The organism is Bacillus chungangensis (assembly GCF_030812995.1).
In the GTDB taxonomy this organism is placed as follows: Bacteria; Bacillota; Bacilli; order Bacillales; family Bacillaceae_C; genus Bacillus_CF; species Bacillus_CF chungangensis.
Genome location: NZ_JAUSTT010000003.1, coordinates 115,344 through 173,014 on the forward strand (window position 1 = coordinate 115,344; position 57,671 = coordinate 173,014).

A 57,671-nucleotide genomic window follows, 5' to 3' on the forward strand; every position below is an offset into this window, starting at 1 on the left:
CTAGCTAATTTGTACCAAAGCCTCTCTCTTGGATCGTAATTATCTTCGTATGTATCAGAAGAATCAGTATCGTACATTTTTCTTTTTGAGCTTCCCACATAAATACTAGCAACTTCAGAATTGATATTTTCATAATTTGTCATTTCATTCCGCATTTCAGGTGTTAATGTCACGTCATTATTTTGTAAAATAGCTTTTAAACGTGGATCTTCACTAAAACGCAATATGTCTTTAGCATAGTGGTTGAGGCGTAGTTCCGTAATTTGTGATAATGCCTCTGTTATTTCAGTTCCCTTCATGTCTAATTCTTCTCTAAAATTTTTAGACATTTGCATTCCTGTAACCAATTGCGAGATGACCATTACTATAATAAGTAATAAAGCAAAGATGAGAATAAGTTTGTTCTGCAATTTGTTTAACAAGATCATGTTACCTCCTATGTATTGTAAATATTACAAAATAACTACTAAAATAGAGAAGAATGAGATAATTCAGCTTTAATAGTCTCTATTTCCTAAAATTTTAGCATATATTTTTAATGTAAAAAGCAACATTTTTTTGAACCGAATTTCAAGAAAACTGGAATCATGTTTGAATAATCGTTTAAGATATTATTTTAAAATAATCACTTTTAAATAATTTCATACATAGCAAAAACCCGAATAAGAATATCCTATATTCGGGTAGGAATAATATGAGGTTAAAATAAATAATTTTAAGACATTATTTGTTACAAATAGTATAGGTTCAAGTGAACTACATAACGACGATTACTGTTATCATTCCCACACTAAAGGGACGCTGTTTGAAAATAGACAAATCAATAAGTGGATAAGCATTCTGCCTCTGTTTCCTCACTTCTATCGCTTGAGGTGGGAGGTTTACAGCCAGTTAGATGTGGGATAAAACTCTATTTTAACGAACACCATGTAAATGTTCTGTTCTATTTAAAAATTTTATTATCGTGTTACTGTCGTTATGTTCAAATAAGTGTATGCCTGTATCACCAGTATAGAAATAAGTCTTATTTACTGTGGGCAAATGGAGTAATGAATGAATACATTTTTCTATCATTCCACCGTGAGTTACGATCGCTACATGATCCGTTTTTTTACTATTATCTATAATCTTTAGCAATATAGACTCAGCACGAGCCCTAAACTCTAAATCACTCTCCCCTTCTTCTATACGTTCAAAAGGTTTTAATGAATAATATGTATCTACATTTTCTTCCGTAATCGGTTTACCAGCTAAAATGCCATTATTTCTTTCCTGTAATCGATCATCATACATAATCGAACAATCTAGATAAGTCCTTACAATTTCCGATGTTTGGGCAGCTCTTTTTAACGTGCTGGACCATATGATATCTATTTGATAATTTTTCCTTAAATAGGAACCTAAGCTATTAGCTTGCTTTATACCTAAATCTGTGAGTGGGAAATCCGCTTTTCCCTCGTGAACATTCAGAATATCTGCTTCTGATTGGCCATGTCTTATTAAAAATAGTTTCATTGTATCATTCTCCCTTTCCCGTCAAAATATTCGGAAATTAAAACGCTTATAAGATTATACCTTTCTTTCATATCTCTTTTCAATAAGTTAGAAAAACAATAGAATATGTTGCATAACACCCTTGATCTAGCATTCTGCTTCATTTATTATCAGCTGACCTATCATCAGCAACATAAAAACAGTGTTTTTGAAAAGAATAAAATAACCTGAGTCCAATTCTTCAGAACTCAGGTTATTTTATTGATACTAGGTTTTGTAATCTCTATTAAACAAGTGAAGGAAAGTCAATAGATCTGTCTTGTCCATCTTATATTTTAAATTTCTTGACAAGCAATTCTAACTCACTGCTAGAATGACTCAATTCCTCTGCTGATTGTGCCACGGTATCTATCGCTTTCAATTGATCTTGTGTAGAAGCACTTACTTCTTCAGCAGCACCTGCCGACTCTTCCGCAATAGCAGAAAGATTCTCAATCGACAGTACAACTTCATCTTTTAATGACGACATTTTATGAACTTCTTTCGACATTTCATTAATTGACTTAATTACTTCATACATTAAATCTTGAATTGTCGTAAATGCTGTTTCTGTATCTTTTACAGCGCCATTTTGTTCTAATGTTATTTCTTTTGTCCTGCTCATTGCTTCAGTTGCCCGCGCGGCTTCTTCGACAATGCCTTGAATGGTTTGGCGAATTTGATCCGTTGATGCTGTTGATTGTTCAGCAAGCTTCCGAACTTCCGTCGCTACGACAGAAAAGCCTTTTCCAGCCTCTCCGGCTCTTGCCGCCTCGATAGACGCATTTAAGGCGAGCAAATTAGTTTGTTCTGAAATGGTATTAATCGTGGCAACAATTGCTTGAATATCGTTTATTTTAGAAACAAGATGATTTAACACATTTTCAATCGATTGAATTTCACGATAGGAATCGTCAGAGCGTGTTTGTAAAACAGCTAATGTTTCTCTTCCGTTTATACTTGCCTGCTGCGTTTCATTAGACCTCGATTGCATTGTATTCATCGTTTCCTCAACAAGCGTAAATTGTGAAGCTAAATTACTTGTGACTCCCTGCATTTCATCTAACTTCGTCGCACTCTCCGTAGAGCCTTGAGCGACATCTGAAATCGCATGGGCAATCTCTTCAGTTGCCGCCTTCGTCTCTTCAAAAACAGCACTTAAACTTTCAGACGATGTAGAAACCTTTTCAGAAGCACCGATCACATGGGACAAAATATCGCGCATCTGCTGCACCATTTGATTGAAATGGGTCGTTAATTGACCAATTTCGTCTTTTGATTTTGTTTCTCCTTGAACAGTCAAATCGCCTTCCGCCATGATTTGTACTTGTCTGGTTAACTGGATAATTGGTTTTGTAAAATAACGTGCAATAAAAAAGACGATAACACTTGCAATAAAAATGGCAATTAATGTAATTGTTGTATTTAAATGTTGAATGCGATTAACGAGTTTTAATAGCTCCGTTTCCTTATAAACGACACCTATTTTCCACCCCGTATTATCTATCGTAGTATAATACAACATTTTCTTTGTATTTTTCTCATTAAATTGAATCTTACCTTCATCTTTACTATACATTTTCTCTACATGTGGTTTATCTCGTTGATTTTCCTCAGTTGAATCTGGAAGTACGACTGGATTCCCTTCAGCATCTAGAATGAAACCATAACCATTATAGCCCACATTTGTTTCATTAATTTGTTCTGTGATAGAATCCAAGTTTAAATCAATTGCGATTACGCCTAAAACTTTGTCATTTTGCACAATCGCTTTTGAAATGGATACTTTCATTTTTTTACTAACAAGATCCATATAAGGTTCAGTAAATTGCACTTTTCCACTATTATCATTAGCCAATTTATACCAAGGTCTTACAAAGGGATCATAATCATCTTCATATACATTAAATTCCGGGTCATACATTGTTTTTGTCGAGCTTCCCATATAAATACTTGCAACTTCAGGGTTGATCTTTGTATAGGCTTTCATTTCTTTCACCATTTCAGGCGTTATAGTAGGCGAATTTTGGAGAATATCTATTATTTGTTGATTCTCACTAAACCGTAAAATATCTCTAGCATAATTATTAAGACGCAATTCAGTAATTTGTGATAATGCTTTTGCTTGTTCAGTTCCCTTGACGTCTAATTCTTCTCTAAAGTTTTTAGACATTTGAGTTCCTGTCACCAATTGCGAGATGACCATTACAGCAATAAGTAATAATGCAAAGATAAGTATGAGTTTGTTCTGCAATTTGTTTAACAAGATGACTACCTCCTATGTATTGTACATATTACAAAATAACTACTAAAATAGAGAAGAATAAGGATAATTTCGTTATTTTAGTCTCTATTCTCCAAAATTTTAGCACATATTTCTTATGTAAAAAATAACATTTTTTCGAACTATTGTTCCGTATTGAAAGATTTTTTCAAATAAAGCATTTCAAATTGTTTGCAATATGCTACTATGTAGTTTTAAATAATAAAAAATCCGAATAAGACGCCTTATTCGGATTTCATTTATCATAGGATGTCAACATTTTTTGCAAGTAAGATCGTATGAATGATTATTTTATTCCGACTTCTATATGCTGAAATGAATCTACATCAAATAATCCTTTATCTGTTAATTTTAGAGAAGGTATTACTGGCAAACATAAGAAAGATAAGATCATAAACACGTTTTGAACTGCCTCTCCTCCAGAGATAACCTGACGAAGCTGTTCATGTAGATGGTGTAATTCTTCCACCACTTTTTCATAAGGTTTCTCCGACATGATACCGCCAATTTTTAATGGGACTTTTGCAAGTACTTCCCCATCACTTACTATAACGAGCCCACCTTGCATTGAACGAATCGCTTCAATGGCAAGAATCATATCATCATCATTCGTTCCTGCTACGACAAGATTATGCGAATCATGTGCAACAGTTGACGCAATAGCCCCCTTATTCAGCTTCAGTCCCTTTACGATTCCTAGTCCAACTCCTCCAGTAGCATGATGTCTTTCACAAACTGCGATTTTTATTTGATCATCAGCTACATTCGCTTGAAACAACCCATTTTTTGTAAGTACTTTTTCTATGCTTTTTTTCGTTATTAATTGATTCGGGATGATTTCAATAACGTTAGCAAGCTGTCCATCCGCTATGATAATTTGTAATGCTTCTTTACTAATCGGTTTCATGTTAATCGATTCTTGAATAGACATCGGAATAGCTGCTTTTTCTTTCTTAAGTTCAGCTTTGTTGGAACCTAAATCGAAAATACGGCCATCTTTGATTACATGGGAAGGATGTAATTCAACAAGATCGTCAACAAGCAGAAGGTCAGCAACATATCCAGGTGCTACAGCTCCTTTATTCTCTATCTGATGACAGATTGCATTGTTGATGGTCGCCATTTGAATAGCAATCAGCGGATCTAATCCGTGTTTGATTGCAAGACGCATCGCATAATTTATTGTACCTTCCTCTACCAATTCATCTAAATGTTTATCATCTGTACAGAAGGAAAAGCGGGTACTATTTTGTGGTGAAATAGCTGGTAAAAGGGCTAACAAGTCCTTCGCAGCTGAACCTTCCCGAACTAATACATGAAAGCCGCGTCTTACACGATCTATTGCTTCATCTTTCGTGACAGCCTCATGGTCATTTCGAATGGATGCAATACTATAAATATTTAGATCTTGCTCTGACAACCCAGCAGCGTGGCCATCAATAACCATCCCTCGATCTTTCACCATTTTTAATTTATTTAACATATCCTCTTGCATCGTCAACACAGCATGAAAGTCCATTACTTCTGCCAAGCCAATTACTTTCTCATTTGATAATAATGGATATAAATCATCTGCAGTTAATGTTGCCCCATTTCTTTCAAAAGAAGTAGCAGGAACACAAGAAGGCAGCTTGAATAAAATGTCAATCAAAGAAGAATTTGCATCTTCAATGACATACTTAATTCCTTCAATTCCAGCCACATTAGCAATTTCATGAGGATCGGTTACAACGGTTGTGATGCCATGTCTAAAAAGTGCTCTTGAAAACTCCGACGGTGTAACCATTGTTGACTCAATATGAATATGGCCATCAATCAATCCGGGAATGATGTATTTTCCGGAAACATCAACACAATTGCTTCCTTGTTCGTAATTTCCGATTCCTATGATGTATCCGTTATGAATCGCAACATCAGCTTGGTATGTTTCTAAAGAAAAAACATCTACAATTGTTCCATTTTTTAATACAATATCTGCTTCAGATATATGTTGGGCTGTATCAATAAGGTTTCTCATACGATGACTCATTTTTTGTCCTCACTTTATTTATTTTTTACTTTTCATAACGAATCGTTGTTGTTCCATTATTAGTGAAAAACATCGAACCTTCACAACTAATGGGAAAAACTTATCAGACATTATATCACAAGTAAAAGAACTCGTCCTGATCAAATTTTGTGATTGATTGAGGAAAGAAAAGTATGAAACGTCTGTACAACCATTTGGAAATAATTTTGATAGAAATATCATTACATCCCCCCTTATTCAAAAAAGCTGTTTAATTAAAACGAATATAATAATAAGGTCACAAATAATAGGAAATATGAAAATAAATGTAAAGAAGAAGTGATAGGTTATTTTGATAGGAGTAGACTAGCGAAAACTTAGTCAATTTAAGAGACAAGTACCCTAAAAAATAAATGAAACTCCCACAAGTTCCATGAACTTGTGGGAGTTTCATATTAAAATAGCTTTTAAATTGTGATAACTCCCATGAATAATGCCACTGCTATTAAAACGATGCTTAATCCCCACAACCACAATAGCGAATAACGTATATGACGCCCCATTTCCAATCCAGCCAATCCTAGTGCTAGCCAAAGTGCTGGCGAAAACGGACTAACAAACGTTCCAACAATATTTCCTACAATTAATGAATACGCAGCAGATGTTGAGCTTACCCCGTAATTCGTAACAATTTGTTCGACGACTGGAAGCAGCGCAAAATAATAGGCATCCGTACTCAATACTAAATCAAATGGAACACCAAAGAATCCGATAATAAGATGTAAATAAGGGACAACAAAACCTGGTAATATCGTAACAAGATCGGTAGCTAAAGAATCTAGCATTCCTGTTCCCTCAAGAATTCCTAAAAATGAGCCGGCTGCAAGTATAATTGCTGCCATTAGAAGCGCATTTGGAGCATGTGCACGTATTCGGTCCATTTGATCTTTTACGTTGGGATAATTGATTGGCAGAGCAATACTAACCCCAATCATAAAAATAAAGCCAGCTGGGATCATTCCCCAAACCAAAAACCCAATGACACTTAAAGCTAGCAATACGTTTAACCAAAACAGTTTTGGCCGAGCTAGTGAATGATCTTTTGAAAGTGAATCTTCTTCATTTTCTACAGCATCAAGTGCCACAGCAGCTTCAAAATTTTCAGATAAGTGGCGCTTTTGAATCCGGCGTTTCTCAAGAAATCCTAAAAAGACTGCTAAACCAATTAAGAGTACTAAACCAATAATTTGAATTGGAATAAGGGGTCTCCATAACTCAGTGGGATCTATCTTTAATACAGCAGATGTACGCCCTAACGGCCCACCCCATGGAACCATATTCATGATACTCGCACTTGCCCCAACTAATAAAAGAAGCAAGTAAGCATTCATATGCAAGCGTTTATACAGAGGAAGCAATGCTGGGATCGTAATCAAAAAGGTTGAAGCGCCTGATCCATCTAAGTGAGCAATAGCCGCAATGATGACGGTTCCAACTGTTACAGCAATAATATTTCCTCGAGAAATTGCAATCATTTTATTAATTAAAGGATCAAAAAGTCCTGTATCTTGCATAATCCCAAAAAATAAGATGGCAAAAATAAACATAATCACAACATTCATAACCGAAGCAATCCCGTCCTGGAAAAAGACGCCTATTTCTTCGATGCCAAATCCTGCCAAAAATGCACCAATGATCGGAATAAGGACTAGCCCCACAATCGGGGTAATTCTTCCACTAATAAGCAGCAATACAATTGCTAAAATCGTTACAAATCCAATAATACTAAGCATAAATATCTCCTTTCTCTTCCAAACCTGTTTCATGATGAAAAGGTAGCATATTTCATCATGAGCGGACGTAGCTAAAAAATGAAAGCGTTCGCATCATATTGTTTACAAAAAAACCCCTCTTCCCACAGTCTTGGCTTCTAAAAAATTTTAGCATCTGTGAAGAGAAGGATAAAGTTTATTACTATAAATATACTATTAATCATTAAAACTAATTTTGTTCATTTTGTTCATGCTTTTTCACAAATAGACGTATTGACGTTCTGGTCTGCCAACATCTCCATATTTAAGTTTAACTTTTACGACTTGAAGAGAGACTAAGTATTCTAAATAACGTCGAGCTGTAGAGCGGCTTGTTCCGATTTTTTTACTCAATTCAACCGCAGTGATTCCATTGTGATTATGCTGTTTCATTATATTTTTTATTTCCTCCAAGGTAATGCTGTCAATCCCTTTTGGCAATATGGCATGCGACATACTTTTGGCGGATGATAAGTCTTTCACTCCTGTAATGAGATCAATTTCTGCTTGCTCCATCTCTTTCTTTGAGGTAAGAAAATGATGCCGTTTTTTATAGTTGTTTAAAGTTTGTTCAAACCGGTTAAAATCAACTGGTTTAATAATGTAGTCAAAAATACCGCCTCGCAGTGTTTCTTCGATTGTAGATACTTCCTTAGCAGCAGTAACCATGATCATGTCAATATCATGGTAGTTTTTACGAATTTTCCAGAACAAATCCAGCCCTTCAATATCAGGTATATAGACATCTAGAAGGATAAGATTCGGGAGGTTTTTACTGCTTCTAAGATAATCCAGTGTTTCTTTTCCTGTTTTAACGATATCAAGCACCGTAAAATCATCTATTTTCTCAACAAATTGACGATTAATTTCAGCGATCCGAAAATCGTCTTCCACAATTAATACTTGAAAATCTTTACTCATTTTATTCTCCTCAATCTTTCGGTATCGTTATCACAAAACATGCTCCTCCCAATTCGCTTTCTTCTAGTAAAATGGTACCGCCTATTTCAGAAATCATTTGGTTTGTTAATGCCAATCCGATGCCCCGATTTGAGCCCTCTTTCGTAGAAAATCCTTGAATAAATATTTTATTCGCATCTTCGCCTTTAATACCAGGGCCAGAATCTTCAATTTCGAAAATGACGTCGTCGCCAATGTCTGTAAAAAAGATATGAACCATTCGCTTTGGTTGTTTCCTATTTTTTGCTGCTTCAATAGCATTCTCTATTAGATTGCCCAACACTGTTAGCAGTGCTTCCCTCTTAGCTCCTGAAAATCGATATGTAAGTTGACTATCAGGATGAATAGACATCTCTACTCTTAGCTCATTAGCTTGGTTTAATTTACCTAACAGTATAGCATTAATCATTGAATCTGGTATTCTTTCCATCAAAAAACGAATCCATTCTTGATGTATGTCACTTTCCTTCCTAATAAAATCGATTGCTTCCTGTTTTTTATTTAACTGCAACAAACCTAGAATCGTGTAAAGTTTATTTGAAAACTCATGTGTTTGAGCTCTTAACGTATTTGCATATTGCTTAATTCGTGTTAATTCTTTTGTTAATCGTTCAATTTCTGTTTTATTTCGGAAGGTAGATACTGCCCCAACAATCGTATCATCTTCATAGATTGGAACCTTATTTACAAGAACAATATTCTTTCCTAGAAGCATTTCTTTGTCATATTGACTTTTTCCATGTTCAAGAACTTCTGTTAACGTGGAATGAGGAAGCAATTCTTTTATCGGCATCCCAACAAAGTTATTTTTAGGACATTCCCGATCGAAAAGAAGACGCTGTGCTGCAGCATTCATCATTGTAATAAAACCTCTCTTGTCTACAGCAATAAGCCCTTCATGTGTAGACTGTAATATCGTTTCTTTTTGCAGCAGCAAATGTGAAATTTCTTCCGGTTCTAAACCAAAGAGTATTTTTTTAATATAATTCGCAATTAAGATCGCACCAAAAATGCCAATTCCGATAATGAGCAATAATACATACCATAACTCTTTATGATAGTTACTAATCATACTTTGTACATCATCAACTAAAAAACCGACAGAGACGATGCCTATAATATCGCCTTCGTCAGAGATGATTGGCACTTTCCCTCGTAAAGACAGCCCTAACGAACCGACAGCTTTTGATACGTAAGATTCGCCGTGCTGTAGTGCTCGTTCATTGTCTCCCCCTACCATTCTTTTCCCAATTCTATTAGGTTTTAAGTGAGAATAGCGAATTTCTTCTGCATTACCTACAACAATATATTCAGCACCTGTCGCTTCCCTGATGGGAGCAACAAGCGGCTGAATAACAGTAGCAGGATCGTTTAATAAAAATGCTGCCTTCAGTTCTGGAATATTTGCTACACTTTGAGCAACATTTAAAGTTCTTTCACCTACCTGTTTTTCTAATGCATCTTTAATAAAGTGTTGTAAAAAAAAACCTATAATCCCGAACATCCCAATGATCAATAGTCCCATAAGGGTAATCATCTTTAATTTTAAATTAAATGTTACTTTTGGACGATATAAATGACTTATGTCGTCGTTGTGATACTGAATCATAGCAAAAAAAGCTCCTCCTCTATAGATTGTTTCAGCAGCGGCTTATTGAAAGAAGCAAAGTGAAAGGTTATCCAATTTTCATTGTTGGGGAATTTGTCTAACATCGAACTCACGATAAAAAAAATGAAAAAATATACATTTTAGTTCGATATTACTGTAGTGTATATTGACAATACACAACTGAAGATATACTAGTCAATAAGAGATAGTAATATTGAGATTTTTCTATCACTCTATGAAACGCTCATTACAAACTTCTTGAATCGACAGCACAGATTTTATTAGTTAAGGAAAAGGATAACGTTGGCAAAGTAAAATTACTTATACCCTCCAGTCTCTTACTACTAGATCAAAAGGTTATCGTATTTTTCTTCGTTGTTGTACATGTTGATGAAGGATGGATAAAAATAGGGAGAAACCTTTCCTGTTTTTGATTCGTAGAAACATTAGCCGATATATTTGAACAGAAAGAGGTTATAAAGATGAAAATACAGGAACCACATCAGAAAATTTCGCGAGATGCTGTAAAAGTGTGGAGAATTAGTTCGGTTATCGGACATTTTATTACTCTTAGCATACTAGGAGGGCTTGTTTTTTTACAAAATCGTTATGACTGGGTAGAATGGGTTGGCCACATCCTTTTCATCCTTGTTATACTCGTTCTGCTTCATGCTGTATATGGCATATTTATTTACCCTATCTACCAGCAGCGTACATGGCGCTATGCAATTGACGAACATTATATTCAGTTAAAACATGGGGTATTAGAGAAATCTCACATTATTGTCCCAATGACAAAAGTTCAATATGTCAATACAAATCAGGGTCCGATTTTACGTCGATACAAGTTAGCGACAGTCACGATTGGAACGATGGCATCCTCACATGAGATACCAGCTATTCCTGAAAAAGAAGCGATGGAACTTCGAAACCATATTGCCTTCTTAGCGAAGATCACCGAAAAGGAGCTTCCAAATGACACCGAATAACATGAAAACATATGATAAGCAAGGCCAGCGGCTTCATCCGTTATGGATCATTTTTTCGGTTGGAAAATTTATGAAAGAGTTTATCATACCAATCGTTTTCTTTTTTCTCTTCAAAGCAGGCTCGCAATCTATGATCATACATTATTTAAAATTGGCATTCATTCTTTACATGATTTATCGATTCATTTCTATCCTGCTCAGCTGGTGGAATTTTAAGTATTTATTTACAGATAAAGAACTGCAAATAAATGAAGGCCGTTTTGTAAAAGAAGAGCGCTTTATATCGCTAGAGAAAATTCAAAGTGTTCAATTGAATACGTCGTTCTTTGCACGATTATTTGGGCTTACTACACTTTCGCTTCAGACAGGTGCTGTTGATGATAAGGCTACAATCAAACTAGAGGCAATTTCACGCAAGGAAGCAGAACGAATCCAAAGACATTTGCGTCTTTCCGATATCGTTCGCATTGATGAAACGATGCCGGAAGTGGAGAAAATCACTCAAGAGCATTCAACTCAAACAGAGCATTACGAAGTGACTCTAAAAGAAATACTTGTCGCTTCGTTTACATCGTTCCGTTTTTTAGCTCTTATTCCTTTGCTTTTTTCACTTTATTTTAAAATAAATGATTTCTTTGCACTAGATGGATACACAGACACAATCATCGCTTTTTTTGAAAAGTCTTGGTTCATATTAGCTATTATTATTTGTATCATTCTTATTTTGTCCATGCTGTTTGGAATAGGAATGATGTATCTTCAATATGGGAAGTTTCAAGTTGTTTCTGATCACAATCGGATCTTTATTAAAAAAGGGATTTTTAATCAAACAGAATTTTCGATCCCAAAGGAAAAAGTGCAAGCCATAAAATTTAATAAAAGCCTGCTTCGAAGATGGTTGGGTATAGCAGAGGTGGAACTTGTCAGTGCAGGGGGAGCTGGAGAAGAAAAAATAGAAACAAATGTCCTTTTTCCTTTCATTTCTGAAAACCGCGCCCGACGTTTAGTAGTTGAAATCCTGCCAACATTTAGAATAGATTCAGCGATGGTGAAGCTCCCTAAAACCGCGCTCTTTGTAAAGCTGATACGTCCAAGTTATTTATGGATCATTGCTGCATGTGTTATTTTCTATTTTTGGCCATCGCTTTGGTATATGCTATTCATCTTGCTTATTTTCATTGTCATTTCACGTATCGCTAATTATTTCCACAGCGGCTATATGCTAAGCACTCCCTATATTCAACTGCAAAGTGGTTCGTTTTCAACAGAACTATTTTTAACAACCCGGCAGAAAATAGAAGAGTTAGAAATGACAGAATCATGGCTGCAACGCAAATTCGGTTTAGCTTCTCTTAAAATTTCAACAAGAGCTAAACCAATTCACGTATCAACTATTTCCGATATCCCTAAAGAGATAGCTGAGCATTATTATCATTGGTATGCAAATCGCTAGAAAAAAGTATGTGTCAATATTTTATCGAAAAAGTTGGCACATACTTTTTTTACTAATGGAGCTTCTTTTGGTGGAAAAAGATTCATTTTTATCCCACATCTAACTGGCAGTAAGACCCCCACCTCAAGAGTAAGAGGAATCGAAGAAGTCTAGGTGGGGGATAACTGCCAGTAAATGTCCGATTGGTTCAACTAACCATCAGTGGGGGATGAGAGAAAACCCCCACTCATGGAAGTTTCACTTTATCTCATCATATAGTATAGGAGGGGGTAAAATGCATTTGAAAACCGAAGAAGATATTATTCTGTTAGTAAAAAAAGATAAATGGATGATGGATATATTAAAAGCAGCAAGAACGTTATATTTACCAGATTGGTGGATATGTGCTGGGTTTGTTCGTTCGAAGATTTGGGATACTTTACATGGATTTCAGGAAAGAACGATGATGGCAGATATTGATGTCATCTATTTTGATGATCAATTTACAGAGAAATTAGAAGAAAAAAAATGGGAGAAAAAATTGAGAAGCATTGTTCCAGATATCCCTTGGTCTGTGAAAAATCAGGCAAGAATGCATATCATCAATTATCTTCCTCCATATACCTGCTCGGTCGATGCAATATCCAAGTTTCCAGAAACTGCAACCGCTTTAGGATTACAGTTAGATAGAGAAGATAATGTCATCCTAACTGCTCCATGTGGTATTAATGATGTGATTAATTTAGTACTAAAACCCACTCCTTTTTTCAAAGATAATAAACAACTGGCGAAAATTTATAAAGAAAGGATAAGGAAAAAGAATTGGAAATCAATTTGGAACAACCTTATCATTCATCCTTTTGACATAGACTAACAAACGATTAGGGATAAGAGGAGACAGCGAAGAAGCGATCTTGAAACACGAAGAAACTTTTTCGGCTGTCTCCATTTACATTACTTTTTATGATTGTCTGCAAAATCTGCCATCACATCACGCATAAATGTAGCTAAGCCGCTGCCAAATCTGTCTATACTCTTTGTGAACCGTTCATCGTCTACATACATTTGGCCTAATCCTTTGAATGCTTCAAGTGAGTAATTGCCTATTGTATTCAAAAAATCATACCATTCTTTGATCACCGCTTGCGCCTCATCTGATTTAGATGAGCCATGACGAAGTGACGCTAGTTTTTTATAGATGACATTCATTTTCTTTGTCATGGCATCTTGTTCATGTTGAGACATGTTCGCTATTTTTGCGTTGGCATTGTCGACAGCTTCATCTCCCCAACGTTCACGTGCTTCTTGTTCATATTGAGGATAACGAAAGTCGAAACCTTCAAACTTTTCTTTGTTCGTCATTCGAATCTCTCCTTTCTTATGTTGAATCGTCTTATCAATCGTGGCAATCATTTTATCAAGTCGACTGCGTTTCTCAAGCAGCATTTTTCGATGCAGTATGAGTGCCTCTTCACGATCAAAAGAAGGACAACAAACAATTTCTTTAATTTTCTTTAAAGGGAAGTCAAGTTCTTTAAAAAATAAGATTTGCTGCAGCGTCTCAAGATTATCATTGGAGTAAATGCGATAGCCAGCCTCGGTTGTCTTCTCTGGGATCAATAAGCCAATTTCATCATAATGATGTAATGTACGAACGCTAATGCCGACTAAATCAGCAACTTCCTTCACTCTCATTTATTTATCCTCCCTTCAACAATAACGATAAACTATCACGCAACGTAAGAGTCAATAATAAAAATAAGGTGAAACTTCCATCAGCGGGTTTTTCTCATCCCCCATTTAAAGGATCTCAAGCTAAAAGCGCGACGTCCTGTCGCAAACGCTTGAGTGACCTACGCCCTGTAGGCCTGAACCAATCGGACATTTGACTTTCAGTTTCCCCCACCTAGCGCTTCTGATTCCTCTTACTCTTGAGGTGGGGGGCTTACTGCCAGTTCGATGTGGGATAAAATTTTTTTCGTCATTTTTTCTTATCATGTTTCATTCTTGGTATCTTAATTATTTTTTAAATAGGTTGACTATTTATAAAATATTGATTATACTCAAATAAAGTCAATAGGCAATTCTGTATATTAACAAATGAATAAAATGATCTTATCAAGAGAGGCGGAGGGACTGACCCAAAGAAGCCTCAGCAACCAGCAATTGATTGCATGGTGCTAATTTCAGATGAATACTTTTGTATTCTAAAGATGAGACTGATATAGCTTGCATATGTGTGTGCCCTTCTCTCATCTTTATTGAGGGAAGGGCTTTTTGCTTTTCAAGAAATAGGAATGGGATTCGCCCAGAATTTTTTCAGTGATTTTAATTTTACACGAAAAGGAGATGGTTGCATGACAACCGCCATGAAAGAAGCAAAGCCCTCACTAGGGGAAGTGAAAGTTCAAATAAGCAAAATAATCGACCTTGTCATCCGTCCAAATGCTGACCGGATTGACCGGGAAGGAGAATTTCCAAGCGAAAACCTCAAAGCACTTGGTGAAGCAGGATGGAACAGTATTTTACTACCGAAAGAATTAGGCGGCCTTGCGCTTGATTATTTTGCCTACGGTCTCGTTGTCCGCGAGATAGCGAAAGCCTGCCCTTCGACTGCACTGGTCTACACGATGAATATCGGCGCAACGCTTATTATTTATGGTTACGGTAATGAAGATCAATGGCACAGATGGCTGAAACCGCTCCGTGAAGGAAAAATCGGAACGATCGCCAACAGTGAGAGGGCCACTGGGGGACAGCATTGGCTGAGCGAAAGCAGAGCTAAATATACAGACGGCGGCTATTTATTGAATTTCGAAAAGTCCTTTGCAACCAGCAGCGGCTATGCCAACTTTTATGTCGTTCAAACAAGATCACCAAAGTCGGAAGTTTATTCGGATCTCTCTTATTTCATTGTCGATGCCAAGCAGGATGGGATTGAGACTGGGACATGGGATGCTTTAGGCGTACGCGGAAATCATAGTTCTCCCATAAGTTTAAACAACATTTTTGTTGACCAGCGCGACTTGATCGGAGAAGAAGGAACGGGAAAAAGAATTGTGGAAAACAGCAATGCTTATATTTTCGGTCTGGGATGCGCCTGGACCGGGACAGCCATCGGAATCTTCAATGAGGCGGTCGCTTTCGCAGCCAAAGCTTCTGGAAAACACCAAGTCGTCAGAAACCAGCTTGCTTCAGCGAAGATTTTGATTGACAGTTTATGTGCCTGGCAGAATGATATTGCTTCCAGGTTGAATAACTGGTATCAATCAGGCCAGCCCCTACCGGACGAACTGAGGACAACGCTTTTCGAATTTAAAGTCCATGCTTCGGAAACCGCCAATCAGGTGGCACAGATCTCAATGGATGTTGCGGGCGGGTTCGGTTATAAAAAAGGAACATTGGAGCGGCTGTACCGTGATTCGCGTGCAGGAATTGTGATGGGTCCTTCCAACAACCTTGCCAGGGAACTGATCGGGAAGCAAATTGTCGGAATTGATACATCACTTTGGCCGGAAAAAAACGAACAATAAAGGAGATATGGAAAAATGATAGGAAAACGAATTTTACTAAACGCTTTTGTCATGAATTGCCCGGGCAACCAGTCGCCGGGACTATGGGCACACCCGGAAGACCGTTCGCACTGCTACAAAGATCTCAACCACTGGATTGAACTTGCGAAAACGCTGGAAGCAGCCAATTTTGATGCTGTATTCCTAGCGGATGTACTGGGACCATATGACGTTTATAAAGGAAACCGTGACGCATGCCTTCGCCAGGCAGTGCAATCACCGATCAATGACCCGCTTCTGGTTATCCCTGCCATGGCTTCTGTAACAGAGCATCTCGGATTCGGCGTGACGGCTTCGGTCACACATGAACATCCGTATACATTCGCCCGCCGCATGTCGACATTGGATCACCTGACAAAAGGACGTGTAGGCTGGAACATCGTTACTTCGTATTTGAAAAGTGCTTCCATCAATATCGGCCTGAAGGAACAGGTCGAGCATGACGAGCGCTATAACATCGCCGAAGAATATTTGGAAGTATGCTATAAGCTGTGGGAAGGAAGCTGGGAAGATGACGCCATCGTAAGGGATATTGAGAAAAAAATGTTTGTTGATCCGGACAAAGTGCATGATATTAAGCACATAGGCGATTATTTTACAGTTCCAGGCGCACACTTATGCGAACCTTCACCTCAAAGGACACCTGTAATATACCAAGCGGGCCTATCATCCAGGGGAAGTGCTTTCGCCGCTAAGCATGCTGAAGGTGTATATGTCTCAATGCCAACTATTCCCATCGCCAAAAAATACGTTGAGAAGATACGCAGCCAAGCGGAAACATACGGAAGAAAACCAAAGGAAATCAAAATATTCTGCTTGTTCACACCAATTGTTGGAAAAACCCAGGAAGAAGCGGATGCAAAATACGAAGATTATAAAAAACATATCAGCAGAGAAGGTGCATTAAGCCTGTTCAGCGGCTGGACAGGGATCGACCTTTCCCATTTCGATCCAAACGAAAACCTTCAGTTTGTCGAAAATGATTCCATGCGCTCACGGGTGGAAATTTTTACGAAAGCTGATCCAGACAGACAATGGACAATTAATGAAATAGCTGAATTCGTGGGACTTGGCGGCATCGGCCCTGTCGTAGCCGGCACCCCGGAAGCGATCGCTGACGAAATGGAAAAATGGATTGATGAAGCAGGTGTGGATGGTTTCAATATCACGTATGCGGTTATGCCGGGATCATTCGAAGAATTTGCCGAACTCGTCATCCCAGTTTTGCAAGAGCGTGGATTATTAAGAGAGGACGGAGCAAGCAAAACATTGCGCAACAATTTATTCGGTGACGGCGACCAGTTGGCCGACCATCACCCAGGCAAGCAATTTTCCTGGAAGCTGCAAGCTGCATCTCAGTAAGTACTTGGGAAAGACAGTAAAAAAGATTCGGACGAGACGACATTTTGCCATTCGAATCGTAAGGACAGTAAAAATGGGGTGGTGAAAATTGCGGCTGGCCTATTTATGTAAATGTGAAGAAAAATCCACTATCTACGCTCAACGTAAAGTTGAAGTAGAAAGTGTGTTCGGTCAGAGAAAGGACAATCGGTCGTTCCGCAGGTTTTCTTTACGAGGACTCACAAATTGTATGTCGAGTTTGGGATTGTAGCATTAGCCCACAACTTACTAAAAGTAGCAGGGCTTCGCCTTGCCACTTTTATAAAAAAATCTCCATTTAAAAAAGCAGCTAAGAAAAATTGTTTCATTTTTCTTAGCTGCTTTAGTTTTAAGGACTTATCAGACAGCCCCTTTTTAATGTTAATACAAAAAATAATTCATAATATCTTATCTTTTATTTAGCTGATTTCGTATTATAACAACAATGATACTGTTTTATACCTTACTTTATTTTAAATCAAATAATGATACAAAAATAAGTTAATCACTTCATTAACCTATTCCCTGATAAATTTCCACATCTCCTGTCTTAAGTTTACTCTAGTATATTGATTGTATCATGAAAATTATATTTATTAATCAATAATCCTTTTCGTTCTTATTTTACATAATATCTCTTATACTAATATCAATCAGAGTAGTATCTAAGTTATAGCAAGTGATCATCTTATCTGCAAGCAGATATGTTCCTTGGTCGTCTGTAGAGAAAAAGGTTGAAGACGCTATGACAGTCACTAGAGATAAAATAAAAAAAAGGTACTTAGTTTTCATCTAATACATCTCCCTCTCTGATCTTTTTTCTTGCTTGTATACTCTTCTCGTAATAAAAGTTAGCTTCTTTGTACCGTTCCATTTGATTAAGATATTGTGCAGCTTCTAAAGCCAATTCTTCAACAGCAGCATATATTTTTTTTGATTCTAGATAGTCAAATGCATTTTTAACCAAAATATCAGCTTCCGTATCTAAAAATACCCCTTTTAATATATGAAGTCGGGCAATATACTCTTCATCATTTAAGGATTTTGCACTATCGATACCTCGCACATAAAATGTATTTGCTTCTTCATATTTTTTTTGTTTTAAGCGAACATACATCAAGTTAAACAGCACTTTTGGTACATACGAAGAGTTTTCATGTTCAAAAATGACTAAAGCTTTCTTCATTTGTTCAAAAGCTTTTGAAAATTCTTTTAGATAAAAATAGCAATTTCCTAGATTAAAATAAGCGGAAGCCTTCAAATGATTATTTTTAATTTCTTTCGCATCTTCTACAGCATTTAATAGATTATTTAATGCATCATTGTATCGAAAAGTTTCAACCCAATTTCCTGCAATAATAAATTCACAAAAAATTTTTTTCTCTAATAATGTTTCATGGGCTTTAAATGTTTCAAGGGCAAGAGAAGCATAATTCATGGAGAGATAATGTTGATTAATATAATAGTAAATTTCAGCGAGTTTATAATAAAACTCAGCTTTTTCCACTTCATCATCAACAGCAGCAACTTTTTTTTCGGCAATTTTATAGTATGTGATCGCTTCAACAAAATTTTTTCTTTTAAACTCGTACATTCCTTTGAAAAACCAAAAATAATATTCGATCATATCATCTAATTGGCTATTTTCAATTTCCTCTTTTTTCTTCTCTAGTATCGTTAAAGAGTGATTGATGCCTTCAGCAGAATGAGGTTTTAAATAACTCAGCATAATCTGATGTCGAAAGTCCAATAAAGAATAATACAGCAATACTTTTTGGTTTTCTTCCATGTCATTAAGATCGGCCTCTATTTCAGATTTAATGAACTCAGCTTCAGTAACATTATTTTTCCGAATTAAAGAATACCAATCATTAAGCTTTTCAGTTACTATTTCGGAACGAATCTTTTGTTTCACAAACCATCCCCCTTTCACTCCTAATTTATCATATTATGTAAAATTTTGCAATTAAATCACGGTGAGTTATTTTAAATAAAATAACTATTTTCTTCAAATTAATATATGATTTTTGCAATGATACGGACATATCAAATCATCTCCTTATTCTAATAATAATGATACGTACATCAAAATACATAAACATTTTAGAGTAATGATTATGTATTTTGGTGAATTATGACACTTTTCACAGCTTCTATCCAAATGTCTCGATAATTTAATTTGAATCCCATTAGCATAAAATTGCTAATATTATCCAGAACCATTGCAAGCATATGAGCTTTAGCCTCTGTTTGTTCAGGTAAAACAACACCTAGCTCCATCCCTTTCATTAAAAGGTTCGAGAAACCGTTTAAAAAATCTGCTTGCATATCCATTAATCGCTGCTGATATTTCTGATTGCGTCCAACAGTTAAAACAAATTCATTTAATACTCGTAAAACATGTTGATCTTCGTCATGTTCCGCTAACATATTTAAACCTTCTTTAATAAGCAATTCCTCAAAATTGTGTACTGTATATTGATCTGGAGAGAAATAATAAGAGAAATAAAAATCGGAAAAAATTTCTTCAAAAAGAAAGTCAATTAACGCCTCTTTAGAAGAGAAATGGTAATAAATTGCAGGTTTAGATATTCCGACTTCATTGGCAATCATGGATAAACTTGTTTTTTCGATTCCATGCTCTGCAAAAAGCTTGAAAGCTGCTTCTACTATGTTTTGAGATGTTTTATTTTTCTTTGTCATCTCTGCTCCTCCTTGTATTGTAATTTAATGAAACAATGAATATTTCTCCAACGAACAAAAATTTTAAAGGCAATCTACGCTATCATTACCTACCGATAAGTAAATCGTATAATAAAAAGATGGTGATAGGCAACTATTTTATTGAATTTTACATTATTTCATGACATTAAAAAAACCTAATTCCTTAGGTTTTTTAAGTATCTTTATTCTTCCTATTATCTATATTTTTCCGATATATCATATGATTAACCCAATTTTCCCTAAAACCTATTTGGCTATCACATTTGTTTTTTCTTCCTTTATTTTTTTCGCAAATGATCTAGGAGTAAGTCGATGATACGCTATTAATTCGCCATTAAAAACTACATTGAACACGCCATACGGTGTTGGTGCCATTTCCATCATTTTATTTCGATCATTCATTTCGATTATATCAGGTTGAATTCCTGCCGACTTCGCTGCTTCAAGAACATTCTTCGTTGCAACTTCAAGATATGGACATTGGTTTGTACGAATGATGGTTAAGCCATCACCAAATCTTCTCAGCCTCTCATCCCAATTATTTGGGAAATAAGGATCTGGAGCATCATCAAATTTATATGCGTAAAGATCAAAAGAATAAGGACCTTGTTCCACGAGTTTAAAATGATTTCTAATAAATATATCACTGCTAGGAGCCCAACTAGTATCACAATTCGTAAGAACAACAACTCCATGCTTATTTTGTTTTTTCGCATCCTCTATACATTGATGAATAAGAGAAGAGCCCAATCCTTGTCCAGGATGACCAATCCATAAGCAGTGAATAACGAAGTAATTATCAGCATGAATCACTCTCCATGACTCTTCGGCAGGAGCATATTCGATAAAACCTACTGACTTCTGATCTTTTTGTAAGAGCAAATATGTTAGCCCCTGAGAAAATTTTTCTTTCATCCAATTTTCTTTTTGTTTATAACCATCGGATTTCTTCATACTTCTTAGGCAATAAAGCCCCTTTTTTTGTATATTATCTTCATTTAATTCAACAAGCTGTACATTATCCATCCTTTTCCCCTACCCTTTAAACAATATTAGTCTTCCAATAACTCTGTAAGCAATTTTTCAAATTTATTCGTACTCATGATTTCATGAGTAATAAATTCTCCATTATAAAATAACCCAAAAGTTGGCCAAATAGCAGGGGAGTTTTGCGCCTCTTCTTTTGTTGTCAATCGATGAGCATGAAAAGCGACTCCTTTATTTTCTGCAGCTTTTCTGAGGTCTTCTATCATCCCAACAGCAAAGGGACATTGGGCTGTATAATAAATGGAGATGCCTTTTTCAGCCACAGTAGAATATTTCACTTGTTTTTTAAATGAAGGAACAGCTGCTTGGTCATTCCACTGTAAGGCAACTAGTTGAAAATAAGGGGCTGCCCAATCTTTTAACTCAAATCCCATATGTTCAAAGAAACGTTTATCGCTTAGATAAGGATATTTTTTCTCTCCAACAATATGAACGATCCCATCCATCCCCCTAGCCATCGCATCTTCTTTGCATTTGGCTAACAATTGTTTTGCATGTTCATTATTTTTATATTTTCCTGAAACCCAAAGACAATTAATAAACATATAATTAGGCGCTTCAATAGGGGCCCAGGCCATCTCGGCAGGCAAATATTCGATAAATACTTTTGCACGCTCGTTTAAACGATAAAAAACTAATCCTTCATTTATACGCTCTGTTAGCCATTTCTTCTTCTCTTTCACTGCCTGCACATATTGTTTAGCACCTAAAGCACAGCATATATGCTCATTTTCAATATTGTCTTTTGTTATTTGAATGTACTCCAAAATTTTTCACCTTCTTATGCTCTAGTATTGGCTATCCGTTCTTATTAAATATACGATTTGTACATAAAATACTCTGAACAAAATTCATCCTTATCTTTTCCTTTCACATTGTAGATTAAGATACGCTCGTAATCATTATAAGGAGAAAACCTTGACAACATCATGTCAAGATTATCAAAAATCAAAATGTTTCATCTGCCTTTATACAGAATATTTATTATTCAATCTCATTGTGTTTTCACTATTCTCCTATCGATCATTTCATCATGTAGAAAATAAGAGGAAATGATATCTAGATACACTTTGACAGCTTTCATTTATTTGAAAAGAATTGAAATTGCACTATATACCAATAAGACTGCCATTATGATATTAAACTGTTGTCTATACTGTAATAAGAGCCTTTGAAAAATCGAACCAAATAAACTCCAACTAAATGTACTCATTAAACCAACAATTCCTAAAAGTGAGAAACCAAAGTAGGTGAAATAGGAAGTGTAATAGGGAAGAATGAAAGTTGCTACGACTGTAATGCCGAAAAGAATTTTCTTGGATTAACAAATTGCAACAACGTACCTAGTGAACTACTCACCACTTATCACCTTGCGGTCTGATTGAAGTGGGAGCTTCTTGGGAACTAGATACTTTTGTTAGCTATCTATATTTACCAAGCTATAAGGGTAGTCCCTACCCCTAGAGAAAATACCAACTACATGGCGAGTTTCAGCAAATTTTTACTTGCATTTACGTCTCTATCGTGATGGCTATTACATTTTGGACAAGTCCACTCACGAAGATTTAGGTTTTTTTCTTCTTTTTTTTGGTAGTCACATTCAGAACATATTTGACTATTTGCATAATTTTTAGGAGCGATGATCAAATCACGACCTTTCCACTCTGCTTTGTAGTCAAGATATTCTCTGAATTTAGACCAAGATACTTCGCTGATTGCTTTGGCTAGTTTATGATTTTTTTGCATATTCTTCACTTTCAAGTCTTCAATCACAATCACTTGGTTTTCGTTTGTGACTTCATTACTTATTTTATGAAGAAAATCATTGCGTTGATTCGCTATCTTTTCATGAAGTTTAGCAACTTGCAGTCTAGCTTTCTCTCTATTCTTAGAGCCTTTCTTTTTTCGTGACAAAGAACGTTGCAGAAATGCTAATCTCTTTTCAGCTTTTCTCAACCATTTAGGATTTTCATACTTTTTGCCATTAGACAATACTGCAAAGTCTTTTAGACCAACATCAATTCCGACTTTTGCATCTAGTTTTGGAAGTAATTGTTGATTTTCTTTTACTAATACAGAAGCGAAATATTTATTTGTAGGTGTTTTAGAAATGGTTACAGACTTAATCAAGCCAAAAAATTGTCTGTGTTGTTTTATTTTCACAAGTGTTTTTAGTTTTGGTAGTTTTATACAGCTATTCTCAATATATATTGTTCCTTTTTGATTGTTTGTTGTGTAGCTATGATGATTACCTTTTTTACTTTTGAATTTCGGGAATCCAATAGATTTGTCACGAAAGAAATTGGCATATGCTTTGTTCAGATTCATTTGAGCATTGGCCAAAGCCAAGCTATCCACTTCCTTTAGAAACGGAAATTCAGCTTTGTATTGAGCAGGTGTAGGAAATTTGATAGACTTATCAATCTTTTCTTGAGATTCCTTATACGAATCCATTCTATCAGAAAGCATTTTGTTATATACAAAACGTACACAACCAAATGTTCTTGCGAAAAATATTTTTTGTTCTTCGTTTGGATATATCCGATATTTATATGCTTTCAACATTTTCTACACCTACTTTCTGCCTTATTTTTCAATGTACTGCTTGATTGTTTCTACAGAAGTACCGCCTCTAGTAAACCAAAACATTTCTTTCCAAAGTTTTTTGCGAACAATGGGAAAGTCACGTTTTATTAGAAGAGAACCTGCACGCTTATACACATTTAGAAACTTTGATCACTCACTATTCGGATGTGCCTGAAACATGCACATGGTTTTTATAGTGCTATCAAACTCCATATTGTATATCTAATCATAGAACAATCTTTTGGCTTACGCCAACCGAAAATTCATCTCCCACTTTCATTGGGCTATGCCCTTCACATTTAGAAGTGGGAGAATTCTTTTCGGAGATCCAGTTAAACAGGTATTGTTCCTGTTCATCTATCCTTCTCTTTTATCTCTTTATTAAGAATTAATTTAGTCTTTTGATTGGTGCTCGAAGATAGATAGACTGGCTTCTTAGCGCAAGTCAATCGTAAATTTCAAGTCCTCTCGTATCTCCATTTGGCCAAAATCGTACGTCACTATACGATATTTTTTATTTGCTTCTAGTGCTTCAAAAACCATCGTAAATTCATTTGGTTTTTGTTCATCCTTTATCATTTTATTAACGATTACTTCGATCATTTCTCCCTGTTCGTCTTCTATATAAAGAGATTCTCCTTGCGTATAAGGTGCTATCCCTTCAGCATTGAATGTAACCGTAGTCTGATTATTTTCTGATTTTATGTCCTGTATAATGAGTTTGCCTACTTTACCTTGAGGAAGTTCAATTGGATAGACGCCATCTATGGTTTTACTTATTTTTTGCGCTTTCTTTCCTTCCCAAGTCGTTGTTCCATCTCCACCTGAGGAAGAAATCTTAGCAGGGATAATAGTTAATGATTTTGGTACATGGTTCATTTTTACATAACTCATTTGGACATTAAAATCTAATTCAGTAGAGGAGCCTCCACCTAGACCATTAGGTATTAACTCTACTCCCTTATCATCGAAAGCAAGCCAATAATCATATTCAAACATGCTGTCAGGCAAATTCATTTTTTCTTTGTATTTTCCATTTAAATTGATATAAGTACCAATAGGAGAAAATACAACCTTATCTACCGTACATCACTGTCTGGAAATTCTACCTTCGTATTAGGGTGAAAGACTGTACTATTTTGAGAGATTTCTTCTTTTGAGACACATTGTTTTGTTTAAAAAGCCTCCGTTTATAGTCGATCGCTCTGTATTTTGATATTGCAGCAATCCAATATTTAAAATTTCCTTTTCCTTCATCCAAACTTTCAATATTATTCCATACTAACAAGAAGACATCATTACTGCATTCCTCAATGTATTGAAGATACAAGCCTGTATTGAGAACATTTCCGACAATTTTAAAAACGAGATTGCTATAATGGTCGATAATAAAATCGAGCGCTTTTGTATTTCCGTTTTTTATTTCTTTTATAAAGTTATGATCATCTATCTTCATTTTTCCACCCCCTAAAAAAGCCTCTCACTATATAGTACGAGAGAAGCATTCGTTTTCTGACGTTGGTTTTCATTTTAGAGAAAAAGCGAGAAAAGGAAGCAAAGCGGTTTCTATTTGTGAAGTACGTTTCAAGAGGAGCCATAAAGCCGAGAAGTTTAGAATGCAAGTCCTTAAAGCGCAGGCTGATGCTGTAAACGCATAATCGGGTAAGGATTTATTTACTGAATAACTCGAGACTTGCATTATATATAGAAGTAATCGATAAAGGGGTTCTTTTATAACGTTGTTAATCTAATACGCATCTCCCCAATTTTTTTACGTTCATTAAACTGGGAAGATGCGAAAATACTTTCATTTCACTTAAAAATGAAATATGCGTACAAACTCATTTTTGAATTTGGCAGAAAAGAGAAACATGCCTGTAAGGGTTAACAGGGCATATAAAGCTGTAATGGCACTGGCCCATATTGAATTGGAGATGCCGATGAGGTAGAGTATGATCGGAATAAAGCCTAAAAAAATCATCACCATGATATACTTCACATATTCGTACCAGCGTATTTTTTTGATGCCGATAATAACAGTAATCAGCAGCGTTGCTGCGATAACCAAAATAGGAATGACAATATTAACAGACCACTTATGAAATCCACAAAGCATGTCTATTAAAAAAAGCATGCTCGACATCCCAACAACTTGCAACAATATTTTATTTGCAATATGTTTTTTTGAAAATATCGTACTATTTAACAATAGAAAAAGATAAAGAACCGGTCCCACTACATATAAAAACCACAAATTCCCTGCATTAATAATCAAGTTGAAAAACAAACAAATACTAATAACCGCTATCGATAAAAACAAAGACAAATGAAAAAGTAAATTCTTCGATGGTTTTGTTTTTTTCACCTCGTAAGAAGGATACCATGCGTTTCTTGAAGATTGTGGGTTACCACCAATTGTTTCATAGCATAAAGGGCATTGCTGTCCATTTATATGCTCGAGAATAACACCACATTGATTACATTTGCTCATCTAGACTGCCCCCAATTATTTGAATAAACGCTAATATCGATGCCTGCACGTTTTGTAAGAAAGTGGAAAAAATATCTAATGATATCTGCTTCAACAATAGAACGTGAGAATGTAATAGTTAATCGATCATTTACTGTGCATATGCCACAGTTTATAGGGCTTTTCTCCGTCGGATACAAAACAGCTTCCATACTATCAATATATTTCCTCATAGATTCGGGTAATTTTATATTTCCAAGGTTAGAAACAGTGATCGTTTTTAGATTTTCACCAAAACTTTCAAAACCATGGCGCATCGCAATATATTTAATAAAGACAGGAACAAATCTTGCTGCTAGTATTTTTTCATATTTAATATTCCTTGCGATCCCTTCATACAAATATTCCTTTTTCGTTTTTTCTTTTAATTGTACCGATACTTCCTTTGCTAAACTTTCAAAAGTTGGCTTATTTGAAACATTCATACCTACATTTACGACAGTGAAAAAATTACGCATTGTTTTTGACGGAAACATGTTTCGCAAATTCACAGGTATCGCTATCTTTATGGGGTTATGAATCGTTTCATATTTCATCATCTGTGAATAGATAGCATATAATAGAATGGAAGTTAAATATTCCGTTATTGTTTGATTGTTTTGCTTTGCAGCTCTATAAAGCTGTGATGCACTAACCACTCCGTGAATAACGTTATTTCCAACAGGTTCAAACGGTGTCCCTTTAATATGAAAAGCTTTCGGTTCCTTTAATCTTTTCGATCCAACATGTTGGTAATATTTTTTGAAACTGTCTTCTATTTCATAGTTGCTTGGCATTTCATTCGGCAGCATAATAAGACCTTCTCCTTCTATGTTCTTGCCAAGAAGACATAAATACTGATATACCAATGTTTTTAAAAATTCTACAGCACCAGTCCCATCTGTAAGAGAATGGAATATCTCTACTGAAATTCGACGATGAAAGTATAACACTCTAACAAGATAACCATTGTTTGATGCAGCATCTATTCGATAACATGGAAATTTGGTTTCTTTTTGGATGAATAATTTATTTTCATTTGCACTTAGAAAGTCCCAAAAAACGCCTTGATGCAGCTCTACTGCTAATGTAGGAAATCTTTTGATGACAAGATCAACAGCCTCTTGCAACCGTTTGGCGTTAACTGGCTCATTCATTATCATTGAAACTCGGAAAACTGACGTATTTGCTCCTTTTGCAACTGCTCGAAATATTTTTCCTGCATGGTCAATTTTGTACCATCTATCCATTTTCCTCTCCCTCTCATACCTATGCCTGATTCGTTGAAGGTCTATCTACAAATGTTTTGTCTACTCGTGCTGCCAGTTGATGATAATTAATAAGTGCACCTTCATTAGTGATATGGACGGAAAGTCAAAACACTCTTTATTTCATCAATTGCATCTACCAATAATAAAAAAGCATACATTCATTATATTCACTAGATTCAATTCAAAAAAGGGTAAATGGCAATAAATTATCGTTTGCTATATCACATTCTAAAGATAAAAACATTTCAGAGTCACGATGACATGATACGTTTTTTAGATAAAAAAATGTAAGTATAAATCAATTTTTTTTTCTAACCATATCTCTAAAGCTATTCTATCTGATAGAGTAATATTAACGAAAGCTACTCTATCTGTCAAAGTAATTTTTTTAAATGTATACACCTTACAACTTCATGATGAAGTTGTAATCTACACACATAAACAAAAAAGACATTCCAGTTTGGAATGCCCTTTTATTCTATATCCCTTCTCTATATCAATATCCGTTTTATATGAAGTTTCATTTGTTCTCATTTGATTATTTTATCTTTAAGAATTATTTCGTAAATAGTGGAAGCTTCTCTAAAAAAAGAATGTCGTCTCTATTTGCTGCTTCACCCTCAGCCAAGATTGCAGCCTTTGCCCTGACGTCACCGCCAGCTTTCGTAATCAATGCTTCTAATGCTTGAATGGAATGGCCTGTACTAATTACATCATCTACAATCGCAATCCTTTTTCCTTTCACCGCTTCCACATCCTGCTGGTCTAAACATAACAATTGCTTTTTTTGTGTTGTTATCGAAGTGACCTCACTCACTAATGGAGAGTCCATATATGGTTTGATGCTTTTTCTTGCAACAATATAGGACTTCATACCAAGTACTTTTGATAGTTCATAAATTAAGGGAATTCCTTTCGCTTCTGCGGTAACAAGTACGTCTACAGGCGGCAATTTTTTTGCTAACATTGGTGCCGTTTTGCTTACCAGCTCTGTATCTCCTAAAATGACAAAACTCGCTATGCTTAAATGTTCATCAATTGGAATGATCGGAAGCTCACGAGTCAAACCTGCAACTTTTAAAGTATAAGTATCCATTTCATTTTCCTCCTTAAAATCCAAATATGCTTATTAGAGCTTGCAGCAATACTCCAGCGAGCATCCCTAAAAATGGATCAGTAATTGCTGTTACAACCATTGTAATCCCGCCAACAACGCCTGAAGATGCATCTCCAGCAGTTAAGGCTGCTGTCGCATTACCAGGTACTGTCACAATCGCTCCAAGAACAAATAAAAAACCTGAAATGGATGCAGTAGGAATAAGCTTGCCGATCTTAGGTAGTAAACCTGATAATAAAATAATAGCCATTAACACCATCATCAAAACACCTGACCATACTGGGTGAGGAGCACTGGAAGTAGCGGAAATGACGATTTCTACCGGTCCGCCGCCAAAATAAGCAGATACCATATCGGCGATACTGCTGATTACAGTTAAAACATCCACATTGACATCTGTTTGTGCGATTTCTCCATTGATTTTCCCAAATGCAATGTTCGCTCCAATATTTAAACAGACCATAGCTAAAGCGCCCCGAATAACAAAAGGGTTTAAAATAAGTTTTTGCTTAATAAACGATTCCTTCTTGTCCATGATAGTCTTTTCATTTGACTTGTTTTTATTTACAAAATAGGAAACAAGGCTTGATAATATAACAGATGCAGTAATAGTATATACTAAATCTTTTGTAGCCATATACACAATGAGGCCGGTAATAAATGAACTGATGCCGGCTGGCTTGTCTGCTTTCGACATATCCCAAGCTACTTTGGAGAGCATGATGCCTACTCCAGCCATCATACCATTGGTAACAACGGGGCCAATCCAATCAATGATCTTTTCCAACATGCCGAATACACCAATACAAAGCATCATCAAAGCTCCGAAAAAGATCATAGAAAGCCGTTCTCGCATATTCTTTCCCATCGTTCCTGCTACTGTTATTGTCTCCGCTTGAAAAGAAATAACAGCTACAGATCCTGTTACAGCATTCCCCGCAGCTCCCACCATAAATGCAAGGGCAGTAGGTACAGAAGCAAATCCAAACGCTAATGCTAATAATCCTTGCGGGAGGCCATTTAGAACACCGCTAAGTGCAGCCAGTATATCTTTTAAAATTTCCATGTTTCCTCTCCATTCCTTGCCGCACTTATCCCATTGTACAGTCATGGAAACAAGTATTTTTGGATAGAAAAAAGGCCGTCTAAAAAGAAGACGACCAGATTTAACAATCACAAAAATCTGCCGTCCATAGTAGAGTTATTTAAGGCAACTCCGTAGAGACTCCCAGACCATATTACTGGGAATATATGGGGCATTTATTATTGGATTATGATGAAACTACAATTTTAAAAATATCATACATTTCGACATTATACAACAAATTTTTCACTAGTTTTTATTGGTTAATGATTGTTCTAAAACATATCCAAATTGATATAATTCAGCTTCGTTCCCATGTTTGGCAATGAATTGTACGCCAATTGGCAACGCATTTTTCGACATGCCGCAAGGTATGGATAGAGATGGATTGCCGGTATAATTTGTTGGAGACGTTAATCTCAGCAGTGCATGCCGGACTGCTTCTCTTTGTCCATTTATTTGCACCTCTCTTTGACCAATATTTGTTGGTATCATTGGAATTGTTGGTGTGAGTAAAATATCAACTTGTTCAAAAGCTTGATTGTACTCATGTATTAATAGGCTTCTGTTCTTTTGTGATAAGACATATTCATATCCTTTTACTTTTTGGCTGGCTGCTAATCTTTCAAAAACTTCTGCATCAACATCTTCTTTGTGATTTCTAATTGTGTGTACATGGACAGCGGATGCCTCAGACTGAATAGTGATCGCTTGGGCTTCAACAATTTTTTCCATACAATCAATCTTTACTTCTTTTATTTCTACTTGTAAGTTCTCAAAGATTTTTATACATTGAGCAATTGCGGTTTTTACTTCTCCATCAATCGTATCAAAATAAAAAGATGGAATGCCTATAGATTTGCCTTTTACATCCATTCCGATTAATAAAGAGTAGTCTTGATCTTCAACTTTTAGTGAGTAAGCATCATCGGAATCATATCCAGCAATAGCATTTAATAACAAAGCATTATCTTTAATATTAGCTGTAATGGGGCCGATATGATCAAGCGTATATGCTAAACTAAATGCTCCCTTTTTACTAACCGCACCGAAAGTTGGCTTCATTCCCACGACACCACATACAGATGAAGGTATTCTAATAGAACCGCCTGTATCTGTTCCTAGAGAGCCGCTAACCATTCCTGCTGCTACTGCAGCTGCAGAGCCGCTACTTGAGCCGCCCGTTATTTTATCTAAATGATGTGGATTTCGACATGGTCCAAAATAAGAACGATCTCCGATTGGGCCGTATGCAAATTCATGTGTGTTCGTTTTTCCAATGATGATTGCGCCTGCATCTTTTAATTTTTTCACAACAGTCGCATCCAAATCTGGAACATAGTCTTTATATACTTTTGAACCCATCGTTGTTCGTATATTTTTTGTATATATTAAATCTTTTATTGCAATAGGAATCCCATGAAGCCTGCTTCTCACTTTCCCTTCCATTAATTCAAGTTCTAATTGCTTCGCGGCTTGTAAGGCTTCGCCATCAGAAATCGTAATAAATGAGTTGTTTTTACTATTTTCTTTAAAAATCTTTTCTAATGTTTTTTCTACTAATTCAATTGGTGATAGTTTTCTTTCTTTTATTAATGTTGATGTCGTTAATATATCCATCGAATGTTCATCTCCTACTTCATTACAGCGACAGCTTTCATACTTTTCTGGCCAGGTTTTACAAATATCATCGCGGCCATGCCAATTACTGAAGCGATTGCAGCAGCTACAAACATCGAGGAATAACCATAACTGATGACTAAGAAACCAGTTAATGTTGGTGCAATAATCGTTGCAGTATTCGTAATAAAGTGAGTAATTCCTCCGAATGTTCCTGCACGGCTCGGTTCTGTATCAATGATGACTGACCAATACACAGAGTTTGGCAATGAATTAAAAGCGTTACCAATACACATTAAAATCATGACTCCTACAATTGTATTTGCTGATGGAATCATCAAAAAACAAATTGCTGTGCAAAATAACGATACAACTGCCAATCCTGATCTCGCAATTCGTAAACTTCCTGTTTTCATTCGTAAATAATCCGAGATTTTACCACCTAAAAGTACAGTAAAACATGCGCCAATCCATGGAATCATGCCCAAATACCATAATGAAGATAATTGGAATCCAAATTCATCCTGTAAGTATTTAGGTGTCCATGTCAGCAATAAAAAATTAATATATTGAAAAGCAAAGTATCCTAAAGCATTGAATACTAATGTTGGATTTTGAAAGAAATGAAACCATTTAATATGTTTATCATGTTCGCTAATTAATTTTTCATCGGGCAATAAATCTTTCGTTGAACGAATTTTTTCAAGCTCTTCTTTTGAAACTTTTGGATGTTCTTCAGGTAAGTTTGTAAACATTTTAGACCATATAATGACCCAAACGATCCCTAAACTTCCTAAAAGAATAAACATTACTTTCCAACTTGTAATAGATAAAATGGCTACTGCTACAGGAGCTGTTAATAATGCTCCCAGCGGAGTCCCCAAAAGACCTAAAGAAACAGCAAAACCCCGTTCTTTCGGTGTTGCCCAGTTTGCATTCGTTTTATTAATCGTAGAAAACGTTGGCCCTTCAGCAAAACCAAACATAATACGAATAAATGCGAAGCCTGCGATAGCTGAGCCCCCAAATAGCGCCATACCGATTTCTCCGGCAAAAGCGGTTGCAATAACGAAAATCGACCAGCCTGTTCCAATGATAATCCAAACAAATTTTGGTCCTTTTTTATCAGCAAGTATTCCTCCAAAAAGTGCTCCAAATAAATAACCGTACCCAAAATAACCGAGTACTGCTCCCCACGCAATTGCACTAAATCCAAACTCTTCAATAATTTCTTTTTGAGCGTATGAAATAGCCCCACGGTCAATATAGTTAATAATAACCATAATTACCATCATAAACATGATTTTGTAGCGATAGTTATGCTGCATTGCAACCCTCTCCCCTTCTAAATCTACTAATTTATTTGCTAGAATAACTCATACTTTATACTCTTTCCACTATTAAAATGTTATTTTGAGGCCTGTTAGATTTAGAAATCTCTGCCTGCTTATTGTGCACCTATCTCATCTTCAACCATAACTATACGTTCTCATCATACAAACCTCCAGTAATCATTATCAATTCGCCCAATAAATATATTGCAATAAACGTGCCAAACTTTTTTCCTATACAGCGTGAAGCACGATTTCATTCAATGTTTAGCAATTTTTTTGAATCTATTTGAAATTTCAATGCCTTTATAGTAGACTATTTGTACATTTTATTTGCTTTTTTGCATATTTTTTATGCGTTTTTGCACAAATATGAAAAGGTGTGACATTTATTGTATAAAGATCTGTATTTATCTTTGGAATTAGCCTTTCACTCTCTATCATCTGGGTTTATCATTATTGATCGCAATGGCCTCATTCAATTTGTCAATCAAAAAGGAGCCGCACTATTAAATCTAGAAATGGATCAGGATGTGAAAGAATCAATTTACACATTCATGCCCGAAATAGATTTAAATTCTTTTTCTCAAGAAAAAAAATTAATCAACGAACTATTTATCGGTAATCGAAAGTTGATTTTCAATCATTCCCCCCTTTATTCAAACGGAGAACTATATGGTGTTGCCACCTTATTTGACGAAGAAAAATATTATGAAGTTCTCTTAAAAGAACTCGATTCTTATAAAAATTTAAGCCTTGATTTAAAAGCAATTTTTGATATATCCTATGATGTTATATATGTTTCAAATCATCAAGGTGTTACGCTTCGTGTCAGTTCAGCCTGTAAAGAATTATGGGGAAAGGAAGAAAAGGATTTAATCGGAAAAAGTGTATACGAACTAGAAAAATCCGGCATTTACAAGCCATCTATTACGAGGATCGTTTTGGAGAAAAAAGAAACTGTCTCTATGATGCAAACAACAAAAACTGGCAGAAGACTTATGGTAGTTGGCACTCCTATTAAAGACAAAGATGGAGAGATTATTAGAGTAGTTAATGCATCACGTGATATTACAGAGGTAAACCGCCTTCAAGCAAAATTAAACGAGATGAAACAATTAATGGAAGGATATAAACGAGAGCTAAATGATCTGCGCAATCGCGCAGATACAGAATCTCCACTTGTTTATCGGAGCATTGAAATGAAACGAGTCGTCTCCCTTGCTCAAAAAGTAGCAAGTGTTGATTCTACAGTTCTCATTTTAGGAGAAACTGGCGTTGGAAAGGAAGTCATTGCTAACTACATTCATAAATCAAGTCCACGTTCCGAGAAACCGTTTATTACGATCAGTTGTGGCTCCATCCCTGAAAATTTGCTCGAATCAGAGTTGTTTGGCTATGAAAAAGGAGCTTTTACCGGTGCAGTGAAACAAAAAATGGGCTTATTCGAACTGGCGAATGAAGGAACACTATTTCTCGATGAAATCGGAGAAATGCCGCTTCCGCTGCAAACGAAGCTGCTTCGCGTCATTCAAGAGCAAGAACTCGTTCATATCGGAGGAACAAAACCTATTAAAATTAATATTCGCTTGATCGCTGCAACAAATCGCGACCTATTGGAAGAGGTGCGAAGAGGTATGTTCCGAGAAGATCTATATTACCGTCTAAACGTCATTCCGATAAAAATACCTGCACTGCGTAATCGAACAGATGATATATTGCCGCTTGTCCTTCATTTTGTTGAGTTTTTCAATCAAAAATACATGCGTACAACAAAAATCTCTCATGCTACTCTTGAAGTTCTTCAACAATATGACTGGCCTGGCAACGTTCGCGAACTTCAAAATATTATCGAAAGGCTTGTCGTATTAACTGAAGAAGAGATCATCGACGTTTCTGAACTGGAAGGCTTTTTGTTTACTACAGTTGGGCGGCAGCAATCTGAAAACGTCATCGTCAACAACATCATTCCTCTCAAAGATTGCGTAGAAGAAGCCGAGAATCAGCTGCTAGAATTAGCTAAAAGAAAATACAAATCAACATCCAAAATCGCAGCTGTACTAGGAGTTAATCAGTCAACCATCAGCAGAAAATTACGGCGTTCTACAAAATAATGTGAAAATCGATCAGGGAACTTCTCTTATCCCCTTTATACAATGGACTTTTGGCAAGCTTGATTCCTCTCACTTGCAAGTTAAATGTGGATATATATTAAAGAAGCTGTAAAAGGGAAGAAAGAAGACTGCAAAAGTAAACTAACAGCCTTCTACTCTTAGCACACTTTTTCACACTTTCGCATATTATCAGCTGCAATGTTCCATGACCATTGCAGCTGATTTTCTCTTTAGCATTGTCAAAGATGACTGCTAGTGTATTGATCTGAATGTACAACAAAAGATAGTTTATCTAATGCATGATCAAGCCGAGATTGCGTCTGTTCATATGCATCTCCTTTTGCCATGATATAGCCTAAACGATGGTAAGCATTTCTTGGCAAGTAAACATGATCGCCGATTTTAGCATTGATCTTTATAGCTTCAATACCTGGAAGGTTCTGAATTTCTTCTCTTCCTTTTATATCTGCAAGAACACCTTCTTTTTCAGATACGAGAAATTGGATACCTGTTGAATATTGATAGTTGAACTTTGGTAGCTTCAATTTTCCGAGTGCTGATAAGATCTGTTTTTCTACCATATCTATCCCCGTCGAATGACGAATCAATTCTGGAATCATTCCGCCAGCAAGACGCGGGTTAATCTCTACTATTTTACTTCCTTGAGCAGTCAGCTTTACTTCGGTATGTGTTGCCCCATTTGTCATTCCGACGTATTTAAGCGCTTTTTCAACCGTCATCATTATTTCCTTCGATGTATCTAATGGAAGTGGAGCTGGGAAAAGATGACGATACTCGACAAAATAAGGAATGCCTGTTAAGCTTTTTTGTGTAATGCCTATACAGGACATTTCTCCTTGACAACCTAACATTTCAACGCTCACTTCTGGACCTTCAACATATTCTTCGATCAGAACAGTTTGGGCTGTGTCCTGTCCTCTTACATTCTTTTCTACTGATAAAATTTCATTGATCATTTCGTATATTTCATCTAGCGTATAGCAAAGGCGTACTAAGTTAGAGCCACTATCATCTGCCGGCTTCACAATGCATGGGAGGCCAACCTTTTCTGCTACATTGTCAGCATCAGCAATAGATCGCACAATCATAAACTTAGGTTGTCCAATACCTGCTTCCGCCAAATGCAAACGGGTTGCAACCTTATCCCTGCAAGTACGTATAGCGTTTGGAGTATTTCCAGGCAAACCATATTCAGCAGCTAAATGTGCAGCCGTTTCCAAATAAAAATCACTTGTCGTTAAAATACCAGCAACTTTCTTCATATCTATCGTTTTTTCTATCGTTTGCTTTAATAGATCAATTGAATTAGTATCTGCTAAGACAACTTCTGTTCCTGTCTCTTCTAATCCGATATATCGTTCAGGCTTGTTGGTAAAGAAAATCGGTCTATATCCTAAAGCTTGTGCTTTCTTTAAAGCTAGCATCCCTGTCCCAGTCGTATTCGATTCAACGAAGATGAAGTGATTTTTCACGGATAGCCTCTCCTTTCAACAATGAATAGGACCAATTTTTGACTACTGTGTTGTATGGAACTTGTTGCGGAGACTGAGGCAGCCGTAACTCATTTACGTTATTTTGCAAGCGATATTCTTCATTGTAGATTGTATGAACATATCGATCTCCTCGGTCTGGAAAAATGGCAACAATTTTTGTCTGATCCGATACTTGGCTGCTCAGCCAGCGTGCTACTGCATATACAGAGCCTGAGCTGTTGCCAGCAAATATTTTTTCTTTTCGAGCGAGCTCTAAAGTTGCCGCAAATGCTTCTTCATCATTTAACCAATGTACTTCATCTATAATGTTATGTTTCACATTTAGTGGAACTAAACTATTTCCTAAACCTCCCTGCAATCTTTTCGGATAATCAGGCTGACCAAAAATAGCACTGCCAACACAATCAACTGCTACCACTTTTAAGTTTGGATTCCTCTCTTTTAACGCAGAGGCAGTTCCACTCAAAGAACCGCCGCTACCAACTGAAGCAACTAGAATATCCACTGATTCTATCGCTTCTATTAGTTCATCAGCTAATTCTCTATAAGCTAATGGATTATATGGGTTTTCATATTGACGGGGCCAAAATGCATTAGGAAATTGTTTCATGAGATCAGCTAGCTTTTCTAAGCGGGCGCTTTGCCACCCATGACTCGTCATTTTATTTACTACGTGCACTTTGCACCCCATTGCCTCTAATTTTTTAAAAGTAATGTCATCAATACGAGGATCAGTCACAATATGCACTTCATGCCCTAAGTATGTTCCTACAAGTGCTACCCCTGCTGCCATCGTTCCTGACGAGCTTTCGATAATAGGGGCGTCATCCTTTAATTCTCCAGTTTGTTTTGCATTCAAAATAATTGTTTTTGCGGTTCGATCTTTCATTCCAAACGGGTTTAACAGTTCCAGTTTCGCAAATACACTTCCTTTAGCTTGAGCATCTAATCTCAGCTTGACTAATGGTGTTTTTCCGATCGCATCAATGATATCTTGTCGGAGCATCTACTTTCATTCCTTTCTGTAATCATTCCAAGAGTGATAAATTTCCACATGATTTGTTAACTTTTTTAAACGATCTACTGCAACTAATAATTTATTAAAATATTTAGGGTCAGAAATAGAAAGTAAAATTCCTAAACATGTACCACTATGGGTAACAGCAACACCATCCGCATCGATTTCTTCCTGAATATAAATGACTTCTTCTAGGAATTTTTTTGGTTTTAATTTTTGGTTGAGAATAGCACTGCGAGTTGCAACATCTCCAATCCCTTTTACATCTTTTTCATGTATCGCTTTTGAGATTTTCGTTAACAATTCCCCATATTCCAATTGATCTTGAACAGTAAATGGCTTCGATATTTTGTTAAACTCTATTGTATCAACGTCTCCCCCCTCATCAATACTTACTACGGTCATAGGAGGAAGTTGACCAAGGAATTCGTACAAACGCCCCTCACGATGAAAATAAGAAACTGAACCTTGGTACATAACCCCGTCTGACGGTTCGATTTGTTTCATAAACGATTCAATGAGAGAGACTGGTATTTGTAATTCGTAGCAAGCTCCGATCGCACGGGCTACTGCGACCAAATCTGCTGAAGAACTTGCTAAACCTTTTCCAACTGGAATATCACTTTCAATCATCAAATTCCCACCTATTGGAAGGTCGTAATACTGTAAGATATATGCCGCAAATCGTTTCGCTTTTTCTTTATGAGATGGATAGACGATAAGATCATGATTATTAGAATTTGCAATAAACGTCGCATGTGAAAACCGAGAGATTGGAAATGTAACAAGAAAGTCAGAGCTTACATCGTTTTTCTCGATAACACCTTGTAGCAATTCACCAAATGTACCAAATGAACTTCCACGCCCAATATTATTCGTTACTTTTATTTGCGTTTGCTGAAGAACACTCATTTCATTCGCCCCCGATTTGTGTTAGCAATAATTGTACCTTCTGCTTAGAACTTGTCACACGTTCATGTTCTTCATTCCATTCAAGCGTTATTTTCTTCATTTGTGTTTTTTGTTCCTGAAGCATTTTTTCAACTTCAGTAGGATTGGTAGAGCCCAACGTTTGCTTGCCATATAAGTTTTGTCGGACACTAAAAGCCTTTTGCAAACATTCCTCAGAAATAGAAATAACAAAACCTTGCTCCTTACAAATCTCTTCAAGTGTTTGTACATCAACTTGTGTTGGTTTTAATCCTTTATTTGCGACTCCTAAAATATATTGTCCAGTAATCACTTGTGAAACCCTATAAGGAATGTTTTCCTCTAAACATAAGAAGTTTGCTAAAGAAAATCCTCCAAAATATTCTTGTTCACATAATTCTGTCATCCGATTTTCTTGAAATTTCAAGTTTTCTACTACAACAGTCATCAGTTTTATAATCGTTTTCGTTGTTTCAAACATTGTAATAAGATGAGTACTTGCTTCTTTAGAAGTTTCAACTAAATTAGTGAAAGCTGTATTGCGCTGTCCTAAAACAAAATCTTGATAAAGTGCGGATAAATGGGATGTTTTCCCTCGAATGCGTTCTAAGATAGGAAAATTCTTTTTTTGTGGCATTGCAGAGGAGATTCCAGATAAACTGTCTGGCAAATCTATTAAACGGTGCTCACTACTCCCCCAAAGGATGAGGTCTGTAACAAAGCGGCTAAGCAATACACCGAAATTTGATAGTTCACTAGCTATTTGCAAGACCCATTCACGAGATGCGACTGAAACTAAGGCATGGGCTTGCGGCTGATGAAAACCTAGTAATTGAGCGATTGTCTTCCGATCCCATTCAAGTTCTAAGCCTGCCATTGCACCTGAACCGAATGGGCAGCTATTAATTTCTTCGTAATGGTGAAATAAACGATTTAATAGTTTCTGTATACGATCTGATAGAGCTGAAAGGTAAAATCCTGGTGTGATCATTTGTGCGGGTTGATAATGTGTATACCCTGGCATAGGGATAGAGAGGGTATTTTCTGCAAGATGATGTAAAGAACTCCATAAATTAACTAATCCTTGACTTAACTCTAATATTTTCTCACGTCCAAACATTAATTGAGCAGTTGCTTGGAAATCATTGCGACTACGATCCACATGCCATGTTGCTGCTTTATCTGTTAGACGTTCTTCCACATAGCGTTCAATCGCAAAAGAAATATCAGACATATTCTTTTCTGGATTTGCTGAGATGTTACTTTGAGTGATTGCATTTAAAATCTCTGTAATCTCTAATAAACTTTCTTTTTTCATAATTCCTAAGCGATTGTATTCAAGTAATAATACCTTCTCAATCCAAATATAGTGAGAAAACAAGTGTTTTAGTTCATAAGAAAATTGGGGTGCTAAAATTTCATCATGAAGCAAACTATTTGGATTTTCCTGTATTCTACCTGTAAGGATCATCTGTCCTTTGGTCATTGCGTATACTGCTCCTTTCATTATTTAAACTTTAAATGGTTAAAAACCCTTTTTATTACAAAAAGAGGTTTCATCCTCATTGTATATACACATATACTAAATGTCAACAATTTAGTTTTAAAATGGTAATGAAGTAAATTAGATACAATAATTATTAAATTTTGGTAATATTATTAATAAACTAAAATAATGAAAGGTCGATCCTGAACTTACATTAGGACTAAAAAAATGATGTAAAATTAGCTATATATATGTAATAATTAAATAAAAACTATTTTCTGATTTGCAGGAATTTTTTAGAAGAGCTGAAAGGAGTATTCGTTCATGTCCATATATATTGCTTTATTACAAGAACAGGATGCAGTGAATTTGTTTCAGTTTGAGTGTGAGAACAGAACGTTCTTTGAAAAAATGGTACCAAGTCGGGGCAAGGACTATTATCATTTTAAATATTTTAGAATGAGACATAGTGAATTATTAAAAGAGCAAGATGACAATACTTCATTTTTTTATTTAATAAAGAATAATCTCGACGATATAGTAGGAAGAATAAACTTAGTCGATATTGATAAAAATAAACGAAAGGCACACCTAGGATATCGAGTAGGAGAATCTTTTACAAGGAAAGGAATTGCGGATAAAGCAGTGAAGCTTTTATTACAAGAAGCTCCAAAACTAAATATACGAGAGATACATGCAAAAACAACTAGCAATAATATTGCATCTCAAAAAGTATTAGAAAAAAACTGCTTTAAACAGACATTTATAAATGACGAAGAAGAAATAGAGTTTAATGGTCAAAAATTAAAATTGATACGTTATATTTGGAATTAAACACAAATAGTTTCATAAAATCAACTATTAAAAACCGTTGTATTTTGAACGGTTTTTAGTAGTTGAATAACAATAAACAATAAAATTGTGTTTTGCTTCACTACAAATGATAATGAATCAATTCTGAATTGGAAGAATAATCTTCACTTCGAGGATCTCATTTCTTAATAAGCTTTAAACTCTCCCATTTAACTTTTCTGTCAAAATGCTCACAATTGAGAGTCCTAATTCTGTATGTTGATTTCTCGCTTTATCTTTTGTGTAAAAGCGATCAAATAATCTGGTAACATCAATATTATCAGGCTGAAAATTCTCCCCAAGAAGAAGCCCCCTTTTCATTAAAAAATCATCCCCTAATCGAAAAATTAAAATAAATTAGGTTACTTATTAAGGGAGGATTACATGAATGTTGTGTGTAAACAAATATTAACGTTTTCCAAATGAAAACTATTCTCATTCTCAACTAATTATGTTAAGATGATTGAGAATGGTTGTCAATAAAGAAGACATTGCAAAATGACAACGAATAGCAATGACTCATTTCTTATATAAGGAGTTGGATTCGTGGATACGCAGAATATTTTTGATGTAACAATAGTTGGTGGCGGTCCAGCAGGATTGTTTGCATCTTTTTACAGTGGGTTGCGAGAATTAAAAACGAAGATTATTGAATTTCAACCAAAGCTCGGAGGGAAAGTCCATGTGTATCCTGAGAAAATGATTTGGGATGTTGGCGGAGTAACTCCTATTCCGGGAGCTCAATTGATTGAACAATTAATAGAGCAAGGCTTAACTTTTAACCCTGAAGTTGTTTTAGGAGAAAAAGTTGTTTCTATTTCGCAAGCAGAAGATAAATTGTTCGTATTAAAAACTGCTTCAGGTGAAAATCATTATTCAAAAACAGTCATTTTAGCTGTTGGCGGTGGAATTTTAAAACCTATGAAACTGAACGTCGAAGGAGCAGAGCGTTTTGAAATTTCAAACTTACATTATACAGTTAAATCGCTTGCTCAATTTCGCGGAAAAACAGTATTAATTTCCGGAGGAGGCAATGCTGCAATCGATTGGGCTAATGAGCTTGAACCAATTGCGGAAAAGGTATACCTCACTTATCGAAAAGATATGTTAAAAGGGCACGAAGCACAAGTTTCCCAAATGATGGGAAGCTCTGTTGTATGTTTCTTTAACACAGAGATCAATAAGTTGATTGCTTCAGAAGGACATGATGTGATTGAAAAGGTTGAATTAAAAAGTACAGAGAGTGGCGAAAAGCTGCAAATAGCTGTTGATGAAGTCATTATTAATCACGGCTATGAGCGAGATAAAGATTTACTAGCAAAAAGTGACTTAAAAATTAAAATGGAAAATGAATACTTTGTTGCTGGCACCCCAATGAGTGAAACTTCAGTGCCAGGATTATATGCAGCTGGAGATATTTTGCATCACGAAGGAAAATTGCATCTGATTGCCGGCGCTTTCCAAGATGCTGCTAACGCGGTCAATAAGGCAAAACAATATATTACCCCAGATGCAACAAAAGTAGGCATGGTTTCTTCACATAACGATATTTTCAAGAAAAAGAACAAAGAATTATTGAAGCATTTATATAGCTAATTTTTTCTATATCGCTTTTTCAATCCTCATTGTTAATAGCCTGTTTTTGAAAAAAGTGTAAATCAAAAACAGGCTTAAAACATTTTTAAAACATCTGTTCCCTTCATATGTTATTTCCCATACAGTGGCCTCACAAGCTAAAAACGACTGCAGCTTTTGTACAATTCTTGCACCATTACTCCCAATTACTCCATTCTCCCTACACTTCAAGATTGCGTAAATGCAGGTTTAATAAACATCCCTTTCCTTTGATAAGCATCGCGAAAATAGTTTCCAAAAGGAAACTATTATGATAAACTTCTTAAATGATACATACACAGACAGGAGGATTCTTACAATTGGAGCGAAACCAACCTAGTGAACTGGAAAACGCGTTATCATACTTGCAATGTGTCCTTATTGCTAGACGTACACGAATAAATCCCGAACAAGTCACATGGGCACAATATGATGTATTGGAGTTTCTCCGCATTCAGGGGCCAATGATGCCTTCCGTTTTGAGTAAATCGCTTGGCATGTCACGATCAAGTACATCAAAAAACCTTAGAATTTTAAAAGATAAACAACTAATTAATCAAACACAGTGTGGGAAAGATAAACGAGAACAGCTGACAGCACTTACGGAAAAGGGAAAAACATTCCTTGCATCTGCTGCAAAAAGCCGTCATGAATCTGCAACGATTGCCGCCTCTGTTCTTACACCTGGCGAGCAATGTATTTTTACTGAAATTTGTCAAAAAATAGCTTCGGCTCTAAATGAAGATCATATGAAAAAATAGTTTCCGAAAAGAAATCATATAGGACTGAGAGATAAAAATGAAGAAGAATAAATTAAAACCGAAAGATGTTCACAACGTACTCCATGTTGTCGGAGCAAGAGAAAAAAATTTAAAAAACGTGACAGTGAGTATTCCGAAAAAACAAATTACTGTTTTTACAGGTGTATCTGGTTCTGGGAAATCTTCGCTTGTCTTTGACACGATTGCGGCCGAATCTCAACGCCAGCTCAATGAAACATTTACAAGTTTTGTTCGCCATCGACTTCCACATTATGGGCAGCCGGATGTTGATTCACTTGAAAATTTATCAGTTGCAATGGTCATCGATCAAAAGCGAATTGGCGGAAACGCTAGATCCACTGTCGGTACGATAACAGATATTTATTCGCTATTGCGCCTACTGTATTCGCGGATTGGTCAACCTTTTGTCGGCTACTCAAATGTCTTTTCATTTAATAATCCTCATGGAATGTGTCCAACATGTGATGGTCTTGGGAAGGCAGCCACTATTCATATTGATCGCCTTATCGATAAAAGCAAGTCACTTAATGAAGGAGCGATACAGTTTCCCACTTTTAGACCTGGTGATTGGCGATGGAAACGCTATGCCTTCTCTGGTTTATTCGATAATGATAAGAAATTAGGAGCGTATTCAAATGAAGAATGGCATACCCTCCTATACAAAACGGATATAAAGCTAACGAATCCATATGTTGAATGGCCTAAGACCGCTAAATATGAGGGCATCATTCCTAGATTCGAACGGAGCTTTCTAACAAAAGAATCTAAAGAAGGAAGCCGTTATAAAAAAGAAATTGATTTTATCGTCTCAAGAGAAGTTTGTCCACAATGTAAGGGAGCAAGGCTCAATCCGCATATTTTAAGCTGCAAAATCAATGGTAAAAATATTGCAGACTGTACAGCTATGCAGGTCAGTGATCTTATAGGAGTGATGCGTACAATTGAGGAACTATCAGCAAGGACAATGGTATCTGCTATTATTGAACGTCTTGAACATCTCGATTCCATTGGTTTAGGCTACCTTAGTCTTAATAGAGAAACAGCTACTCTTTCTGGCGGTGAATCACAGCGGGTAAAAATGGTTCGTCATCTTGGCAGCAGTCTAACAGATATTACATACATTTTTGATGAACCAAGCATCGGACTTCACCCTCGTGATGTTCATCAACTTAACACGCTTCTTAAACGTCTTTGCGATAAAGGAAATACTGTTCTTGTTGTTGAGCATGATCCCGATGTCATTTCGATTGCTGACCACATCATTGATATGGGGCCTAGAGCGGGAACAAACGGAGGCGAGGTCGTGTACGAAGGTGATCTCATAGGTTTGGCTGCTTCTAATACACTAACCGGAACGCACTTGAGTCAACGTCCTCATCTGAAGACGATGCCTAGACAATCTCATGGTTCTCTTGTGATCGAGCATGCTTCACTGCACAATCTGAAAGATGTAAGTGTTGCGATTCCGAAAGACGTCATGACGGTTGTTACAGGTGTAGCTGGTTCAGGAAAAAGCACGCTCATAAATGGGGTGCTGCCACAATACTATCCTGAAGCAATATTCATTGATCAAAGTGCTGTACGCGGTTCAAAGCGCTCCAACCCTGCTACTTATACCGGCATGCTCGATTTAATACGGAGCTTATTTTCTAAAGCAAACAATGTCAGTGCATCTTTGTTTAGTTTTAATTCTGAGGGTGCATGTCCAGAGTGCAAAGGACTTGGCATGACGTACTTAGATTTGGCTTTTATGGACCCGATCGCCAGTATCTGTGAAGTATGCCAAGGCCGCCGCTTCACTAACGAAGTGCTTGGGCTTCGCCTGCGCGGCAAAAACATTAGCGAAGTGCTAGAAATGACTGTTTCCGAGGCGAGAACTTTCTTTTATGAAAAAGATATCAAGCCAATTTTAGAAAGGCTTTGTGATGTCGGATTAGATTACATTACTCTTGGACAGCCTCTTCATACTCTGTCAGGTGGTGAAAGACAACGGATGAAACTCGCTAGTGAGCTGGAGAATAGCGGACAAATCTACGTTCTTGACGAACCGACCACTGGATTGCACATGTCTGATGTTGAGCGTCTCATCGGTCTGATGAACCGGCTTGTTAATAACGGCAGCACACTGATCGTAATCGAACACAATCTTGATGTGATTAGTCAAGCTGATTGGATCGTTGATCTTGGACCCGGTGCAGGTCATGCTGGCGGCAAAATCATGTTTACCGGCTACCCTGCTGACCTTGTGAATAGCGAATCATCTATTACTGGACGCTATTTAAAAAAACATCTTCGTTAAAGCTAGACATTTAAAAAACTCGGAAAGAAGATTTTTCTCTCCGAGTTCTATTTGTAAATAATAGGTCCACTACGTAAACAAAATTTGACGATTAACCTTTTTCACTAAAGAGTTACTAATTAAAAATTTTATTTTTTAATAACAAGCATACAATCGAACATTGAAATGAAAACCAAAAAAGATAACTTAGTCTCTCTTTTACTTTTATAATTTTATAAAGATTTTAACATTGTATAATTAACAAAAGAAAAATTGTAATAGGCTTTTGTATGAGAAATGCTAATGATATCCAACTATAATTAATTATTAGGATTAATAACTTCATTACTTATTTCCAAGTTCGATGAAGATTTATGTTTTAAAAACATGCCAACACCAATTATTGCTAATATCCCACCAATTATTTGTGATAATGAAGTTGTTTCTCCTAGTAATAGGTAAGCTAAAATAATTGCTCCTATTGGCTCCCCTAAAACCCCCATTGAAATAGTTGTAGCATCTACAAATCTTAACAACCAATTAAATAGTACATGACCAAAAATATTAGGGACTAAAGCCAACAGTAAGAATATCCACCAATCATGAACTGGATATTCAATCAGTGATAAACCATTAATGATGTTGTAAAAAAACAAAATAATTCCTCCAATTAAGAATACAAAAAAGCTGTATATTGAAGGAGGAATTTTTCTACACAAATCTTGTCCTGCTAGCATATGAATAGCAACAGCAAGAGTACCAAGAATGGATAGGAAATCACCGTATAGGGCTGTTGAAGAAAGACCGATATCTCCTGAAGCAATAATGATTGATCCTGTTATAGCTATCAGTATACTTAATATCCCGAAAATGTTTGTTTTCTCTTTAAAAATAAAATAAGCCCCTATCATTACAAAAACAGGTTCTAAAGTTGTTAGAATCATTGAACTAGCAACTGTAGTATACTTCAACGAATCCATCCAAAATAAGAAATGTAATCCTAAAAACAAACCAGAAATAAATAAAAGAAACCAATCTCTTCTACTTATATCTTTAGACACTTTGTTAAGTTTTTTCCATGGTAAGAATGGAAATAACATTATAACTGTTAAAAGCAATCTATACATCCCTAATATAGATGCAGGAGCAGCAGACCATTTGACCAATATTGATGAAAAAGAAATTGCCACAACACCCATTAATAAAATTACTGTTGGAGGAAAGGGTATTTTATAGCCTTTCATTTTAACCCTCCTTGTTTACATTAAAAAAATTCTATAAAAAATGAATCACAATTTTGATTTATATCGCATCTTATTTTGTTATTTTATTATTCTGTCATTTTCCGAGTTTCTTTGAGATCTAGATTTTCGTAAATCTCTAGCAATACGCACTCTTTTTAGCCATCTATCATCTCCGTTATACTTTGCATAAAAAGGTTTTCTGCCATGTATAGCTCTAAAATTATCAACGAAAAATGCATCTCCAGGTTGTAAAACTACATCAACTATCACTTTATTAAACTCTTCTATTAAATGATCAAGTGCTTCCTTTTCATCACTTGTCTCCTGAGTTCTATCCATAAAGTACGGATCTATACGTAGATAAGGAGCATCTTTGCTACCAAATAACACAGACGTTTTTATAGCTTTTGGAGTACTGAAATCATTGACTATTGTATTATTTTGAATTTGATGAGCATTATCTGGCTTAATAATGAATCGTTTTTCAAAAAGGATTTTCTTATGTTTATCATTAATTTCTATTGAGTTAATAGAAGCAAAAGTAGTCGCTGCTTTTTCAAAATTTTTTAAGCAAAATAATCCTAAGAATTCTGGTGCGTATGTTTGAAACGAGTCTTCTGTATGCCAACAAATGAGTTCTTCACTAGCAGAATTTAATTGTTTTTTTTCGTCACCTTTAATCGGTAAAATATCTTGAATAAGCTTTCCATCCTGCTCTGTTGACCAACCAAAAATATCTCCTATTATAGAACTATATAAGACAAATAATATTTCTTGCTTTACTGTACTTTTTACAACTGAACTTTCTTTCCAGTGAGAAGGTGTTAGACCAATTTCATTGTTATCTATTGGATAGCCTCTTATAACACAGGCACTCTTGTCTTCTGAGAGTCTAAATTCGTTCAAAAAGAACTTCACTCGTTCCGGCAATAAATGAGCGTATATACTAGCATTTCGTATAAATTGATCTTCATCGGCCTTTTTATATCTTTCTGCTAACTTTTCTAAAAACCCATTAATCTCATCTATTTCATCAGGATTAAGTGTCAGAATTACTGGTTTTTCAATTGTTTTTATCAAGATCACACTTCCTTTTATATTTATTTCTTTAAATGGAAAATCACAAATAATATACCATATTATTATAAATAAATCAAAAATTCTTTAAATTCTTTTTGTTAAATGTTAATTAAATTAACACCAATTGGTGCTCCAACCTTTGACATTATTGATTTAACAGCAATAAACAAATGAAAGGAGCACCTCTAAATTATAGTTAACCACAGCAGTTACGAAGATTTATACTTAATTTTACATTAGAAAATACTACTTTAATGATGATGTCTTTACTTTATTTATTAGAATAATGAAGATGAAATCAATTGCTTTTTGTTAGACAGTAAATACTCCATTAAAGTTAATAAAAACGTTTTTTTTAATGATTATTAATTGGAATCACATTTTAAGCTTTCTCAAACTTTAAAGATTTCGGTTTTTTTAATGCAAAAGCCATTCCAACAAAGATGAGAACAATCCCTAAAATTTGTAGACTATCAGGGCGAAAGCCTGTAAACACTGTATCCAGTAGGATAGCGACCCCTGGATCAAGGAATACTAGCGCCGAAATCATTTGGGTAGATAAGTCTCGCAAACTATCAAAAAACAAATAATAAACCAATCCTGTATGGATAAATCCTGTTGCGATAATGGCAATCCAGTTGCTTTGAGTCAGTCCAGTAAATGCGTCAAAATCGATAAACGGCATTAAAATAAAAATGCCTATAAAAGTTTGTATGAATGTCATCGCATAAGCGCTTGTATGCTGTATCCCTTTTCCTAAGATTGTCGTAAAGGCGTAAAAAAGAGCAGCAAGCAGCGCCCATACCATCCCTGAAGATAATAATGCAGCGTAAGACAGGTTTGAATCAATGCCAATAATAAATAGGGTGCCAACGAAACAAATGATAATGGAAACAAAAGCTAACAGTGTTAACTTTTCTTTAAATACGATGCTTCCAAGCATTAGTACGATGATTGGAGCAAGATGATAAATAGAAATAGCTACTGTCACTGACATCATTTCAAATGCTTTAAATAAAAACACCCAATTGAACACGAGAAAAATGCCACATACAGCGATTTGGATGAATTCCCGTTTCTTCCACTTTTCTTGTTTATGCTTTCCAGTTATAAACCAGCAAAAGCTTAAAAATAGCGTTGCAAAGATGCAGCGCACAAAAACCAATTCAAATGAAGGCAAGCCGGTTTTGACAGAAAAAAAGCCAATCGAACCGAAAATAGCCATCGAAATGGACATTTTTAACATCGGTAATAATCTCATCTTTCATAAAACTCCTTTTATTTATTGAATATTGCTTATATTAAAAAAGTATAAATCAGCCTCGAATAAAAAAAAAGACTTGTCCTCTATTTTAAGGTTGAGTGTTGCTGTACCCCCAACAACATAAAAAAAGAATGGACAAGTTTTATGATCCGCCTTATTTATACAGTATCTAATATTCTAACACAATAAAGAAAAAATTGTAGCATACAAAACAAGCGGCAAGTCTGCCGCCTGTTTATTGTCATCTCTAAATTTTGATCATTATTTTTGCTTTTCCCGCTCATTCTAAGTCATGAGTTACAAAAACAATTATACTCATCTTCTACATAGATGATATGGATCGATAAATTCTTCTCGTTTGTATCATTCAGCTTTTTCTCCAATGTCTCATTATAAATATTTTCAACCTCTACCTTTTGAAAATAAAGTGAAACTTCTATGAGTGGGGGTTTTCTCTCATCCCCCACTCATGGTTAGTTGAACCAATCGGACATTTACTGGCAGTTATCCCCCACCTAGACTTCTTCCATTCCTCTTACTCCCCGAGGTGGGGGTCTTACTGCCAGTTAGATGTGGGATAAAAATAAGACAAAAATTGTTTTTTTAATTTCTTTTTCTAATTGTTTTACTTTTGATTTTTTTGAGAACAAATTTTTTCTTTATTTAAATAAATTTTCATTCGTTTTCATGGGGATTAATTGGTAAACCTTTATATCATTCCGTTTTCGCACTATCCCTTCACTCATCCATAAAAAAACTTCTCTTAGATAACGATATCTAAAAAGTATTGCGTTTGAATCTATTGTTATTAGAATGATGTTTCCTATCTTTCAGTTAGAATAGGAATTTGTACAGCAAACTTATTGATAAGTCTCATCATTCACTTTCAATTTCAAGTATCAATCATAGTGGATGAAATCCTAATCTCATTAAAACATGCCATCACTGCATTTCCGAATGATCTAATATCCTCCAAGTAATCAAACCCGGCAGGTGAACCAAAACTATTAAACATGCGAACTACTACAAGATCTTTTTCAGGGATAACTAAAACCGCTGCTCCTGTATAGCCGAGAATTTGATAAGCACCTTTTGGAACCAGCTCTCCGATTTCTGTATTTTTTGCAGGGAGATCTTTCACAAACCAAAAAAATCCGTTTTGCGGAAAGTCTGTAGAAAGCATTTTGGGGCTTTGTAATGATGTCGCCATATCTAACATGTCTTTAGCTACGATTTGTTTGCCATTAATGAATCCCTTTTTTAAATGAAGATATCCCCAATATGCCAACTCTCTTGCTGAAACATACATATTCATTTTATCTCCATTTATGTCATCACTTGTGTACCAATGAGGATCATTAGGTTCTCGAATCACTTCAACGAATGTCTCTTCCCTCTTCCCATACCAGCCAGTTTCTTTTAAACTCAACGGTTCAATCACTTGTTGAAAAACAATATCAGCAATTGTTTTTCCTGTTGTATTTTTAATTATTTGCGAAATAAGGTCAACACAAATATCTCGATAAGCCCAGCTCTCTCCTGGTAAAAACTCACGGATGATGCTTTTGTTGACTGTTCTAAGACCATGAGTATGCGTCAATAAATGTCTAATCTTTGTACCTTTTAGCAGATCAGCATCTACTGACGGCAAGTATTGACAAGCCTGGTCGTCTATACTTGCTATATACCCTTTATGAATTGCATATGCGATAGCAAATCCGATATAGCTTTTCCTTACTGAAGCTACATGAAATTGTGTATCCTCTTGAATAGCTCTTGAATTCAAAGCTTTTGATTGCCTTCCCCAGTAGGTTTCTTTGACGATCTTATCTTTATGAATAACAATAGCTGCCGCTCCTGTGGCGTTAAGAGACTCGTATGTATTTTTTACATGGGAGGCGACTAAATCAAAGCGATTGCTAAGTTTTCTTTTTATATACATGATTTTTTTCTCCTCATACGAAATTGATAACTAGGGTAATTTCTTCGATATAGTTGAAAAAAATCCTGCACATTATAATCAGGAAAGGAAATTATTTATATTATCCTAGTAAAATCAATGTCATGAGCTAGAGACCAGCAGGTTCTAGCAACACATCTTCCACATTCCGATTCGGATTAACATTCGAAGCTCTGCTTCCGTAATCTGACCATAAAATTTAATGAAAAATGGACTATTCATAAATCTTAATGAATAGTCCTAATATTATTAATTTATTTCCTTAACTATTATTTTTAGGCTGGCCATAATGTTCAAATCGTTTTACCATCTTTTCCATCTCATCATCTGATAGAATGACAGGTTCCCCGATAGCCTTTGCTTGCCAGTAAAGGCGCGCACAGAATTCCAATTGTTCATAATGGCAAATGCTTCTTCAATACTTCCTCCAATCACATTTATTCCATGATTAGCCAATAGTACAGCTTTTCTGCCTTCCATTGCTTTTAATGCGTTTTCTGCCAACTCTTTCGTTCCATAAGTAGCATATTCAGCACATCTAATATTTTTTCCCCCAGAATGAGCAAGAAGATAATCAACTGCTGGCAAATCAATATTCAAGCAAGAAATGGTTGTAGCGTATAAAGCATGCGTATGAATCATGGCAACTGCATCATCTCGATTTTGATAAACGAATGAATGCATCTGATTTTCACTTGACGGTTTCAGTGAACCTTCAACAATATTGCCATTCAAATCCATGATCACAATATCTTCTTCTCTCATTTGATAATAGTCAATACCACTCGGTGTGATCGCCATATATCCAGATTCTTTATCAAAAATACTAATATTGCCGCCAGTTCCTACTGTTAATCCCGTATCAATTAATTTTTTTCCGTATTTAATCAGTTGTTTCCTCTCTTCTATTAATAAAGCCATTTTGTATTACCCCCTTTTTAAAAGTTAAATAGTTATGATAGGAAGGTGCTGCTTTTCATCCCTAATCGGATAACCAAGATCGCTGCTTTTTCCTCGCACGATCCATTATCTTATCCTTGTCCCAATATAGCTACTGCTTAGACGTGGGAATAGATTAATCTTTTATCTGCTTTTCGTTTATTGTCTGATGATATTTTTCTTGCAGTATTTCTTTATAACGACGATTCTTTCTTGGATGCCGTTTCCGATGATATTTTTGTGCAATGAGCGCAAAAGCGAGGGCCAAAATAGTTGGTATTATCATCTTAGTGAAAATAGATATGATTAAGCATAAAGCTGATAAAAATACCAACAAATTGATAAGTGCCTTTTCTTTATTCATCTAAATTATAATCGTGATCGATTTTATCTATTGCTGCAATACCGAGTTTATCAAACAGCAAAGCCTTTTCGGCAATATAAGCATTGTATTCAAGGCGGCCCAGTATATCATACGCTTTCGTCAAGTCTGTATCAGTAATGAGAACACCGTGTTTATTCAATAATATAGCATTTGTCACTGCAGCTTTTCCTTTTGATACAAGGTGTGTTCTTACTTTTTCCGCCAGCTCAGGACTTGTTGCGGGTGCAAAATCAAGACAAACGATATCACCGAGTTTTTGAGTCGCTTCTGTCAGATTAGGCATATCTATTCCCATCGTAGCAAACACCATAGATTGCAACGCATGCCCATGCAAGACACAGCCAATTTTTTCATTTTCCTTATAGCAAGCCATATGCATGTTGATTTCCCGAGTGATGCCGCCATCACCTTCGACAATATTTTCATCCATATCGACAACTAGTATTTGATAAGGTGAAAGTTCACAATGATATTTCTGAGACATGTGGGTCGGTGTCATAATAATATGATTCTCATTCATTCTGACACTAACATTCCCACCAGCTGTATTGGTTTCATACCGTGCAAACATCTTCTTTACAACATTAGCCAGTTCTTCTCGTTCTTGTTGATATAGCATGTTAACACCCCTATATTTCGGTAATTTTCACTAGCTCCTTCATTCTCAAAGCATCTTCTAAGCTAAAAGTTGAGCTATCATGATGCATCACTTTGCTTGCTGCGCATGCACTAGCAAGTTTTAATGTTTCTGGAATGGAAAGATGTTTATATAGTCCCGATAAAAATGCACCAACAAAACAATCTCCTGCTCCTGTATCATTTACTTCCTTCACTTTTGGCGGCAACACTCTGTACACTTTTCTATCGTGTACACAATAGCTGCCTTTTTCGCCTAATGAAGCTACAATATATTGGATATTGTTATTTAGATTCTTTAAATAATCGATCGTATTTTCCTTGGTACTGTTCAGTTCGTTCAATTCAAATTCATTTGGCTTGATAAAATCAACTGCCATTTCAACCGCTAATTTTAATGCTTCTCCAGATAAATCACATGCAATAAAACAGCCTGCTTCTTTAAGAACTCCAATTAGCTTTCTCAAATCATTCAGCGTGAAATTGATTGGCAAGGATCCCGCTATTAACACGATGTCATCTTGCTTGACTTTCGCTTTTAGGTTCTCGATAAAAGCGTATTTATCTTCTTCACTGACTGTCATGCCTTTTTCAGTTAACATTGTCGTACCAGTTGTATTTCTGTCAATGATGATATAGCATTCTCTAGTTGCCTGTCCCCTGACCACAGTAAAATCATCTTTAATATGCTTTGCCTTTAATATCTTTTTGAATTTGTTATTATTGACATCTCCTATAAACCCTAAAGCGAGATGATGAACATTTAATTGAGACATGACATGTGCCGCATGAGTACCTTTACCCCCGATATCATAAGCAATCTCTCTTATTCTATTTGTTTTTCTGCTTTCCATTTTCTCTTCTAAATACAATAATCGATCTATGGCAGGATTTAACGTTATTGTATATATCATTTAATCGTTACCACCAATTCCTTCATATTAAGATTTTAATTCCAATGTACGTTTTTTCATTTCCTTGCGATAGAGGATAAAAGCTAGTACCCAAGCAACAGCGAAAGCAAATCCCAACACTTTGAACTGACCCATCTCAGTCAAAATAAAGCGAATATCTGGATATTCAATTGTACTCCATGTTAAAACTTGTCCACTTTCAATTTTCACTGCCTTTGTACTCTCCGCTAGGTCAGTAATAATGTCTGCAAAATAAGTTGATGCATACAAAAATACAGGTGTCGTAATGATACTTAGAACGAGCATCCTTAGTAGGTTGCCGCCCGTAACAATGAGAGCTGGTACTGCAAGGCCAATGTTTAGAATTCCTGCAAATGGAAGGACTGCGTTTGCTGGCAGAGCAAATGCTAAGATTAATGTAATCGGAACCATGATTGTCATCACAACCCAAACTTCACTAGACCCTGCTAAAATAGGCCAATCAATCCCAATAAATATTTCTCTATCCTTGAATCGCTTTTTCATGAACTCATTGATCGCCTCTGAAAGCGGCGCCAACGCCTGCATAAATAACTTTGCAATGATAGGGAATAATGTTAAAGCCGCAGCTGCTTGCATGGCGAGCATTAACGATTCTGCAACTGAATATCCACCTGCAAATCCCAACAAAAGACCAATAATGAATCCCATCACATGGTTCTCTGCGAAAATGCCAATCCGGTCTTTCAATGCGTTTGCATCCATTTCACGATTAAACACTTTAAAGCGTCTTAAAACCCAATCAATTGGCATTAAAAAGGCGCCAAAAATCATCATACCGTGTGAAACTGTTACACCCGGAATGTTCGTTAACTTTTCAATTTGCGCCTGGTTTAAATCTGCAAATAAAAGTTCTAAAATGATCGTAATGGCTGAACCTATAAATGCAATATAAATATTTCCTGTAATTCCTATGATTAATACGGCGGTAAAAATTTTTCCCCAAACGTTCCACAAATCAACGTTTAATGTTTTCGTTTTATTGATAATGAGAAGGATTCCATTGATAACAATTTGGATAGGAAACATAAGAAACGCATATGGCCAAGCCCAAGACAACGATGCAGCAGTCGTCCATCCACCATCAATTGCTGTTAATTGTATTCCTGTTCTTTCAGCCAATGCTTGCGCTGCTGGCGTTAAAGCTTCTAACATAAAGCCGATAACAAGGTTCATACCTAGAAATGCAACACCTAAAATAATCCCAGCATTTACTGCATCTTTTACTCTCATTCGTACGATTAAACCAATAATAATCATGATCGCTGGTACAAATACTGCTGCGCCCAAATTCAGAATATACTCAAATATCGACTGTATAACATCCATAACCATCTTTCCTCCTATTGTTTTATATTTGATGATTTGTATAAAAATGATGATTAAAACCAGTCAAATCTTTATTAAGCATATCTAGGTTTAATATATTGATATATGAATAGATGGTTATTCCGTGAAACCGTCAAGTATTTAAATTTTAAATTAAACAGTGACGGCTCCATTTCATAACTTGATTATTTAAGTGCATTGATTAGCTTTTTTGTTTCTTCTTCAATCCCCATTCCCGTTAGAAAGGCGATTCCATTCAAAGTAGGAATATCATAATCTTTCGTTGGTTTTGTAATGGAAACATAGATATCACTCGTTTTTATGTGCTGTTCTAGTGATTTGATATCGATGGCCTCTACATTTGCCCTAATTTGATTGTCTTCCAAGATTTTTTTAACCTTTGATGCCACTGTTTGACTTGTGGCCACGCCACTTCCACATGCTACAATTACTTTTTTCATTTTTCCTCACTCCTAAAATTATTTTTTAAATATTTTTCCATCTCTTTCTGAGATGAAATCATATTGTAACCGTTGTTAAATTGCTCGTTTTGAAGCTTATCCATCATAAGTGATAACAATCCTATTTGTTCGGAGGGAACCTTAATGCCAAGCATAAAAATATTTTCTACTTCGATCCACTCATCAGTTGTCCCCATTTGAATAAACGGCAGTGTTTTTTTTAACTTCACCACATATATAAACGGCTTATGAACGTGCATCACATCAGTATGTGGTATCGCGATGCTCATCTTACCTGTTAAAATGCCTGTCGGATATTCTTCTTCACGTTTTGTAATTGCATCTTTAAACGTCTCTGCAACAAAACCGTTTTCAAATAAATTGTTACAAATAGTTTCAAACATTTCTTGTTGTGAAGAGTACTCTGCTTCAATTTCAATTAAATCCTCACGAAATAAGTCAGCATACTCCATTTCCTAGTTCCTCCTAATTTAGTTATTTCTTATTCAACAATTGTTTTATAGCGAATATATTATTTCCTTCTATAATTTGTGAAAGTGCCTCCTGATTTAAGAAAAGATTATTTAATCTTATTAATGTAGATACGTGTTCATTATCTACAGAAGGTGCCAATGCTACCACGATTTTCACTTCGCCTCCTGACGGTGTTCTGATAGGATTTTTAAAAATGACGACTTGAAAATCCATTTTATAGACACCATATTCTGGGCTAACATGAGGCAAGAATACATCAGGAGCAATAATCATTTGTTCATATTGCTCGAAAAACACTATGTTTGTTTGATTTATATAGTTTTGTGAAATGCTCTTTCTTTTCAATAAAGATCTCATAGAGAAAATAACAAGTTCTTCCCATTTAATCTTTTTTTCAACGATGCTGATGTGATCAATTGAGAAAATAAACTGCTCTTCCTTCTTTTTGAAATTATCTTCAACGTCGATATTGCCGCTTCTAAAAAAGTTCTCAACAATCTTGGATACTTCTTCCATGCTTTCTGTAGGTATATAATGACTAATGGAAGAAATAAGCTTCCTTGTCATCGTATAGCTATTATCTTTCATTTCTTTAGTGACACGATGTTTTAAATCTATTCTGCTTTGCTTATCAAGTATTGAAGGGATTAAAAAAGTTGTTGTGGAACTTTTAATTGGAACAGTTGTAAAAATAAAATCGACTTCATCTTCTAATTGCTCAAATTGTCTAACGGAATATGCACCAATAAAGTCAATATCTGAAAACATAGATTGCAACGTGACGAGTAATAATTTCGAGATTGATGTTCCGCTCTGGCACAAAACGACTGCTTCAAAAATCGCTTCCGTTTCCTCTGTCTGATATATCCAACCTAGTACAATCATAGATAGGTAAACGACTTCCTGCTTAGAAAGCTTATGGTGAATAATTTGTTCAAATGGATGAACAGATTTTAGAACGACATTGTATATTTCTCGGTATTCTCTAATAAATTCTTCTGCTAAAGGATTGTTTATTTGAAAACCTAATAAATTTCTGTAAATAGCAGGTCTCATATGTAAAATTACTTTTTCTCTTAGTTCTGATCTTCGAGAAATCCGAATAGCCAAATAGCCTTCAATGTTTCGAATAAATTTCTCAGTAGCAACCGAAATTTCATCACCATCTGAAATTTGCAAGGCTGACTCAACCATATTAGAAGATAGCACTTGTAAAGAAAGATATAATAAATCTGTTTCGTTCAAACAGTGATAATCCCACAACATATTTTTAATTTGTGGATATTCAACTGTATTTTTGATGTCATATTTCTCAATTCTAAATGACCATTTTCGATTGAATTTGCATGCTCTTCTTATAACAAGTTGAAGAATATAAGGCAGTTCGTCCAATTGCTCATCTGTCAATTGAATCCCTATTCTCGCTTCCACCCGTTCCAATCTTCTTCTTAATAAAAATATTTCAGACTC

The 57,671-nt window shown here is 35.7% G+C and carries 46 protein-coding genes, 7 pseudogenes and 2 riboswitches (2 of these 55 cut by a window edge); of the genes and pseudogenes, 11 read left to right on the forward strand and 42 right to left on the reverse strand.

Annotated elements, in window-relative coordinates; translation table 11 throughout:
- From J2S08_RS22410 to J2S08_RS03675, 8 genes and pseudogenes are all read right to left on the reverse strand, one after another.
- Positions 1–428, reverse strand: a pseudogene (locus J2S08_RS22410) (HAMP domain-containing protein); its annotated part reaches 619 nt to the left of the window's first position; the annotation flags it as partial.
- Positions 429–915: 487 nt separating this feature from the next.
- Entirely contained in the window at positions 916–1,515 is a 600-nt protein-coding gene (locus J2S08_RS03650) for a histidine phosphatase family protein (RefSeq protein WP_307226770.1), read from the reverse strand.
- Between the two features lie 307 nt (positions 1,516–1,822).
- Positions 1,823–2,770 (reverse strand): methyl-accepting chemotaxis protein, encoded by a 948-nt coding sequence (locus tag J2S08_RS22415; protein WP_370875627.1) that lies wholly within the window; start codon positions 2,768–2,770, stop codon positions 1,823–1,825.
- Positions 2,762–3,739 (reverse strand): annotated as a pseudogene (locus J2S08_RS22420) (cache domain-containing protein); the annotation flags it as partial. The gene J2S08_RS22415 and the pseudogene J2S08_RS22420, both read right to left, overlap by 9 nt.
- Before the next feature lie 364 nt (positions 3,740–4,103).
- Complete coding sequence (gene ade / locus J2S08_RS03660; RefSeq protein ID WP_307226773.1) at positions 4,104–5,846, reverse strand: adenine deaminase; 1,743 nt, start codon at positions 5,844–5,846, stop codon at positions 4,104–4,106.
- Positions 5,847–6,292: 446 nt separating this feature from the next.
- Positions 6,293–7,618 carry a CitMHS family transporter gene (locus tag J2S08_RS03665; RefSeq protein WP_307226775.1) on the reverse strand — a complete coding sequence of 442 codons (1,326 nt, stop codon included), beginning with the start codon at positions 7,616–7,618 and terminating at the stop codon, positions 6,293–6,295.
- Positions 7,619–7,855: 237 nt separating this feature from the next.
- The gene (locus J2S08_RS03670; protein ID WP_307226778.1) at positions 7,856–8,557 is read right to left on the reverse strand and encodes a response regulator; all 702 of its coding nucleotides are present in this window, start codon (positions 8,555–8,557) and stop codon (positions 7,856–7,858) included.
- Between the two features lie 10 nt (positions 8,558–8,567).
- On the reverse strand, positions 8,568–10,205 hold the full coding sequence (locus J2S08_RS03675; protein ID WP_307226780.1) for an ATP-binding protein: 1,638 nt from the start codon (positions 10,203–10,205) through the stop codon (positions 8,568–8,570).
- A gap of 482 nt (positions 10,206–10,687) precedes the next feature.
- Between J2S08_RS03675 and J2S08_RS03680 the strand changes: the two genes are divergently transcribed.
- The 3 genes from J2S08_RS03680 (at position 10,688) to J2S08_RS03690 (ending at position 13,500) form a co-directional block, all read left to right on the forward strand.
- On the forward strand, positions 10,688–11,194 hold the full coding sequence (locus J2S08_RS03680) for a PH domain-containing protein (RefSeq protein WP_307226781.1): 507 nt from the start codon (positions 10,688–10,690) through the stop codon (positions 11,192–11,194).
- Positions 11,181–12,647: a PH domain-containing protein gene (locus J2S08_RS03685; protein ID WP_307226783.1), complete on the forward strand. Its 1,467-nt coding sequence runs from the start codon at positions 11,181–11,183 to the stop codon at positions 12,645–12,647. The genes J2S08_RS03680 and J2S08_RS03685 overlap by 14 nt, the downstream gene beginning before the upstream one ends.
- 274 nt (positions 12,648–12,921) lie before the next feature.
- A complete protein-coding gene (locus J2S08_RS03690; protein WP_307226785.1) occupies positions 12,922–13,500 on the forward strand; it encodes a nucleotidyltransferase family protein in 579 nt (192 codons plus the stop codon).
- 80 nt (positions 13,501–13,580) lie between these two features.
- Here the strand turns inward: J2S08_RS03690 and J2S08_RS03695 are convergent, their stop codons facing one another.
- The gene (locus J2S08_RS03695) at positions 13,581–14,321 is read right to left on the reverse strand and encodes a MerR family transcriptional regulator (RefSeq protein WP_307226787.1); all 741 of its coding nucleotides are present in this window, start codon (positions 14,319–14,321) and stop codon (positions 13,581–13,583) included.
- 417 nt (positions 14,322–14,738) lie between these two features.
- A riboswitch (SAM riboswitch) is annotated at positions 14,739–14,846 on the forward strand.
- A gap of 137 nt (positions 14,847–14,983) precedes the next feature.
- Between J2S08_RS03695 and J2S08_RS03700 the strand changes: the two genes are divergently transcribed.
- The 3 genes and pseudogenes from J2S08_RS03700 to J2S08_RS22725 form a co-directional block, all read left to right on the forward strand.
- Positions 14,984–16,159: an acyl-CoA dehydrogenase family protein gene (locus tag J2S08_RS03700; RefSeq protein WP_307226789.1), complete on the forward strand. Its 1,176-nt coding sequence runs from the start codon at positions 14,984–14,986 to the stop codon at positions 16,157–16,159.
- A gap of 15 nt (positions 16,160–16,174) precedes the next feature.
- A complete protein-coding gene (locus tag J2S08_RS03705) occupies positions 16,175–17,560 on the forward strand; it encodes an LLM class flavin-dependent oxidoreductase (RefSeq protein WP_307226791.1) in 1,386 nt (461 codons plus the stop codon).
- 115 nt (positions 17,561–17,675) lie between these two features.
- Positions 17,676–17,833: pseudogene (locus J2S08_RS22725) on the forward strand (transposase); the annotation flags it as partial.
- Positions 17,834–18,202: 369 nt separating this feature from the next.
- Here the strand turns inward: J2S08_RS22725 and J2S08_RS03715 are convergent.
- From J2S08_RS03715 to J2S08_RS03790, 16 genes and pseudogenes are all read right to left on the reverse strand, one after another.
- Entirely contained in the window at positions 18,203–18,370 is a 168-nt protein-coding gene (locus tag J2S08_RS03715) for a hypothetical protein (protein ID WP_307226793.1), read from the reverse strand.
- Positions 18,360–19,493, reverse strand: coding sequence for a Rap family tetratricopeptide repeat protein (locus tag J2S08_RS03720; RefSeq protein ID WP_307226795.1), 1,134 nt, complete (start codon positions 19,491–19,493; stop codon positions 18,360–18,362). The genes J2S08_RS03715 and J2S08_RS03720 overlap by 11 nt, the downstream gene beginning before the upstream one ends.
- 200 nt (positions 19,494–19,693) lie before the next feature.
- Complete coding sequence (locus tag J2S08_RS03725) at positions 19,694–20,281, reverse strand: TetR/AcrR family transcriptional regulator (RefSeq protein ID WP_307226797.1); 588 nt, start codon at positions 20,279–20,281, stop codon at positions 19,694–19,696.
- 267 nt (positions 20,282–20,548) lie between these two features.
- Positions 20,549–21,328, reverse strand: coding sequence for a GNAT family N-acetyltransferase (locus J2S08_RS03730; protein ID WP_307226799.1), 780 nt, complete (start codon positions 21,326–21,328; stop codon positions 20,549–20,551).
- A 26-nt stretch (positions 21,329–21,354) separates the two neighbouring features.
- Positions 21,355–22,116 (reverse strand): GNAT family N-acetyltransferase, encoded by a 762-nt coding sequence (locus J2S08_RS03735; protein WP_307226800.1) that lies wholly within the window; start codon positions 22,114–22,116, stop codon positions 21,355–21,357.
- A gap of 317 nt (positions 22,117–22,433) precedes the next feature.
- Positions 22,434–22,696 (reverse strand): annotated as a pseudogene (locus tag J2S08_RS03740) (LysE family translocator); the annotation flags it as partial.
- A 129-nt stretch (positions 22,697–22,825) separates the two neighbouring features.
- A complete protein-coding gene (tnpB, locus tag J2S08_RS03745) occupies positions 22,826–23,914 on the reverse strand; it encodes an IS200/IS605 family element RNA-guided endonuclease TnpB (protein ID WP_307226802.1) in 1,089 nt (362 codons plus the stop codon).
- 21 nt (positions 23,915–23,935) lie between these two features.
- Positions 23,936–24,115, reverse strand: a pseudogene (locus J2S08_RS03750) (transposase); the annotation flags it as partial.
- A 255-nt stretch (positions 24,116–24,370) separates the two neighbouring features.
- Positions 24,371–25,009: pseudogene (locus J2S08_RS03755) on the reverse strand (DUF5643 domain-containing protein); the annotation flags it as partial.
- 31 nt (positions 25,010–25,040) lie between these two features.
- On the reverse strand, positions 25,041–25,391 hold the full coding sequence (locus J2S08_RS03760) for a sigma factor (RefSeq protein WP_307226804.1): 351 nt from the start codon (positions 25,389–25,391) through the stop codon (positions 25,041–25,043).
- Between the two features lie 360 nt (positions 25,392–25,751).
- A complete protein-coding gene (locus tag J2S08_RS03765; RefSeq protein WP_307226806.1) occupies positions 25,752–26,426 on the reverse strand; it encodes a DUF6320 domain-containing protein in 675 nt (224 codons plus the stop codon).
- Positions 26,423–27,694 (reverse strand): alcohol acetyltransferase, encoded by a 1,272-nt coding sequence (locus J2S08_RS03770; RefSeq protein WP_307226808.1) that lies wholly within the window; start codon positions 27,692–27,694, stop codon positions 26,423–26,425. The genes J2S08_RS03765 and J2S08_RS03770 overlap by 4 nt, the downstream gene beginning before the upstream one ends.
- 577 nt (positions 27,695–28,271) lie before the next feature.
- On the reverse strand, positions 28,272–28,811 hold the full coding sequence (locus J2S08_RS03775) for a phosphoribosyltransferase family protein (protein ID WP_307226809.1): 540 nt from the start codon (positions 28,809–28,811) through the stop codon (positions 28,272–28,274).
- A 13-nt stretch (positions 28,812–28,824) separates the two neighbouring features.
- Entirely contained in the window at positions 28,825–29,898 is a 1,074-nt protein-coding gene (locus J2S08_RS03780) for an NCS2 family permease (protein WP_307226811.1), read from the reverse strand.
- Between the two features lie 105 nt (positions 29,899–30,003).
- A riboswitch (purine riboswitch) is annotated at positions 30,004–30,107 on the reverse strand.
- A 58-nt stretch (positions 30,108–30,165) separates the two neighbouring features.
- The gene (locus J2S08_RS03785) at positions 30,166–31,536 is read right to left on the reverse strand and encodes an amidase (protein WP_307226813.1); all 1,371 of its coding nucleotides are present in this window, start codon (positions 31,534–31,536) and stop codon (positions 30,166–30,168) included.
- A 14-nt stretch (positions 31,537–31,550) separates the two neighbouring features.
- Positions 31,551–32,864 (reverse strand): MFS transporter, encoded by a 1,314-nt coding sequence (locus J2S08_RS03790; RefSeq protein WP_307226815.1) that lies wholly within the window; start codon positions 32,862–32,864, stop codon positions 31,551–31,553.
- A 395-nt stretch (positions 32,865–33,259) separates the two neighbouring features.
- Here J2S08_RS03790 and J2S08_RS03795 point away from each other — a divergent pair, with 395 nt between their 5' ends.
- Positions 33,260–34,981, forward strand: a complete 1,722-nt coding sequence (locus J2S08_RS03795; protein WP_307226817.1) for a sigma 54-interacting transcriptional regulator — start codon at positions 33,260–33,262, stop codon at positions 34,979–34,981.
- Between the two features lie 239 nt (positions 34,982–35,220).
- Here J2S08_RS03795 and J2S08_RS03800 read toward each other — a convergent pair whose 3' ends face one another.
- Genes J2S08_RS03800 through J2S08_RS03815 form a run of 4 tightly spaced genes read right to left on the reverse strand, consistent with a single transcriptional unit; the run spans position 35,221 to position 39,929 of the window.
- Entirely contained in the window at positions 35,221–36,474 is a 1,254-nt protein-coding gene (locus J2S08_RS03800; protein WP_307226820.1) for an ATP-grasp domain-containing protein, read from the reverse strand.
- Positions 36,449–37,501 carry a PLP-dependent cysteine synthase family protein gene (locus tag J2S08_RS03805; RefSeq protein ID WP_307226822.1) on the reverse strand — a complete coding sequence of 351 codons (1,053 nt, stop codon included), beginning with the start codon at positions 37,499–37,501 and terminating at the stop codon, positions 36,449–36,451. The genes J2S08_RS03800 and J2S08_RS03805 overlap by 26 nt, the downstream gene beginning before the upstream one ends.
- 6 nt (positions 37,502–37,507) lie before the next feature.
- Positions 37,508–38,425: a GHMP family kinase ATP-binding protein gene (locus tag J2S08_RS03810; RefSeq protein WP_307226824.1), complete on the reverse strand. Its 918-nt coding sequence runs from the start codon at positions 38,423–38,425 to the stop codon at positions 37,508–37,510.
- Position 38,426: 1 nt separating this feature from the next.
- Positions 38,427–39,929 (reverse strand): argininosuccinate lyase, encoded by a 1,503-nt coding sequence (locus J2S08_RS03815; protein ID WP_307226825.1) that lies wholly within the window; start codon positions 39,927–39,929, stop codon positions 38,427–38,429.
- A 324-nt stretch (positions 39,930–40,253) separates the two neighbouring features.
- Here J2S08_RS03815 and J2S08_RS03820 point away from each other — a divergent pair, with 324 nt between their 5' ends.
- Positions 40,254–40,763 (forward strand): GNAT family N-acetyltransferase, encoded by a 510-nt coding sequence (locus J2S08_RS03820; RefSeq protein WP_307226827.1) that lies wholly within the window; start codon positions 40,254–40,256, stop codon positions 40,761–40,763.
- A 174-nt stretch (positions 40,764–40,937) separates the two neighbouring features.
- Here J2S08_RS03820 and J2S08_RS03825 read toward each other — a convergent pair whose 3' ends face one another.
- The gene (locus tag J2S08_RS03825; RefSeq protein WP_307226829.1) at positions 40,938–41,102 is read right to left on the reverse strand and encodes a hypothetical protein; all 165 of its coding nucleotides are present in this window, start codon (positions 41,100–41,102) and stop codon (positions 40,938–40,940) included.
- 225 nt (positions 41,103–41,327) lie between these two features.
- Between J2S08_RS03825 and J2S08_RS03830 the strand changes: the two genes are divergently transcribed.
- From J2S08_RS03830 to J2S08_RS03840, 3 genes are all read left to right on the forward strand, one after another.
- Positions 41,328–42,377, forward strand: a complete 1,050-nt coding sequence (locus tag J2S08_RS03830; protein ID WP_307226832.1) for an NAD(P)/FAD-dependent oxidoreductase — start codon at positions 41,328–41,330, stop codon at positions 42,375–42,377.
- A gap of 338 nt (positions 42,378–42,715) precedes the next feature.
- Complete coding sequence (locus J2S08_RS03835; protein ID WP_307226833.1) at positions 42,716–43,156, forward strand: MarR family winged helix-turn-helix transcriptional regulator; 441 nt, start codon at positions 42,716–42,718, stop codon at positions 43,154–43,156.
- 37 nt (positions 43,157–43,193) lie between these two features.
- A complete protein-coding gene (locus J2S08_RS03840; protein ID WP_307226835.1) occupies positions 43,194–45,476 on the forward strand; it encodes an excinuclease ABC subunit UvrA in 2,283 nt (760 codons plus the stop codon).
- A gap of 299 nt (positions 45,477–45,775) precedes the next feature.
- Here J2S08_RS03840 and J2S08_RS03845 read toward each other — a convergent pair whose 3' ends face one another.
- The 12 genes and pseudogenes from J2S08_RS03845 to J2S08_RS03900 form a co-directional block, all read right to left on the reverse strand.
- On the reverse strand, positions 45,776–46,699 hold the full coding sequence (locus J2S08_RS03845) for a DMT family transporter (protein WP_307226837.1): 924 nt from the start codon (positions 46,697–46,699) through the stop codon (positions 45,776–45,778).
- Between the two features lie 78 nt (positions 46,700–46,777).
- The gene (gene gntD, locus J2S08_RS03850) at positions 46,778–47,779 is read right to left on the reverse strand and encodes a guanitoxin biosynthesis L-enduracididine beta-hydroxylase GntD (RefSeq protein WP_307226839.1); all 1,002 of its coding nucleotides are present in this window, start codon (positions 47,777–47,779) and stop codon (positions 46,778–46,780) included.
- Positions 47,780–48,161: 382 nt separating this feature from the next.
- Positions 48,162–49,040 carry a DMT family transporter gene (locus J2S08_RS03855; RefSeq protein ID WP_307226841.1) on the reverse strand — a complete coding sequence of 293 codons (879 nt, stop codon included), beginning with the start codon at positions 49,038–49,040 and terminating at the stop codon, positions 48,162–48,164.
- Between the two features lie 895 nt (positions 49,041–49,935).
- Positions 49,936–50,985, reverse strand: a complete 1,050-nt coding sequence (locus tag J2S08_RS03860) for a serine hydrolase domain-containing protein (RefSeq protein ID WP_307226842.1) — start codon at positions 50,983–50,985, stop codon at positions 49,936–49,938.
- Positions 50,986–51,265: 280 nt separating this feature from the next.
- A pseudogene (locus J2S08_RS03865) lies at positions 51,266–51,924 on the reverse strand (L-fuculose-phosphate aldolase).
- Between the two features lie 154 nt (positions 51,925–52,078).
- Positions 52,079–52,306: a hypothetical protein gene (locus J2S08_RS03870; protein WP_307226973.1), complete on the reverse strand. Its 228-nt coding sequence runs from the start codon at positions 52,304–52,306 to the stop codon at positions 52,079–52,081.
- Positions 52,299–52,946 (reverse strand): class II aldolase/adducin family protein, encoded by a 648-nt coding sequence (locus tag J2S08_RS03875; RefSeq protein ID WP_307226844.1) that lies wholly within the window; start codon positions 52,944–52,946, stop codon positions 52,299–52,301. The genes J2S08_RS03870 and J2S08_RS03875 overlap by 8 nt, the downstream gene beginning before the upstream one ends.
- A gap of 10 nt (positions 52,947–52,956) precedes the next feature.
- Positions 52,957–53,877 (reverse strand): 1-phosphofructokinase family hexose kinase, encoded by a 921-nt coding sequence (locus J2S08_RS03880; protein ID WP_307226846.1) that lies wholly within the window; start codon positions 53,875–53,877, stop codon positions 52,957–52,959.
- A 27-nt stretch (positions 53,878–53,904) separates the two neighbouring features.
- Positions 53,905–55,245 (reverse strand): PTS galactitol transporter subunit IIC, encoded by a 1,341-nt coding sequence (locus J2S08_RS03885; protein WP_307226848.1) that lies wholly within the window; start codon positions 55,243–55,245, stop codon positions 53,905–53,907.
- Positions 55,246–55,430: 185 nt separating this feature from the next.
- The gene (locus tag J2S08_RS03890; protein WP_307226849.1) at positions 55,431–55,706 is read right to left on the reverse strand and encodes a PTS sugar transporter subunit IIB; all 276 of its coding nucleotides are present in this window, start codon (positions 55,704–55,706) and stop codon (positions 55,431–55,433) included.
- Positions 55,703–56,179 carry a PTS sugar transporter subunit IIA gene (locus J2S08_RS03895; protein WP_307226851.1) on the reverse strand — a complete coding sequence of 159 codons (477 nt, stop codon included), beginning with the start codon at positions 56,177–56,179 and terminating at the stop codon, positions 55,703–55,705. Before J2S08_RS03895 ends, J2S08_RS03890 begins: the two co-directional genes overlap by 4 nt.
- A gap of 22 nt (positions 56,180–56,201) precedes the next feature.
- Positions 56,202–57,671, reverse strand: the 3' portion of a protein-coding gene (locus J2S08_RS03900) for a BglG family transcription antiterminator (RefSeq protein ID WP_307226852.1). The gene runs 543 nt beyond the window's last position; 1,470 of the gene's 2,013 nt are visible here — the last part of the coding sequence; its start codon lies off the right edge, out of view — the gene reads right to left on this strand; its stop codon occupies positions 56,202–56,204.

What these genes read in the sequence shown, in the direction of transcription:
- J2S08_RS03885 (WP_307226848.1), bottom strand. Translation starts at nt 55,245, where the DNA reads ATGGATGTTATACAGTCGATATTTGAGTATATTCTGAATTTGGGCGCA.
- J2S08_RS03730 (WP_307226799.1), bottom strand. Translation starts at nt 21,328, where the DNA reads ATGGATAATGTACAGCTTGTTGAATTAAATGAAGATAATATACAAAAA.
- J2S08_RS03705 (WP_307226791.1), top strand. Translation starts at nt 16,175, where the DNA reads ATGATAGGAAAACGAATTTTACTAAACGCTTTTGTCATGAATTGCCCG.
- J2S08_RS03785 (WP_307226813.1), bottom strand. Translation starts at nt 31,536, where the DNA reads ATGGATATATTAACGACATCAACATTAATAAAAGAAAGAAAACTATCA.
- J2S08_RS03675 (WP_307226780.1), bottom strand. Translation starts at nt 10,205, where the DNA reads ATGATTCAGTATCACAACGACGACATAAGTCATTTATATCGTCCAAAA.
- J2S08_RS03810 (WP_307226824.1), bottom strand. Translation starts at nt 38,425, where the DNA reads ATGAGTGTTCTTCAGCAAACGCAAATAAAAGTAACGAATAATATTGGG.
- J2S08_RS03805 (WP_307226822.1), bottom strand. Translation starts at nt 37,501, where the DNA reads ATGCTCCGACAAGATATCATTGATGCGATCGGAAAAACACCATTAGTC.
- J2S08_RS03840 (WP_307226835.1), top strand. Translation starts at nt 43,194, where the DNA reads ATGAAGAAGAATAAATTAAAACCGAAAGATGTTCACAACGTACTCCAT.
- J2S08_RS03790 (WP_307226815.1), bottom strand. Translation starts at nt 32,864, where the DNA reads ATGCAGCATAACTATCGCTACAAAATCATGTTTATGATGGTAATTATG.
- J2S08_RS03700 (WP_307226789.1), top strand. Translation starts at nt 14,984, where the DNA reads ATGACAACCGCCATGAAAGAAGCAAAGCCCTCACTAGGGGAAGTGAAA.
- J2S08_RS03725 (WP_307226797.1), bottom strand. Translation starts at nt 20,281, where the DNA reads ATGACAAAGAAAAATAAAACATCTCAAAACATAGTAGAAGCAGCTTTC.
- J2S08_RS03875 (WP_307226844.1), bottom strand. Translation starts at nt 52,946, where the DNA reads ATGCTATATCAACAAGAACGAGAAGAACTGGCTAATGTTGTAAAGAAG.
- J2S08_RS03890 (WP_307226849.1), bottom strand. Translation starts at nt 55,706, where the DNA reads ATGAAAAAAGTAATTGTAGCATGTGGAAGTGGCGTGGCCACAAGTCAA.
- J2S08_RS03895 (WP_307226851.1), bottom strand. Translation starts at nt 56,179, where the DNA reads ATGGAGTATGCTGACTTATTTCGTGAGGATTTAATTGAAATTGAAGCA.
- J2S08_RS03665 (WP_307226775.1), bottom strand. Translation starts at nt 7,618, where the DNA reads ATGCTTAGTATTATTGGATTTGTAACGATTTTAGCAATTGTATTGCTG.
- J2S08_RS03860 (WP_307226842.1), bottom strand. Translation starts at nt 50,985, where the DNA reads ATGTATATAAAAAGAAAACTTAGCAATCGCTTTGATTTAGTCGCCTCC.
- J2S08_RS03760 (WP_307226804.1), bottom strand. Translation starts at nt 25,391, where the DNA reads ATGAAGATAGATGATCATAACTTTATAAAAGAAATAAAAAACGGAAAT.
- tnpB (WP_307226802.1), bottom strand. Translation starts at nt 23,914, where the DNA reads ATGTTGAAAGCATATAAATATCGGATATATCCAAACGAAGAACAAAAA.
- J2S08_RS03670 (WP_307226778.1), bottom strand. Translation starts at nt 8,557, where the DNA reads ATGAGTAAAGATTTTCAAGTATTAATTGTGGAAGACGATTTTCGGATC.
- J2S08_RS22415 (WP_370875627.1), bottom strand. Translation starts at nt 2,770, where the DNA reads ATGGTGCAGCAGATGCGCGATATTTTGTCCCATGTGATCGGTGCTTCT.
- J2S08_RS03820 (WP_307226827.1), top strand. Translation starts at nt 40,254, where the DNA reads ATGTCCATATATATTGCTTTATTACAAGAACAGGATGCAGTGAATTTG.
- J2S08_RS03845 (WP_307226837.1), bottom strand. Translation starts at nt 46,699, where the DNA reads ATGAAAGGCTATAAAATACCCTTTCCTCCAACAGTAATTTTATTAATG.
- J2S08_RS03815 (WP_307226825.1), bottom strand. Translation starts at nt 39,929, where the DNA reads ATGACCAAAGGACAGATGATCCTTACAGGTAGAATACAGGAAAATCCA.
- J2S08_RS03680 (WP_307226781.1), top strand. Translation starts at nt 10,688, where the DNA reads ATGAAAATACAGGAACCACATCAGAAAATTTCGCGAGATGCTGTAAAA.
- J2S08_RS03685 (WP_307226783.1), top strand. Translation starts at nt 11,181, where the DNA reads ATGACACCGAATAACATGAAAACATATGATAAGCAAGGCCAGCGGCTT.
- J2S08_RS03775 (WP_307226809.1), bottom strand. Translation starts at nt 28,811, where the DNA reads ATGGATACTTATACTTTAAAAGTTGCAGGTTTGACTCGTGAGCTTCCG.
- J2S08_RS03650 (WP_307226770.1), bottom strand. Translation starts at nt 1,515, where the DNA reads ATGAAACTATTTTTAATAAGACATGGCCAATCAGAAGCAGATATTCTG.
- J2S08_RS03880 (WP_307226846.1), bottom strand. Translation starts at nt 53,877, where the DNA reads ATGATATATACAATAACGTTAAATCCTGCCATAGATCGATTATTGTAT.
- ade (WP_307226773.1), bottom strand. Translation starts at nt 5,846, where the DNA reads ATGAGTCATCGTATGAGAAACCTTATTGATACAGCCCAACATATATCT.
- J2S08_RS03780 (WP_307226811.1), bottom strand. Translation starts at nt 29,898, where the DNA reads ATGGAAATTTTAAAAGATATACTGGCTGCACTTAGCGGTGTTCTAAAT.
- J2S08_RS03715 (WP_307226793.1), bottom strand. Translation starts at nt 18,370, where the DNA reads ATGAAAACTAAGTACCTTTTTTTTATTTTATCTCTAGTGACTGTCATA.
- J2S08_RS03690 (WP_307226785.1), top strand. Translation starts at nt 12,922, where the DNA reads ATGCATTTGAAAACCGAAGAAGATATTATTCTGTTAGTAAAAAAAGAT.
- J2S08_RS03855 (WP_307226841.1), bottom strand. Translation starts at nt 49,040, where the DNA reads ATGAGATTATTACCGATGTTAAAAATGTCCATTTCGATGGCTATTTTC.
- J2S08_RS03770 (WP_307226808.1), bottom strand. Translation starts at nt 27,694, where the DNA reads ATGGATAGATGGTACAAAATTGACCATGCAGGAAAAATATTTCGAGCA.
- J2S08_RS03695 (WP_307226787.1), bottom strand. Translation starts at nt 14,321, where the DNA reads ATGAGAGTGAAGGAAGTTGCTGATTTAGTCGGCATTAGCGTTCGTACA.
- J2S08_RS03765 (WP_307226806.1), bottom strand. Translation starts at nt 26,426, where the DNA reads ATGAGCAAATGTAATCAATGTGGTGTTATTCTCGAGCATATAAATGGA.
- J2S08_RS03870 (WP_307226973.1), bottom strand. Translation starts at nt 52,306, where the DNA reads ATGAATAAAGAAAAGGCACTTATCAATTTGTTGGTATTTTTATCAGCT.
- J2S08_RS03825 (WP_307226829.1), bottom strand. Translation starts at nt 41,102, where the DNA reads ATGAAAAGGGGGCTTCTTCTTGGGGAGAATTTTCAGCCTGATAATATT.